The sequence below is a fragment of the Bacillus pfraonensis genome (assembly GCF_050768835.1).
Taxonomy (GTDB): Bacteria; Bacillota; Bacilli; order Bacillales; family Bacillaceae_G; genus Bacillus_A; species Bacillus_A pfraonensis.
Map to the genome: position 1 here is coordinate 1 of NZ_JAHCDO010000031.1, position 45,585 is coordinate 45,585.

At 34.5% G+C, this 45,585-nt stretch carries 42 protein-coding genes, 4 pseudogenes and 3 other annotated features; of the genes and pseudogenes, 34 read left to right on the forward strand and 12 right to left on the reverse strand.

Features of this window, described 5'->3' with window-relative positions:
* Nucleotides 1-68: 68 nt before the first annotated feature.
* From KFD70_RS23180 to KFD70_RS23200, 5 genes and pseudogenes are all read left to right on the forward strand, one after another.
* A pseudogene (locus KFD70_RS23180) lies at nucleotides 69-908 on the forward strand (polysaccharide deacetylase family protein).
* A gap of 878 nt (nucleotides 909-1,786) precedes the next feature.
* Nucleotides 1,787-2,773 carry a UDP-N-acetylglucosamine 4,6-dehydratase family protein gene (locus KFD70_RS23185; RefSeq protein ID WP_336453156.1) on the forward strand — a complete coding sequence of 329 codons (987 nt, stop codon included), beginning with the start codon at nucleotides 1,787-1,789 and terminating at the stop codon, nucleotides 2,771-2,773.
* Nucleotides 2,770-3,678 (forward strand): NAD-dependent epimerase/dehydratase family protein, encoded by a 909-nt coding sequence (locus tag KFD70_RS23190; RefSeq protein WP_336453155.1) that lies wholly within the window; start codon nucleotides 2,770-2,772, stop codon nucleotides 3,676-3,678. The genes KFD70_RS23185 and KFD70_RS23190 overlap by 4 nt, the downstream gene beginning before the upstream one ends.
* 85 nt (nucleotides 3,679-3,763) lie before the next feature.
* Entirely contained in the window at nucleotides 3,764-4,828 is a 1,065-nt protein-coding gene (gene murG, locus KFD70_RS23195; RefSeq protein WP_431613430.1) for an undecaprenyldiphospho-muramoylpentapeptide beta-N-acetylglucosaminyltransferase, read from the forward strand.
* Nucleotides 4,829-5,425: 597 nt separating this feature from the next.
* Nucleotides 5,426-7,534: an LTA synthase family protein gene (locus KFD70_RS23200; RefSeq protein ID WP_336453153.1), complete on the forward strand. Its 2,109-nt coding sequence runs from the start codon at nucleotides 5,426-5,428 to the stop codon at nucleotides 7,532-7,534.
* Between the two features lie 38 nt (nucleotides 7,535-7,572).
* On the opposite strand, the gene brnQ is transcribed toward KFD70_RS23200, so the two are convergent.
* Nucleotides 7,573-8,937, reverse strand: a complete 1,365-nt coding sequence (gene brnQ, locus KFD70_RS23205) for a branched-chain amino acid transport system II carrier protein (RefSeq protein ID WP_431613431.1) — start codon at nucleotides 8,935-8,937, stop codon at nucleotides 7,573-7,575.
* Between the two features lie 105 nt (nucleotides 8,938-9,042).
* Nucleotides 9,043-9,302, reverse strand: a binding site (T-box leader).
* A gap of 58 nt (nucleotides 9,303-9,360) precedes the next feature.
* Nucleotides 9,361-9,614 (reverse strand) — a binding site (T-box leader).
* A 48-nt stretch (nucleotides 9,615-9,662) separates the two neighbouring features.
* Nucleotides 9,663-9,923, reverse strand: a binding site (T-box leader).
* Between the two features lie 626 nt (nucleotides 9,924-10,549).
* On the opposite strand from brnQ, the gene KFD70_RS23210 reads away from it, so the two are divergent.
* From KFD70_RS23210 to KFD70_RS23225, 4 genes are all read left to right on the forward strand, one after another.
* Complete coding sequence (locus KFD70_RS23210) at nucleotides 10,550-11,941, forward strand: amino acid permease (RefSeq protein WP_336453151.1); 1,392 nt, start codon at nucleotides 10,550-10,552, stop codon at nucleotides 11,939-11,941.
* 378 nt (nucleotides 11,942-12,319) lie between these two features.
* A complete protein-coding gene (locus tag KFD70_RS23215) occupies nucleotides 12,320-12,514 on the forward strand; it encodes a hypothetical protein (RefSeq protein ID WP_336453150.1) in 195 nt (64 codons plus the stop codon).
* A gap of 464 nt (nucleotides 12,515-12,978) precedes the next feature.
* Nucleotides 12,979-14,412 carry a MocR-like pyridoxine biosynthesis transcription factor PdxR gene (gene pdxR, locus KFD70_RS23220; RefSeq protein ID WP_336453149.1) on the forward strand — a complete coding sequence of 478 codons (1,434 nt, stop codon included), beginning with the start codon at nucleotides 12,979-12,981 and terminating at the stop codon, nucleotides 14,410-14,412.
* Nucleotides 14,413-14,445: 33 nt separating this feature from the next.
* A complete protein-coding gene (locus KFD70_RS23225; RefSeq protein ID WP_336453148.1) occupies nucleotides 14,446-14,868 on the forward strand; it encodes a YfmQ family protein in 423 nt (140 codons plus the stop codon).
* A 114-nt stretch (nucleotides 14,869-14,982) separates the two neighbouring features.
* Here the strand turns inward: KFD70_RS23225 and KFD70_RS23230 are convergent, their stop codons facing one another.
* Complete coding sequence (locus tag KFD70_RS23230; RefSeq protein WP_336453147.1) at nucleotides 14,983-15,672, reverse strand: Crp/Fnr family transcriptional regulator; 690 nt, start codon at nucleotides 15,670-15,672, stop codon at nucleotides 14,983-14,985.
* 73 nt (nucleotides 15,673-15,745) lie between these two features.
* Between KFD70_RS23230 and KFD70_RS23235 the strand changes: the two genes are divergently transcribed.
* Complete coding sequence (locus KFD70_RS23235) at nucleotides 15,746-16,534, forward strand: HAD-IIB family hydrolase (RefSeq protein ID WP_336453146.1); 789 nt, start codon at nucleotides 15,746-15,748, stop codon at nucleotides 16,532-16,534.
* Nucleotides 16,535-16,605: 71 nt separating this feature from the next.
* Here KFD70_RS23235 and KFD70_RS23240 read toward each other — a convergent pair whose 3' ends face one another.
* Together KFD70_RS23240 and KFD70_RS23245 are read right to left on the reverse strand one after the other, a co-directional pair.
* On the reverse strand, nucleotides 16,606-17,085 hold the full coding sequence (locus KFD70_RS23240; protein WP_336453145.1) for a CBO0543 family protein: 480 nt from the start codon (nucleotides 17,083-17,085) through the stop codon (nucleotides 16,606-16,608).
* Nucleotides 16,982-18,172 carry a DUF2515 domain-containing protein gene (locus KFD70_RS23245; protein ID WP_336453144.1) on the reverse strand — a complete coding sequence of 397 codons (1,191 nt, stop codon included), beginning with the start codon at nucleotides 18,170-18,172 and terminating at the stop codon, nucleotides 16,982-16,984. Before KFD70_RS23245 ends, KFD70_RS23240 begins: the two co-directional genes overlap by 104 nt.
* A gap of 250 nt (nucleotides 18,173-18,422) precedes the next feature.
* Here KFD70_RS23245 and KFD70_RS23250 point away from each other — a divergent pair, with 250 nt between their 5' ends.
* The 3 genes from KFD70_RS23250 (at nucleotide 18,423) to pepT (ending at nucleotide 21,525) form a co-directional block, all read left to right on the forward strand.
* Nucleotides 18,423-18,812 (forward strand): VOC family protein, encoded by a 390-nt coding sequence (locus KFD70_RS23250; protein WP_336453143.1) that lies wholly within the window; start codon nucleotides 18,423-18,425, stop codon nucleotides 18,810-18,812.
* A gap of 327 nt (nucleotides 18,813-19,139) precedes the next feature.
* Nucleotides 19,140-19,787 carry a 2OG-Fe(II) oxygenase gene (locus KFD70_RS23255; RefSeq protein ID WP_336453142.1) on the forward strand — a complete coding sequence of 216 codons (648 nt, stop codon included), beginning with the start codon at nucleotides 19,140-19,142 and terminating at the stop codon, nucleotides 19,785-19,787.
* A 505-nt stretch (nucleotides 19,788-20,292) separates the two neighbouring features.
* Nucleotides 20,293-21,525, forward strand: a complete 1,233-nt coding sequence (gene pepT, locus KFD70_RS23260; RefSeq protein ID WP_336453141.1) for a peptidase T — start codon at nucleotides 20,293-20,295, stop codon at nucleotides 21,523-21,525.
* Between the two features lie 38 nt (nucleotides 21,526-21,563).
* Here pepT and KFD70_RS23265 read toward each other — a convergent pair whose 3' ends face one another.
* Genes KFD70_RS23265 through KFD70_RS23275 form a run of 3 tightly spaced genes read right to left on the reverse strand, consistent with a single transcriptional unit; the run spans nucleotide 21,564 to nucleotide 23,797 of the window.
* A complete protein-coding gene (locus KFD70_RS23265) occupies nucleotides 21,564-22,667 on the reverse strand; it encodes a DNA-3-methyladenine glycosylase 2 (RefSeq protein ID WP_336453140.1) in 1,104 nt (367 codons plus the stop codon).
* Nucleotides 22,668-22,701: 34 nt separating this feature from the next.
* Complete coding sequence (locus tag KFD70_RS23270) at nucleotides 22,702-23,199, reverse strand: methylated-DNA--[protein]-cysteine S-methyltransferase (RefSeq protein ID WP_336453139.1); 498 nt, start codon at nucleotides 23,197-23,199, stop codon at nucleotides 22,702-22,704.
* Nucleotides 23,189-23,797 (reverse strand): bifunctional transcriptional activator/DNA repair enzyme AdaA, encoded by a 609-nt coding sequence (locus KFD70_RS23275; protein WP_336453138.1) that lies wholly within the window; start codon nucleotides 23,795-23,797, stop codon nucleotides 23,189-23,191. Before KFD70_RS23275 ends, KFD70_RS23270 begins: the two co-directional genes overlap by 11 nt.
* Nucleotides 23,798-23,979: 182 nt before the next feature.
* Here KFD70_RS23275 and KFD70_RS23280 point away from each other — a divergent pair, with 182 nt between their 5' ends.
* The 10 genes and pseudogenes from KFD70_RS23280 to KFD70_RS23325 form a co-directional block, all read left to right on the forward strand.
* Entirely contained in the window at nucleotides 23,980-24,738 is a 759-nt protein-coding gene (locus KFD70_RS23280; protein ID WP_336453137.1) for an exodeoxyribonuclease III, read from the forward strand.
* A gap of 289 nt (nucleotides 24,739-25,027) precedes the next feature.
* Nucleotides 25,028-25,996 carry an iron-hydroxamate ABC transporter substrate-binding protein gene (locus KFD70_RS23285; RefSeq protein WP_336453136.1) on the forward strand — a complete coding sequence of 323 codons (969 nt, stop codon included), beginning with the start codon at nucleotides 25,028-25,030 and terminating at the stop codon, nucleotides 25,994-25,996.
* A gap of 27 nt (nucleotides 25,997-26,023) precedes the next feature.
* The gene (locus KFD70_RS23290) at nucleotides 26,024-27,031 is read left to right on the forward strand and encodes a FecCD family ABC transporter permease (RefSeq protein WP_336453135.1); all 1,008 of its coding nucleotides are present in this window, start codon (nucleotides 26,024-26,026) and stop codon (nucleotides 27,029-27,031) included.
* Complete coding sequence (locus KFD70_RS23295) at nucleotides 27,024-28,046, forward strand: FecCD family ABC transporter permease (protein ID WP_431613432.1); 1,023 nt, start codon at nucleotides 27,024-27,026, stop codon at nucleotides 28,044-28,046. The genes KFD70_RS23290 and KFD70_RS23295 overlap by 8 nt, the downstream gene beginning before the upstream one ends.
* A 15-nt stretch (nucleotides 28,047-28,061) precedes the next feature.
* On the forward strand, nucleotides 28,062-28,880 hold the full coding sequence (locus KFD70_RS23300) for an ABC transporter ATP-binding protein (RefSeq protein ID WP_336453133.1): 819 nt from the start codon (nucleotides 28,062-28,064) through the stop codon (nucleotides 28,878-28,880).
* 25 nt (nucleotides 28,881-28,905) lie between these two features.
* Nucleotides 28,906-29,727: an alpha/beta hydrolase gene (locus KFD70_RS23305; protein ID WP_336453132.1), complete on the forward strand. Its 822-nt coding sequence runs from the start codon at nucleotides 28,906-28,908 to the stop codon at nucleotides 29,725-29,727.
* A gap of 101 nt (nucleotides 29,728-29,828) precedes the next feature.
* Nucleotides 29,829-30,170, forward strand: a pseudogene (locus KFD70_RS23310) (cation diffusion facilitator family transporter); the annotation flags it as partial.
* A 167-nt stretch (nucleotides 30,171-30,337) separates the two neighbouring features.
* Complete coding sequence (locus KFD70_RS23315; protein WP_336453131.1) at nucleotides 30,338-30,643, forward strand: metal-sensing transcriptional repressor; 306 nt, start codon at nucleotides 30,338-30,340, stop codon at nucleotides 30,641-30,643.
* A gap of 249 nt (nucleotides 30,644-30,892) precedes the next feature.
* On the forward strand, nucleotides 30,893-31,099 hold the full coding sequence (gene copZ, locus KFD70_RS23320) for a copper chaperone CopZ (protein ID WP_336453130.1): 207 nt from the start codon (nucleotides 30,893-30,895) through the stop codon (nucleotides 31,097-31,099).
* A gap of 118 nt (nucleotides 31,100-31,217) precedes the next feature.
* A pseudogene (locus tag KFD70_RS23325) lies at nucleotides 31,218-31,353 on the forward strand (hypothetical protein); the annotation flags it as partial.
* Between the two features lie 78 nt (nucleotides 31,354-31,431).
* Here the strand turns inward: KFD70_RS23325 and KFD70_RS23330 are convergent.
* Together KFD70_RS23330 and KFD70_RS23335 are read right to left on the reverse strand one after the other, a co-directional pair.
* Entirely contained in the window at nucleotides 31,432-31,704 is a 273-nt protein-coding gene (locus KFD70_RS23330) for an HU family DNA-binding protein (RefSeq protein ID WP_336453128.1), read from the reverse strand.
* A gap of 101 nt (nucleotides 31,705-31,805) precedes the next feature.
* A complete protein-coding gene (locus KFD70_RS23335; protein WP_431613433.1) occupies nucleotides 31,806-32,621 on the reverse strand; it encodes a formate/nitrite transporter family protein in 816 nt (271 codons plus the stop codon).
* Nucleotides 32,622-33,146: 525 nt separating this feature from the next.
* On the opposite strand from KFD70_RS23335, the pseudogene KFD70_RS23340 reads away from it, so the two are divergent.
* The 9 genes and pseudogenes from KFD70_RS23340 to KFD70_RS23380 all read left to right on the forward strand — a co-directional run bounded on the left by KFD70_RS23340 (nucleotide 33,147) and on the right by KFD70_RS23380 (nucleotide 42,921).
* Nucleotides 33,147-33,839, forward strand: a pseudogene (locus tag KFD70_RS23340) (CsxC family protein).
* Between the two features lie 299 nt (nucleotides 33,840-34,138).
* Nucleotides 34,139-35,410 carry a BC_2427 family protein gene (locus KFD70_RS23345; RefSeq protein WP_431613434.1) on the forward strand — a complete coding sequence of 424 codons (1,272 nt, stop codon included), beginning with the start codon at nucleotides 34,139-34,141 and terminating at the stop codon, nucleotides 35,408-35,410.
* An 88-nt stretch (nucleotides 35,411-35,498) separates the two neighbouring features.
* A complete protein-coding gene (locus KFD70_RS23350) occupies nucleotides 35,499-35,810 on the forward strand; it encodes a hypothetical protein (protein WP_336453126.1) in 312 nt (103 codons plus the stop codon).
* A gap of 311 nt (nucleotides 35,811-36,121) precedes the next feature.
* Nucleotides 36,122-36,673 (forward strand): DUF420 domain-containing protein, encoded by a 552-nt coding sequence (locus KFD70_RS23355; protein ID WP_420792365.1) that lies wholly within the window; start codon nucleotides 36,122-36,124, stop codon nucleotides 36,671-36,673.
* A 117-nt stretch (nucleotides 36,674-36,790) separates the two neighbouring features.
* Nucleotides 36,791-37,954: an iron-containing alcohol dehydrogenase gene (locus tag KFD70_RS23360; protein WP_336453125.1), complete on the forward strand. Its 1,164-nt coding sequence runs from the start codon at nucleotides 36,791-36,793 to the stop codon at nucleotides 37,952-37,954.
* Between the two features lie 158 nt (nucleotides 37,955-38,112).
* Nucleotides 38,113-38,862, forward strand: a complete 750-nt coding sequence (locus KFD70_RS23365; protein ID WP_336453124.1) for a DeoR/GlpR family DNA-binding transcription regulator — start codon at nucleotides 38,113-38,115, stop codon at nucleotides 38,860-38,862.
* The gene (gene pfkB / locus KFD70_RS23370; protein WP_336453194.1) at nucleotides 38,862-39,773 is read left to right on the forward strand and encodes a 1-phosphofructokinase; all 912 of its coding nucleotides are present in this window, start codon (nucleotides 38,862-38,864) and stop codon (nucleotides 39,771-39,773) included. Before KFD70_RS23365 ends, pfkB begins: the two co-directional genes overlap by 1 nt.
* 12 nt (nucleotides 39,774-39,785) lie before the next feature.
* A complete protein-coding gene (locus tag KFD70_RS23375; RefSeq protein ID WP_336453123.1) occupies nucleotides 39,786-41,651 on the forward strand; it encodes a PTS fructose transporter subunit IIABC in 1,866 nt (621 codons plus the stop codon).
* Nucleotides 41,652-42,033: 382 nt separating this feature from the next.
* On the forward strand, nucleotides 42,034-42,921 hold the full coding sequence (locus KFD70_RS23380) for a cell wall-binding protein EntA (protein ID WP_336453122.1): 888 nt from the start codon (nucleotides 42,034-42,036) through the stop codon (nucleotides 42,919-42,921).
* Between the two features lie 90 nt (nucleotides 42,922-43,011).
* Here KFD70_RS23380 and KFD70_RS23385 read toward each other — a convergent pair whose 3' ends face one another.
* Entirely contained in the window at nucleotides 43,012-43,248 is a 237-nt protein-coding gene (locus KFD70_RS23385) for a hypothetical protein (RefSeq protein ID WP_336453193.1), read from the reverse strand.
* A 329-nt stretch (nucleotides 43,249-43,577) separates the two neighbouring features.
* On the opposite strand from KFD70_RS23385, the gene miaA reads away from it, so the two are divergent.
* Together miaA and hfq are read left to right on the forward strand one after the other, a co-directional pair.
* Complete coding sequence (gene miaA, locus KFD70_RS23390; RefSeq protein ID WP_336453121.1) at nucleotides 43,578-44,528, forward strand: tRNA (adenosine(37)-N6)-dimethylallyltransferase MiaA; 951 nt, start codon at nucleotides 43,578-43,580, stop codon at nucleotides 44,526-44,528.
* Nucleotides 44,529-44,553: 25 nt separating this feature from the next.
* Nucleotides 44,554-44,778: an RNA chaperone Hfq gene (gene hfq, locus KFD70_RS23395; protein WP_000813896.1), complete on the forward strand. Its 225-nt coding sequence runs from the start codon at nucleotides 44,554-44,556 to the stop codon at nucleotides 44,776-44,778.
* A 71-nt stretch (nucleotides 44,779-44,849) separates the two neighbouring features.
* Here the strand turns inward: hfq and KFD70_RS23400 are convergent, their stop codons facing one another.
* A complete protein-coding gene (locus KFD70_RS23400) occupies nucleotides 44,850-45,197 on the reverse strand; it encodes a Gly-Xaa-Xaa repeat protein (protein ID WP_336453192.1) in 348 nt (115 codons plus the stop codon).
* A gap of 35 nt (nucleotides 45,198-45,232) precedes the next feature.
* Nucleotides 45,233-45,585 (reverse strand): hypothetical protein (locus KFD70_RS23405; RefSeq protein WP_431613435.1); only part of this gene is annotated, 353 nt, incomplete at its 5' end.

Below are 45,585 nucleotides of genomic sequence, written 5' to 3' on the forward strand. Positions count from 1 at the left end.
TCACCTAATAAAAGTTCAGCTTTATAAATAATTCATATAAAAATCAATAGAGAAAGGATAGATAAGTAATGAAAAAATCACGGAGTAAGGATAAAACAAGTAGAATAATTAAAATAGTAATACCACTAGGAGTTGTTCTAGCAACGGCATTTTACATGTTCTTTTTAATTGGAACATTGAGCTCTACTCCTGCGAAAGGGATAGCTAAAGAAAATGTCAAACAAGTTAACACGCAACAAGAAAAGAAAAATGAAACATCACCGACAAGACAAAAAAGACCTGATGGAAAACCAGTAGGAAAAGTTGTTTATTTGACATTTGATGACGGTCCTAGCACATTAACAGGTCAATTTTTAAATGTATTAAAAGAACATAATGTTAAATCAACATTTTTTGTGCAAGGAAGTAATTTGCAAAATACAAGTTTTCAGGAAAACGTAAAACGTACAGTAAAAGAGGGACATTATATTGGAGCACATAGTATGACACATAATAGTAACAAGCTATATAAGAACGGACAATTTGTACCAGAGATGAAAGAAGCATTAGCTCTTATCCATGATATTACAGGCACAAATCCTAAATTAGTACGTCCGCCATATGGTTCTGCACCAGGATTAAAGAGTGAAGAAATTCGGAATCAAATTGTAGAAGCTGGAATTAAAGTTTGAGATTGGACAATTGACTCTAATGATTGGAAATTAAAAGATAATCCAAACCAAATTATAGAAAATGTAAAGATGGCAACGACAGAAGAGGTAGAAGTTGTTCTGATGCACGAAAAACCACAGACATTACAAGCACTGCCGGAAATTATTAAATTTTATAAGGAACAAGGATATGAATTTGGTGTATATAATGATACGGATCATTTTCATCTGAATTTCCAGAAAGATCACCGTTTGTAACATAAAATGTTCTAAAAGCTTTTAAAACATATATTTATATAAAACATAATTTAGAGATTAATAGTTGAAATTTAATGTACAATAAAATCAATAGAGTAGATTGCCAATAGAAAAATTAGAAGCGAATGATAAAATACCTCCTTTGGAATAATCCAGAGGAGGTATTTTATTATTAAAATTTAAACGATACTATTCATCCGTGAATGATGGTATAGGTACTACGGAGGTGTCTTTGTGATTTATGAGCGTATGTCTTTGGCATAACATTGTGGTGTTCTTTTCAGGATATAGATTAATAGTTGGAGATAAATATAAGGTGCAGATTAGGTTGGATTGAATTAAAGAATAAAAAAGTATCGAAGAGGAGTTCTAAACTTTTTAAGTAGTTTATGAAAGAACCAGTATTTACTTTAGGAGCTCTCTTGACAAATTTCTATCTTAATGATTATGTATTGATACTATAATTTGGATATAAATTCACTAACTATATAATACTGATGATGTAGATGTGATGAAGGCACGTTTTGTTATTAATATAAATGCATCTAATATGATATAAACAAGGGTTAACTCTATTGTTCGTTTACAATTATTAAATTTCTTTATTTAGAATAATGCAAACGGAATAAAGGTGTTAGATATAAAGTTTTTATAGGAGACATATAATATCTTCTGAAATACAAAATAGAAAGGGAGAAACTATTTAATTTGTTTCTCCCTTTCTATTTTGTCAAACAAATGTAACAAATGATTAGTATGATTTAAATCAATGAAAGATATATGGATAAGCCTATGGAAACATAAAGAATTCGTTTAAGTATCTGTTAAGTAGATATTTAACACATTCTATAGTGGTTATTTGTTAGGAGGAAAAGTAATTGTATAATAAAACAATTTTAGTTACTGGTGGTACAGGCTCTTGGGGCCATGAACTTATAAAACGATTATTAAAAGAATCTCCAAAAGAAATACGAATTTTTTCAAGAAATGAAACAGTTCAATTTGAAATGGGACAACAATTTGCTAATCATGATAATTTGAAATTTATTATTGGAGATATTCGTGATAAAGAGCAATTACATTCTGTTTGTAAAGGTGTTCATTATGTGTTCCATCTTGCTGCTTTAAAACATGTTCCGGTATGTGAATATCATCCTTATGAGGCAATTAAAACAAATATACATGGAACACAAAACGTAATTGAAGCATCCATTCAAAATGAAGTAGAAAAAGTAATATATGTTTCGACAGATAAAGCTGCTGACCCATCGAATACATATGGGATGACAAAAGCAATTGGAGAAAAGCTTATTATTCATGCAAATTTGCAGACAAAGAAAACAAAATTTATTTGTGTACGTGGTGGAAATGTTTTGGGGTCAAATGGAAGTGTAGTCCCTCTTTTTATAAATCAAATCAAGGAACATTCAAGAGTTGATATTACAGATTTAGATATGACGAGATTTTTCTTAACAATTGAGGAGGCAATTGAATTGTTATTTAAAGCGACATACGAAGGAAGAGGTGGAGAAATCTTTGTGATGAAAATGCCAGCTTGTAGAATTATAGATTTAGCAGAGGTTTTAATTGAGAATTCCCAAAACACAAATGTACAAATAAAAGAATCGGGGATTCGTCCAGGCGAAAAGTTAAGTGAAATGCTACTTTCTGAAGTTGAGAGTAGAACAAGTATATGTTTTGATGAAGACTATTTTGTCGTATTGCCTACTATTCATATAGGAGGTCTTCAAGAGTACTATTCAAATTATCCGCGTGTTACGTTACAAAACTATAATTCTCAACAGGAACTACTTAAAAAAAATGAAATAAAGCATATGTTACAACGAGGAGGTTTTGTATCATGAACAGAAATGCATGTCTTTTGATAACTGGCGCAAATGGTTTTACAGGGCAGCATGCCTATCGATATTTTTCTGAACTTGGTATAAATGTCATTCCCATGTTTCACAATCACTCTCAGATAACTCATTCAAACAATGGTGTTGTTTGTGATTTAACAAATAAAACTGAGGTGATGAATCTAATTAAAAAGATAAAACCTGATTACGTACTACACCTAGCAGGACGTAATTCTGTTTTAGAGTCGTGGAAGCAACCTCTTGAATATGTGGAAGTTAATATAATGGGAACTTCTTATTTATTAGAAGCACTGAGACAAGAAGTACCAAATTGTAAGACAGTTATTCTTGGTTCAGCCTTACAATCTGATTTTACAAAAAATACAATTCCTCCTCATCCGTATAGTTTAAGTAAAACTATACAAGCAATGATTGCGGATGCTTGGGGGGAATTAATAGGTTCGAATATTGTGATAGCAAAACCTTCAAATTTAATCGGACCAGGGGAATCAAAAGGTATATGTTCTCTTATTGGGAAGAAGTTAATAGATATTAAAATGGAAAAATGTGAGCCTGTTATTGAGATTCATAATCTACAAGATACAAGAGATTTTTTGGATGTCCGTGATGCAGTTGCTGCTTATCACATATTACTATGTGAAGGTGAAGCAGGAAAGAAATATGATATTGGTTCAGGAACAAAAAGGTCTTTATCAGAAGTGCTAAAAGAATATAGGGAAATAACGAAGCTAGATTTTCAGGTGGAGGAAACAAATAATAGGAAGAATAAAGATCAATCGGATTTAGTTCTAAATGATATTAGACAACTAGGTTGGACTCCTAGAATTCAGTTTACTGACTCATTAAAAGATATATTGAAATACATGAGGGGAAATATACGAGTACGGTGAAACTTTCCTTATTTTGAAGATGTATAAAATATAAAAAAGTTAGAGTGTTAACTTTTTAAATACACAATAAAGGAGGGAATCATATATGAACAAAAGAATTCTTTTCACTGGAGGCGGTACAGCAGGACACGTTATGGTTAATGTGGCACTAATCCCCAAATTTATTGAAAAGGAATGGGATGTTCAATATATTGGATCTCAAGATGGAATTGAAAAATCGTTAATTACAAATACACAATATCAAAGTATTTCAACAGGAAAACTTAGACGGTATTGGGATTGGAATAATGTGAAAGATCCTTTTAAAATTATAAAGGGATGTCTACAGAGTTATAGATTAATGAAGAAAATGAGACCGGATGTTGTATTTTCAGCAGGTGGATTTGTATCTGTTCCTGTAGTTATAGGAGCGTGGTTGAACAAGATACCTATTATTATACGTGAACCAGATAGTACTTTAGGGCTTGCCAATAAAATAGCGCTGCCTTTTGCTAAGAAAATTTGTATAACTTTCCCTGGTACAGAAAAGAAACTAAATCCCCAAAAAACGATTTATATAGGTCCAATTGTGAGAGAAGAAATTCAAAAAGGTAATGTATCACGTGGAAGAGCTTATTGTGGATTTCAAATAAATAAACCTGTGCTATTAGTAATGGGTGGAAGTCAAGGTGCGCAGTGGATAAATGGTATGGTCAGAGATAATTTAAATAAATTATTAGAGAAGTTTAATATTGTGCATATGTGTGGAAAGGGAAAAATGGATCCATCCATTCAGGCAGAAGGCTATAAACAGTTCGAATATGTAGGAGAGGAATTACCGGATATACTTAATCTTGCGAGTGTTGTTGTTTCAAGGGCAGGTTCTACTGCTATTTCTGAATTATTGGTTTTGAAAAAGCCGATGCTTTTAATCCCGCTCACTAGTGGTTCTAGTAGAGGAGATCAAATTATAAATGCGGAATATTTTCGGCATTCAGGTTACGCTGAAGTATTACTTCAAGAAGATACAACAGACTACAAATTTATTAATTCGATAAATCAATTATATAATGACAGAGAAACATATATTCAAAATATGAACAATTATAGAAGAAAAGATAATGAGGGAACTACTCAATTAGTTGATTTAATCTGTGAAATGGTTAAGTAATGAGAAGGGTTATACACGTAAGGATTAACAAATTGCATGACTGAATTAAGCTTTTGTGTTCGGAGAAAAGTTATCTTTATGGAGAAGATCAGCCATTTAATACTGATGATGCAAAAGCTGTACAAGCAGAGACTAAATAGGTGAAACTTATTAAAGATATGGGAAATCAGGTGGATTTAATTGATTCACTTTCAATCATAAAGAGGGTGTTGCAAAACTCATAAATATCCAAAGATGAATGCATAAAGAAATCCGTCTTCCTGGAAAAACGATAGTATTCCAAACTATCTCCAGAGAGGACGGATTTACTAGTATGATAACCACTTTTGAGGAAAGTCAATCGATTTTACATAGTTTTTTTGATTTATAACATTGCATGTTTATTTTAGTTTGGCAATACTCTCGATATAGTTTGTAGATACAGTATTTTTGCATTTTTTCGATTCTATCAGGTTGTAAAAAATACGAAGAAGTGTTATTTTTTAAGGAGTATTTAAGGTTATATCTGTATAATAAAAATAGATATGAGGATTGAGAGTATAATGTTTTTACTGATGCGGGGTGAAACAAAGAAACAAAAAGAAAAGAGGAAATAAATTGCATTTGGATGTTGTAGCTCAGAAACAAAGAAGAAATGAATTGCGTTTTAATTTTTCTGTTCAGCAGACAAGAAAGAACCCATTACTTTCTTTCATTATTAGCGGAATGTGGACCATTTTTTTAGAAACGTTGTTTTTTATCACGCTAGGCTATTTTGAATTAGAGAAGACTAAGCTATTTTTTAATGAGGGAATCACATTAAGTATAGTTACTATAATTTTATGGAGCATACTATTTTTTATTGCTTATTTGAATAAAGGGATGATCAATAGACTTAGACCAGCTATAGGAATTCATATTTTATTGTTTGTAATAGCTCATTTAATAGCTTGGCTTTATATATTCATACAAGAAAATATGAATTTTTTACTTGTGAATAATTGGATTTATTTGCAGTATGCACAGTACCTATTCAGCTTGGTATTTATTTATATGGTATATGTTTTAGTTTATAATTTAATTGGTAAAATTTTACTAAGTGTAATATTAACTAGTTGTTCTTTAATTATTCTAGCGATTGTTAATTATTTCAAAAGTATGTTCAGAGGAGAGCCGCTTTATCCGTCTGACTTTACACAAATCGGGCATATGCAGTCTGTTATACCGATGGTTATGGATTATTTTAGTTTGAAAAATATATTGATAGTAATCATTAGTATAGCTTTATTTATATTTGTAGTTTTTTATATTCGAAAACACATTAAATCTATAAAAATCCATATTAGTATGAGGATTGTTTTAATATGTGCATCCGTGTTTATGGTATATTCGTTTAGTAATTACCCTAATACATTTGTGAATAAGTTATTTGCAAAAGGGGGGATATACTTCCCTTTGTGGAATCAAAATATGAACTATGGTCAAAATGGTTTGGTTTTGGGGTTTTTAAGTAACTTAGATACAACGGTCATACAGGAACCAGAAGAATATTCAAAAGAAAATATGCTTCAAATTGCAGAGGATATAAAGAAACAATATGGCGATAATGTGGGAGAACAAAAAAAAGCAGAGAAACCGAATATTATATTTCTTATGAGCGAGGCTTTTTGGGATCCTACAAAATTAACGAACCTTTCATTTAGTGAAGATCCGGTGGCGAATTTACATCATTATATTGAGAATTTTCCAGGGGGACAAACAATAGCTCCTACATTTGGGGGAAATACAGCGAATACAGAATTTGAAGTGTTAACGAGTTATTCAATGAGTTTGTTAATGCCTGGTTCTATACCATATCAACAAGCTGTTACAAGTCAGAAAGAAATTCCATCCATCGCAAGTGAATTGAAAAAGCAGGGGTACTATGCGAGTGCAATTCATGCTTTTAATCGAGCGTTTTATAAACGGGACGATGTATATAATACATTTGGATTTGATCACTTTAATGCAGAAGATACGATGAAAAATAAAGAATTAGCTGGAGACAATATTAGTGATTTATCTATGAGTAAAGAAATAATAGATGAATTGAATAAGAGAAAAAAGCCTACATTTATTCATGCGGTGACGATGCAAAATCATTTTCCATATAATCCAGGGCGGTTTGAAGAAAATAAAATAGAAGTTAGTGGATTAACAAATGAAGAATCAAAAGCAGAATTAGAAATCTATACGGAAGGTGTAAGGCGTTCGGATGAAGCTCTACAATATTTAATAGAACAGCTTAATGGGTTAGAAAGACCTACTTTATTAGTCTTCTTTGGGGATCACTTGCCAGTGTTAGGAACGAATAAGGCTATTTATAAAGAGGCTGGATATATAGAAAATGAAGAAACTTTAAGTGAAAAATTAATTATGTCAGAAACGCCATTACTAATGTATGCAAACTTTGATTTGCCAAATGATAACTTAGGATTAGTAAGTCCGATTTATTTTTCAAATCTTGTTCTTGATTATGCTGGATTAAATAAATCACCATTCTATCAGTTTTTATCGGAACTACACAAAGAAATACCAGTGCTTAAAGATGATTTAAAGGTCGATAAAAATGGAGAAGAAATAAAAGATTTAACTCATAAACAAAAAGAAATGTTAGAGCAATATAAACTTATTCAATATGACTTACTTGCTGGAAAGCAATATAGTAAGGACATATTATTCAAATAAGCGAAAAGAAAGGGTGCCCTATAAAGGCAGCCTTTCTTTTACTTAGTAGATAACATTTTATCATTTTGTACCTCTGATTCATTAGGGGAAAAATAATCATTTCTTAATATTCCCCATAAATAACCTGCACAAGCTCCAAATATTGCAGGGAAAATCCAGCCCATTCCCACCGTATATAATGGAATAAAATGATAAAGGCTTTCGATAACATGTATTTCAATGCTACTTTGCTTCAAACCATCAACGATACTAATGAAAGCTGTTCCTGCTAAACTACCTACGTAAACAGATGAGTATCCCTTAAAATATTTGTGGAAGAAAGATAAAATAATTAAAACGATGGTTAAAGGATAAATCATAGTTAATATTGGAACAGAAAATAATATAATTTGAGTTAAACCTAGGTTAGCAAGAGACATACTAATGAAACAAAGAATTCCAATCCATGTTTTATAACTAAAATACGGTATAATTCTAGAAAAATATTGACCACAAGAAGTGATAAGGCCAATGGATGTCGTTAAGCAAGCAAGAGTAAATACTAATCCTAATAGGATACTACCCGAATTCCCGAATAAATGAGTAGTCACAGCCGTTAAAATAAGTCCGCCATTTTCAGTTGAAGGAAGCAAAGACTGGCTAGTAGCTCCTAAATGTCCTAACATCAGATAAATAATTGCTAAAAAAACACCTGCGATTATCCCTGTTCTAATAGTAATATGCGTTATCTTTTTTGCATCATGGATACCTCTTTTTTTAATGGCTGTAATAACAACACTTCCAAAAAGAAGGGCAGATAAAGCGTCCATTGTTAAGTAACCATCTATAACGCCTTTAAATATAGCAGTATGTTCATACTTTTGAGATGGTATTCCGTATTCTCCAATTGGATGGAATATACTTTGAATAAATATAATCGCAATAATTCCTAGTATAATGGGAGTTAAAACTTTACCAATTCGATCAAATAATTTAGAAGGGTTTAGACATAACCAAAAATTTAAAGAAAAATAAAGAATGGTATAAATAAAAAGCGATAAACTTTGGGTCTTTAACTCATTTGGAAGAAACGGAACAGCTCCCATTTCAAAAGCTACACTTCCTGCACGTGGAATAACTAAGAATGGACCTAGACATAAGTATGTTATGAGTGTGAAGGTAATTGAAAATTTTGGATGTACATGATTGGTTAATGCCTGTAAACTTCCGAACTTAGCGATAGCAGTTACACCTAATATTGGTAGACCAACTGAAGTAATAAGAAACCCCATCATTCCTTCCCAAATATTTGATCCAGCGGCATGTCCTAAGGAAGGGGGGAAAATCAGGTTGCCTGCTCCAAAAAATAGAGCGAATAACATAAGACCGATGTATAAGTTATCTTTCATTGAAAAACTTTTCATTTTTTATTCCTCCTGTTTTCATCTTTTTAATGTCTTTTGAATTAATTCTTACGTAGAAATAGAAAAATCTCACCTCCACAATCAAATACGCATAATATGCTTGATTGCTGAGGCGAGATTATCGCGGTACCACTCAGTTTCTCTATTTCCTCACGGTAAATAGACTCAGTAAGTCACTATGACTTTAGTTCAGTAACGAGAACTATATCGTTGCTTTCTACTGGCTACTGGATATGATTTTCTATCTTTCAAAAGCAAAGCTCCAAGACTACCTTCAAAGAGGTCTCATAGTCGTTCTCTCAGCCAGTGGAACGATTCTCTGTGTATGAGAATTCTCTTTTACTCCTTCTTTTCAACGCCATTATGTATTCAATTCATAAAAAAAGCCCCAACATTTGATTCATTTCTGGAAAATCAATCAAATGTTGGGGCGAGGTTATCACGGTACCACCCAACTTTTCTATTTCCTCACGGTAAATAGACTCAGTAAGTCACTATGACTTTAGTTCAGTAACGAGAACTATATCGTTGCTTTTTATTGGATATAATTTTTCCATTTTTCAAAAGCAAAGCTCCAAGACTACCTTCAAAGAGGTCTCATGGTCGTTCTCTCAGCCAGTGGAACGACTCTCTGTGTATGAGAATTCTCTTTTACTCCTTCTTTTCAACGCCATTATGTATTCAATTCATAAAAAAAGCCCCAATATTTGATTCTGAAAATCAAATATTGGGGCGAAAGTATCACGTTACCACCCAATTTTCCTATTTCTCTCACGAAAAACAGGCTTTATAAGTTTAACGAATAAAATTAAACTTAGGTCTGCTAACGGGACCAACCGTTACTTACTAATCTAGACACGAAATAGCTATTTCACAAGTAAAGCTCCAAGGCTACCTTCAATGATTTGACCGTTACCACCCTTTCAGCCTTGGGGCAGCTCTCTGATACGCTCCTAACCATCTACTCTCCTCTTCATCGCAGATAAAATCAGCACAAATTGCATTTGTTTAAGTTGTTATAACGGATTATAAAAAAATATAAGCTATTTTGTCAATACATTTTTTGAGCAACTCATCATTTCGTATTGTTAGGATTTGATTGAAAGGCGAGATTCCTATGTATAAAAATACTAGTGTTAATTAAATTTAGTAGACTATTCCTATGATTTTTACGGTTAAGGAGAATTGCTTCATTCTAAGATTGCATTTGGTATTTCCATATTTTCTTGGAGTACACGATGAGATAGAAAAGAGATGTTGATATTTAGTCTTAGAATCAATGGCGAGTAACTATTTCTATATTTAAAAAATATTTATTGGTAATTTAAATAGTGAAAATGTTGCTGTTTGTTACTAATACATTTAGTATTCCCTAATCGATTAATCTATATTAATTTCCAAGAAAAGTAATTGTATTTTTCAGATAAATCAATTATTATAAAATAAGTAATTTTATGAAGAAAGGAAGATAGGGGGATTTGTTCTAATTGTTAGGAATGATTTTAGAGCAGCTTTAAAAGAGAAAAAATGACGCCTGCTTTATCATTTTGTTACCTAATAGGAATTGTAGTATCATATTTTGCTGATGAATTGTGGATGAGGAGGAAATCTAGTGGCAAATAAAGAACTGAAAAGGGGATTGGAAGCGCGTCATATTCAAATGATTGCTTTAGGCGGTACAATTGGTGTTGGTTTATTTATGGGGTCAGCCAGCACGATTAGGTGGACAGGTCCATCAGTAATGCTTGCTTATGCAATTGCAGGGATTTTTATATTTTTCATTATGCGTGCGATGGGGGAAATGTTGTATGTAGAGCCAGGTACAGGCTCATTTGCGACATTTGGCCATAAGTATATACACCCATTAGCGGGATACATGACGGCATGGAGTAACTGGTTCCAGTGGGTGATCGTTGGGATGTCAGAAATTATAGCGGTTGGGGCATATATGCAGTATTGGTTCCCAGATCTGCCAGCTTGGGTGCCAGGTGTCATCACAATGGTGATTCTTGGTGCGGCAAATTTAATTTCTGTTAAATCATTTGGTGAATTTGAATTTTGGTTTGCAATGATTAAAATCGTTACGATTGTGTTAATGCTCATTGCGGGATTTGGACTTATTTTCTTCGGATTTGGTAACGGAGGGAGTGCGATAGGATTATCTAACCTTTGGGAAAACGGCGGTTTCTTTACGGGCGGCTGGTCAGGGTTCTTCTTTGCTCTATCGCTAGTTGTTGGAGCTTATCAAGGCGTTGAATTAATTGGAATTACAGCTGGTGAAGCAAAAGATCCGAAAAAAACGTTAACGAAAGCAATTCAAAGTACAATTTGGCGTATTTTAATCTTCTATATTGGTGCAATTTTTGTTATTGTAACTGTTTACCCTTGGGATCAGCTGAATTCAATTGGTAGCCCGTTTGTAGCGACTTTTGCGAAAATTGGGATTACGGCAGCTGCTGGATTGATTAACTTTGTCGTAATTACAGCTGCAATGTCTGGCTGTAACAGTGGTATTTATAGTGCAGGACGTATGCTTTATACATTAGGAATGAATGGGCAAGCGCCAAAATACTTCACAAAAATTTCCCGTAACGGTGTACCTTTATTTGGTACGGTTGGTGTGTTAATTGGTTTAGCAATTGGCGTTGTTTTAAGTTATATTGCACCAAAAAACTTGTTCGTGTATGTATACAGTGCGAGTGTACTTCCTGGTATGGTTCCGTGGTTTGTCATCCTGATTAGTCAAATTCGATTCAGAAAAGCAAAAGGAGCTGAAATGGAAAATCACCCGTTCAAAATGCCTTTTGCACCTGTTACAAACTATGTAACGATTGCCTTTTTAATTATGGTATTAATCGGTATGTGGTTCAATGAAGATACACGAATTTCACTTATTGTAGGTATTGTTTTCCTAGCAATCGTTGTCATTAGTTTTTATGCTTTTGGAATAGGAAAACGTGTTCCAGTAGATGTTCAAACAGAGAATGAAGTGGTTAACCGTTAATTCGCTTCGGCTGGTTAACATTTCTCTCATTAATAACATTAAAAATTTTGATGTAGGTATAAAGAATATATCAGAGAGCTCATATCAAGCAAACAACCAATGAGAAATACTCATTAGGCTGTTTGCTTTTTTCTATTGTTCTTTTTATTTTTTAGTAGTAGCAATTACTTAGAAGCACTATTTTTTACCTGTAAAGTGGATGAGTAAAAAGTTGTGAAAGTGGATGGTCCTTTTGAAATAGATATCCCTTATTATAAAAGAGGAGGGTAGTATGTTTTAAGTATCTTGATTATGTTCTCATCCAAAAAATATAAAGTTTTTAAGTTAAACGATTCGGTTTTCTGTTCAAATAGACTGGTTTTAGAAAGGAGAAAGGCAATGAAATTTGCAATTTTATTAGTTATTATTATTGTAATTGCATCACTTTTAGGAACGGTGTTTGTTACAAGAAACGCGGAGGAAAATTACGGTCAGTCTACGAAGCAGAATGTGAAGAATTTGTCTGCTATTTATATCGTCCTTCTTTTAAGTCTGCTTATAGGAGTTACGTGGTATGCGGTTGCTGTCTTGTAGTCTTTCTACTTTTGATAAATAGGTAGCCTAAATGAAATGTTTATTTTTTAACACTATTCTTTTTATCTTGCATTGACAGGCGGTAAGACTCCTACCTCAAAGTTTAGTAAAAGCAAAGAGGTTAGGTGAGAGTTGAGCTGTCCGTAAAAAACCGATTGGTGAGGGTTAATAATCAGTGCGGGATGAAGAAAACCTCCTGCTGATTAAAGTTTTACTGTTTAACGTAAAGAAGCTTCATTCCTCAATATGTGAATGTACAATAGGGGTGAAAATTCAATTTGTATATATGTTTAGTTACTACTCCTCACATTGTAGAATGAGTGAATATTTTCATAGCTGGGGATGAATGGGGCAAACTATGCTAAATGAAAACAGGAAAATACTTAGTATATAACAAACAGAGGTTAACATCTTAATTTTATTTTAATTAATAAAAAGACTGCTGATAAGGGGGAGGGAATTAGATGGAATGGAGACCCAATCGTGCAGATAAAACGCCAGTCTATAAACAAATTGCTGACTATATAGAACGGGGAATTTCTTCAGGAGAATTTTCTTCAGATAGTATGTTACCTTCGGAACGTACTTTAGCAAAAGAGTTGCAAGTGAACCGCAGTACGGTAGTAGCAGCATATGAGGAACTGAAATCACTTGGGGTAGTAGAGAGAAAAAAAGGAAGTGGGACACGTGTAAACACAGATATATGGGGGGTATCACGTAAACGTACGCCAAACTGGGGGAGATATGTAGAAGATGGTTCATTCCTTCCGAATCTGCCGCTAGTTCAACAAATTCGAACGGAAACACAAAAGGATGATTTGATTAATTTAGCAAGTGGTGAGTTGTCACGGGATTTGTTTCCTGCTGACCAGTTTCGCTGGATTCTCTCAGAACAAATATTTATGGAGAATCTAGGATATGATCATCCGCAAGGAAATGAAAAGTTAAGGGAAACGATCTCTTCACATGTGGATAAATATAAAAATATCGCTGTTGATCCATGTTCCATTCTAATTACATCAGGAGCTCAACAAGCGCTTAACCTTATCGTTCAATGCTTGCTTAAACCAGGAGATGCAATTGCGATTGAAGATCCATCTTATTGTTTTTCACTTCCAATGTTTAAGTCTGCCGGGTTAAACATATACCATTTACCTGTGGATCAACATGGCATGAATCCAGATGATTTGATAGATTTACACAGAAAGCACCGAATTCGAATGGTATTTCTAAATCCGGATTATCAGAATCCAACAGGAACGGTCCTTTCAATGTCTCGTCGCAAAAAGGTTTTGGAATTGTCATCTGAATTTGGTATACCGATTGTGGAAGATGATCCTTATAGCTTAACTTCGTTTAATGGTGAAGTAAATCTAACCTTAAAATCTATGGATACGAATGGAAATGTTTTATATATTAGTTCATTATCGAAAATTGTAGCATCTGGATTGCGAATTGGGTGGGTGATTGGTCCGCCTCGTGTCATTGAACGTTTAGCAGATGCAAAGCAACAAGTAGATTTTGGACATAGTGTCTTTCCTCAATGGATAGCGAATCAATTTTTAGAATCAGAAAATTTTCATACGCATATTTCTATGCTTCGGGAACAATTGAAACAGAGAAGGGATCAAATGGTCACCAGTCTTAGTGAACTGTTAGATGAGCGGGTTGAATTTTTTGTCCCAGAGGGTGGAATCCATTTGTGGTGTAAAGTGAAGGATTCATTTCAGGAATATCACTTATTAGGAAGTACGATACAAAACGGGATAGCGTTTGTTCCTGGAAGTGTTTTGGGTTCGAGAAAAGAATATGTACGTTTTACTTTTGGAAGAGCGAACACAGACCTCATAAATTTAGGTATTACAAGATTTGCGGAGGTTTTAAATAGAAGTCAATAATATGAATTTACAATGTAACGGAGATGATAAAATATGACGACCTGGTTTGTAATTATGTTAGCTCTTTTCGGTGGACTTAAAATATTAGTTTCAAGCATTCCAAACTCTGTTGTGGAGTCTTTTGTCAGTAGATTTGAACTACATCCACAACTTAATGAGGAAGCTGCCACTGTAACGGTTGATGGAAAACGCTTAGATGGGGAAGATGAGATTCAAATAATTAATCAGTTTAACGAAGCAATATTTTTAGAGAAATACTATTTTCCGCCACAGCATGAAGGGATTCCATTGGTGATTGAAACAAAGAGAGGCAAACATGATGTTAAGTTTTCGATTTACAGTTTCGATGATCGTGTCGATGTGATTAAACAACATAAAAAGAAAGTAGTTGCGTATAGTTTACGTTCAAAAACACTTCAAAGCCGTCCTTTGTTAGTAGCGGGAGATGTAGTTTAACGGATTGTCAAAGAGACAGTCTAAAACTCATATACAAAGACAAATCATAATGAGAAGGAGCAATTCGAATGAGTTGCTCCTTTTTGCAATGTAACAATATTTAGTGTAACGATATTATTCGTATCTTAAACTATTAGAAAGCTGTTCAATAGTTTCCCAATCATTAACGATAATTTGTTTTTTTTCTTTACGGATTGTATTCGATACACTTAATTTTTCAATGACACGATTTAAGTGACGAGTTGTAGTACCGATAAGTGAAGCGATTTCGTGATGATCTGTTGTACGAATTTCTCTCCCAAATAGTTTAGAAGTATTTCGTATTGTACATAAGTAACTTGCAAATCGTGTTTCCACTGAAGCTAGTAAATTTATACGTGAAGCAGTCGTACATGTTTGTAGTTTATAAGTCACGTGGCATAGGAGCTCTTGTAAAAAGGAAACTTCATGCAAAAGTTTCTTTTTGACGTATTGTCTATCGATAAAGATAAAATCTGTTTGTTCCTCGGTAGTTACATGTGATTGTATGTTTACATTTTGAATGAGTTCAATATCACCCATCATAGAAACGGCTGAACAAAATCGAAGTAATAGTGCTTTTCCTGTAATGACGTTTGTTGTTATTTTTGTACGTCCAGATATTTGAATGTACAAGCCGTCTATAGCTTCCCCCTCGTGTAAAACAATTTCTTTCGCATCGTATCGCCGAATTTGAAATGGATGATCAAGATGTGTAAAAAGTTTCTGTATATGTTCATTGGCTAAGTATGTTGATAGGAGCAATTCGTCTTCAATTTTTTTCATCATTATTCTCCTTTTTCGGACATCTGTCCTGTTCATTATAAAGGAATTCTTTTACATTAAAAAGAAAGGAGCGATGTATATGAAATTTGTTTTTGATATTGATGGTACAATTTGTTTTAAAGGAAAACCAATAACGGAAGGTATAATTCAAGCATTAGATACTTGTCATGCAAGAGGGCATGAAATCATATTTGCATCTGCTAGACCAATAAGAGATTTACTACCTGTGATACCAAGACATATGCATCACTATTCAATGATTGGTGGAAATGGGGCGTTTGTTGCAAAAGAAGGAAAAGTCACTCAGGTTACACCATTTGATAAATCAACAATGAAGTCTATTCGATCATTAATAGAGGAGCATAACCTTACTTATTTGATTGATAGTCAATGGGATTATGCTTATACGGGAAGTGAAAATCATCCAATTTATCGCAACATAGATCCCGATAAATTAGCTGCTAATGTATCGATTGATTGCATCGAGGAAATGGTGAAAGTTGTGTTGTTTCCTGATGGGAATGAAGAAGAATTAGTGCAAGTGTTAAATGAACTACCTGTGCAAATATACGTACATCATCAAGAGGACATTATTGATATAAGTCCATTAGGAATTGATAAATGGCAAGGGTTACAAAATTTAGGAATAGAAGAAGGGTCATTCATCGCTTTCGGTAACGATGCAAATGATGTATCAATGTTTTTGTATGCGAAAGAGGGAGTTTGTATTGGTGAGCATAAAATGCTGCGCTCCGTTGCATCTATGAGCCTACAGAGTAATGAGCAATGTATTATTGAAAAGATTATTAAGTTATCAGACATAGAATCTAGAAATGTATGGGATTTAATGAAGAACCTTTAAAGCAAATTAGAACTTCTAATTTGCTTTTTCTTTATATAGTAACTTTGATTTTGTTACTCTACAACGACTCCCTAGTATTGTAGCCACCCATAAATCTTCCACATAAAAAACATGAAAATCATATATCCGAAGAAAGAATAAGAATGGTGCCAATCTTCACTATGAGTAAATAACCCTAAGCTTTCAGCAAATTGTTCCGATATACTTGCACAAATGCCAATCAGTATAATAAATAGAATTCTTGAGAATGTAGATAAAGCTTTGGCAATATGTAAAAAGAAAGTAGTAAAGGTTGGCAATATCAATAACGTAAAAGCAATATTGACCGAAAACGTATTTGGAAATGGTCTGACTGGAAAATCATACATTTGTATACTCACAAATAGATAATCTAAATATGTTCCAATAAAACAGGAGAAAATGATAGTGAATATAAATGCTAGGTAATTATTCTTCTGTTTCTTCTTCTCTGAGAAGGATATTTTTTTTTGTAAGGATTGCAAGTTCAATTTTTTCAAGTGTTTTGCAATAGTCATCCGCAATCTTTCCATTTATATTTTCTCCTTTATCAATGAAATAGTCTACGATACGCCAGTCCTCAAACCAATCTCCTGTTTCCGCATCTTCATGTTCTAAATCTTTCCACGCATATATTAGTTGAGGACTATATAAGCGAGTTGCATCTTTTCTAAGTTGACATTTCTTTGTTCTACGTTTATAAAACTCTCGGGAAAATGTCTCATTTACATCAGAAAATAAATGAGGCCAGTAGTCTTTTCGTGAAGCAGTATGTGAATGATCGTGAGCCCAATTTATTACTTTGGATAACATATGTTCGTTGCGAAACAATAAAGAGTATAATCGTTTGCCTAGTAGAATTCGTTCATGTAAGGAGGTGAAGTGTTTCATTGTATCACCAAATAACAGTGTTTTTTGTTTGGTGTCATCTTCATAATAGGGAAAGAGGATATGATTAAAACGAAAGAAGTCAAAGAGTTTAAATCCAATACTATTTAGTACGGCCTTTTTAAAATAATCATTTTGAATGACTTTTTTTTCTAAATAGCTTTGTTCATTAATAATCGTTGCTATAGCTAATGTATAGGGATTACCCGTTTTCCAAAAATGGTTCCACATCGTTTCCATAAACGTTGAGACATTGAGATGGGGTAGGAGGTAGAAGAGAGTTTTGGATCTTTTGAGGCTTTGTTCATATAGTAAAAATTGTGGATACACATCTTGGAAGATTAACCAGTTTCCCCGTTCTAAAAAAGAATAGTAGATAAGTTGATCTTTTTCTGATAACAGTCTTGTGTATAAATCTCCTTTTAAATCTGTCATATTCCAACCGCCATTACGTGATACCATATGTCCAAGTAAAGCCCAGTGTATTTCAGGATGCTGAAGGTAAAACTGATAATAAGCACGTGTTCTCGTCACGTTATTTTTGTTTAGTTGTTTTGTTTGTTTTTTAATGTTATAAATAAGCATTTTCTCTTCTATGGTTAATGCAGCCTTTTTAAAGGAAGCAGTACTGCTTTTACTTTTTTTCTTTAGTTCATTTTTTACATCTAAAAGAAAAAGCGGGATCGCTTTGGAAGACCCGTTCCATTTTCTTTTTTGATTGTTTTCATCCATTTTATTTCCCCCTGTTAACATGAATTTCAACAAATAGTTTAATAGAACGGTTACCATCATTTTATTACACATATTCCGAATAAATGTGAATTGTTTTTTTGGGGGATATAAACAGTGTAATATTTTTTACTATAAGCACGATAAGTCTTTTGTACTACTTCACCCTCATACAAATGAGGGATTCAATAAACGTGGAACTCGATTATATTCATAGGTAGGAAGCATAAAAAATGAAGAGAGGAAGAAAAGTATGAAAAATTGGGTTCAATTTAGAATCGCACGTCCAACAGATAAGTTTGAAGAAGTGATTACATTTTATGAGGAAGGTCTAGGATTAAAACGGATAGGTGAGTTTTATAATCATGAAGGGTATGATGGAGTTATGTTTGGATTGCCTGATGCAGAATACCATCTAGAGTTTACAAGGCATACGAATGGCAGTCCATGTCCAGCTCCAACAAAAGATAATCTACTTGTATTTTATATGATTCATAAAGCTGAGATTGAAAAAGTAACGAACAGGTTACATGCAATGGGTTATGGTGAAGTTGAACCAGAAAATCCATACTGGAAAGAAAAAGGCATTACAATAGAAGATCCTGATGGATGGAGAATTGTACTTATGCATATAGATAAATAAAGATAGAATAGTTATAAAAAAGGGTTCGTTTGTTCAAATTTCTACTTGGTAATAATCTAAATATTAGAGTCTATTTTGATGATACTGTCTTCAAAATAGACTCAATATTTTTTTGTGAGTGAAGATTTATATGTTTATAAATTTGCACTAATGTGGTCTGTCTTTTTCCTCACTAAAGCGCTTAAAATATTTGAAATTACATGTCTTCTTTTTCAACCATTATAGTATACTAGACTGTTAATTATTGTAATATTTATTAAAGGGTGAATGATAAGAAAATATGATATATTAATGCTATCTAATTATTTTTTAAGGGAGATAGGGGAAATGACAAAGAAAAATCAAACTGAAAATAAAGAACAAACGATTTTTAGCCATACAGGAGACACTATTGTGACAGAAGATAGAGAAATACAAATTATCTCAAGAGTAGAAGAGCCTCTTATTGTCGTTTTAGAAAATGTACTAAGTGATGAAGAATGTGAATCGTTAATTGAATTATCTAAACATTCAATGAAACGTTCGAAAATCGGCGCTTCTCGTGAAGTAAACAACATCCGAACAAGTAGCGGTACATTTTTAGAAGAAAATGAAATCGTTGCCAAAATCGAAAAACGAGTGTCTTCGATTATGAATATTCCTGTCGAATATGGTGAAGGTCTTCATATTTTAAAGTACACCCCTGGACAAGAATATAAAGCACACTATGATTACTTTGCAGAACATAGCAGGGCAGCAGAAAACAATCGTATTAGTACGCTTGTGATGTATTTAAACGAGGTAGAAGAGGGCGGAGAAACATATTTCCCAAAACTTGATCTTTCCATAGCTCCGAAAAAAGGTTCAGCCGTATACTTTGAATACTTTTATAATGATAAATCATTAAATGAACTGACACTTCATGGCGGTGCACCTGTTATCAAAGGTGAAAAATGGGTTGCGACGCAATGGATGAGAAGAAGAGCTTTGTTGTAAGATACAACGCGATTACGAGTTTTTGTGTATGTTTTTTGGGGCAACGTTTTTATCCCGCTATTTTAGGACAGTAACACTTCCACCTCAAAATTCAGCGAAAGCAATGTCCAGCTCTAGTGGCTAGAATCTCCGGTCGTTTCGTCCCCTCAAACGAGGCAAAAAGCGCCTCTCTGTCGGGGGCTCTAACGTCCTACGATTCTGAGCGAGCCGCTTCCGCTTTTCTAAAGAAGTTAGGTGAGAGATGAACTGTCCGTAAAAGCCCGATTGGTGAGGGCTAATAATCAGTAGGGGATGGGGAAAATCCCCACTGATTAAAGTTTCACTTTATGTGAGAGGAATCAGATTCCGTGTACATAAAATATACCTATAGATTTGTTAATAAGAATTGTTGTGACAAGTAAATTTACCGACTTTATTTTCAATCTACATTACAGTTAAAAACTTTAAAAAATTTCGCCTTGAGGATTATAATAAAGAGAGATTCATAAAAAAGGAGTGAAATAATTTGAAACAAGAGCTTATAGAAAGGTTTACAAGATATGTGAAGGTAGATACACAATCAAATGAAGAAAGTCATACAGTACCATCAACACCGGGGCAAATTGAGTTTGGAAAATTACTAGTTGAAGAATTAAAACAAATTGGTTTGACAGAAGTAACGATGGATGAAAATGGGTATGTAATGGCAACACTTCCTGCAAATACGGATAAAGATGTTCCTGTAATTGGTTTTTTAGCTCATTTAGATACAGCAACTGATTTTACAGGGAAGAATGTGAAACCACAAATTCATGAAGATTTTGATGGAAAGGCAATTACATTGAATAAGGAATTGAATGTAATTTTAACACCAGAACAATTTCCAGAATTACCATCATATAAAGGCCACACTTTAATCACAACTGATGGAACAACACTTCTTGGTGCAGATGATAAAGCGGGCCTTACAGAAATTATGACTGCTATGAATTATTTATTACATAACCCACAAATTAAACATGGAAAGATAAGAGTAGCATTTACGCCGGATGAAGAAATCGGCCGTGGACCATCTCACTTTGATGTGAAGGCTTTTGGAGCATCTTTCGCTTATACAATGGACGGAGGCCCACTTGGAGGATTGGAGTATGAGAGCTTCAATGCTGCAAGTGCAAAACTTACTTTTAAAGGAAATAATACGCATCCCGGAACAGCAAAAAATAAAATGCTCAATGCAAGTAAGCTAGCGATGGAGTTTCATGCGCAGTTACCAGTAGAAGAGGCACCAGAATATACGGAGGGATATGAAGGTTTCTACCATCTCATTTCTGTAAATGGTGATGTTGAACAAAGTAAATCACATTACATTATTCGAGATTTCGAACGTGATAACTTTGAGGCTCGTAAAGAAAAAATTACGAATATTACGAAGCAGATGCGAGAGAAGTATGGTGAGGAAAATATTATTCTTGAGATGAATGATCAATATTATAATATGCTTGAGAAAATTGAACCGGTCAAGGAAATTGTTGATATTGCGTATGAGGCGATGAAAAATCTAGATATTGAACCAAATATTCAACCAATCCGCGGAGGAACGGATGGGTCTCAATTATCATATATGGGCTTGCCGACGCCAAACATTTTTACTGGTGGGGAAAACTACCACGGTAAATTTGAATACGTTTCTGTAGATAATATGGAGAAGGCTGTTCAGGTTATTGTAGAAATAGTACGGTTATTTGAAGAGCAAGCATAAAGAAGAAGTCCGGATAGTTATTGATTACTATCCGGATTTTAATACAGAACTCGCCATAAATAAAAGGTCGCATAGGATTCCCAATCCTTCCATGCTGAAGCGTACTCTCTTATTTCTTTTTTTGTTGGTTTATTTTCTGATCCGGTTAAACGTTTAATGACATTATGTAGACCAACATCATCAATTGGAAAAGCAGAAGGAAATCTTAGACAACGCATTAAAACATAATTTGCTGTCCATGGTCCAATACCACGTATGTCGGTTAATGTTTTCTCAGCATTTGTTAGGTCGCTGTTTATGAACAAGTCTTTACTTAAGACACCTTGTGTCATGAGTTTTGCGACACCAATAAGATATTCACATTTTCTTATGGTCATTTTTAGTTCTGTTAGATCTTCTACAGATAGGTTGGCGATAACCTCTGGTGTTGGAAATATCCAATATTTCCGTCCATTCCATTCGATATGTTCACCGAAGGATTCAACAAAGCGTCTTTTTAATGTATAGGCAAATGTGAGATTAATTTGTTGACCAAGAATACCCCAGCAAAGTGCCTCAAATAAATCAGGAATTCCCATATTGCGTAGTCCGTAATACTCGTTGATTGGTTTAGATAGAAGTACATCGTTTTTTGCTACATCATAAAATGAGCTTAAATCCGTATCTAAATCAAACCATTCTCTTACATACCTCGCTACTGTAGCACGAACCCATTTCTCAGGCGGCGTTTTAGCACCTAAAAAGCGAACATGTATGTTTCCTTCATCATCTACACTTGTCTCGATTAACGGGTTTTCTCCCTCGATGGGAACGACTCTATAAATTTTGTTATTTTCAATGTGAAACATACATTCATTTGTGGAACGTGAAAGATAATGTAAATTTTGTTTAAAGCTAAATTCTTTCGGCACAAGTAATGTTATGCTTTCATTTTCATCTTTCCACGCTCTATATGGAAGCTCAGGACAACAATGTCTACAAGGCTGATAACCAGTTTGTACCGCTTCTTTTCTAGATTTAAAATTCCGATTGTTTTTTGGGAACTGCTTTTGTTCACACCAAGGGAAGCAATAGTATTTTATTGTTTTGTTACCAATAAAATAGGGAGCATCCCATTCAAAAGGAGTTGTAACATTCTTCATTTGCAACCACCTACAGTAATATTTTTTTCTAATGTTAACAATTTTTTTTCATTGTTAATCCACCTCTAAAACCAGATAACTCCCCGTTCTTTCCAATCACACGATGGCAAGGAATTGTAATTAGTAAAGGATTAGCTCCAATCGCTGTGCCTACAGCGCGTACTGATTTTGGTTTTTGAATAAGCCGTGCAATATCTGAGTAGGAATAGGTTTTTCCATAAGGAATTTCACGTAATGCATTCCAAACAGCTAATTGAAAAGGAGTTCCGTGAACATCAATCGGACATGTAAAGATTTCCCGTTGTTTTTTTAGATACTCTTCTAGTTCTTGAACATATGGTTGTAACTTTAAGAGATTCTGAACTAAAGTATGCTTTGAAAAACGTTTTTTCGTCCAAGTGGTTAATTCTTCAAAAGTTTGATCTTGAGATCCTACAAAGCATAATCCTGTTGATGTTGCGGCAATATACATATGCCAGTTTTCGTGAACAAATAGAGTCCAATATATAATTTGATTTGTTTTAGATTCCATTGTACTTTCCCTCGCTTGTATGATTCATTTTTCGATATTCAGTAGGGGTATACCCTGTTTTCTTTTTAAATAATGTTGCAAAATGTGCAGTGTTAGCTATACCCACAGCAAAACCTATTTCTATAATTGTTTGATTTGTATTTGTAAGATACTGCATAGCTTTGGAAATCCTTAATTGTTGCATATACTCTAGCGGAGTGATGCCTTTCATTTGCTTAAAAGTACGCTGTAAATGATAGGGGCTGCCATGACACCTATCTGCAAGTATTTCAAGAGTTAATGGTTCGTGATAATTTTTATCCATGTACTCTATAATTTGAGTTACCCAATCTTCATTAGGTAACTTTAATCCATTTGGCTTACAACGTTTGCAAGGACGGAATTTTTCGGATAGTGCTTGTTTTGCATTGAGAAAAATTCGTACATTGTCTTTGTTAGGTGTTCTAGATTTACATGATGGGCGGCAAAAAATACCTGTTGTCTTTACGGCGTAAAAAAATTTGTCATCATAGGAAGTATCGTTGTGTATAATCGCTTGCCAGCGTTCATCCGTCAAATGATTTACACTTGTTTCGAATTGTAATCTCTCATTTTGCATGGAACCACCTCCGAAATTAGTATATCCTGAAACAAGTACCCATGTACGTATTTATGAATGTAAGAGCAAGATTACAAAGGTGAAAATGATAGACGTTATATTTTGTGTTAGCATGTAAGCAGAAAATATAAATATAGAGCGAGTATGATATTATGCTACAGCAGCAAGAGGAGGAACAAAAAGTGAAATTTATTTCGTGGAATGTAAATGGTTTACGAGCAGTTATTGCAAAAGGTGGTTTTATAGAATACTTACAGGAAGTCGATGCGGATATTTTTTGTTTGCAAGAAATTAAATTGCAAAGTGGACAAATGGATCTAAATCTTGAAGGGTACCATGTGTACTGGAATTATGCTGTGAAAAAAGGTTATTCAGGAACTGCTATTTTATCAAAAAAAGAACCGCTTTCTGTTACATATGGCTTAGGGATTGAAGAGCATGATCAAGAAGGAAGACTCATTACATTAGAATTTGAAGATTTTTATATGCTAACGCTCTATACACCAAATGCGAAAAGAGGCTTAGAACGTTTAGATTATCGCATGAAGTGGGAAGAAGATTTTTTATCGTATATTAAACAATTAGATAAAAAGAAATCAGTTATTTTTTGTGGGGATCTAAATGTAGCACATAAAGAAATTGATTTGAAAAATCCAAAAACAAATCGAAAAAATCCAGGGTTTTCAGATCAAGAAAGAGAAAAGTTCACCCGGGTTTTAGATGAAGGATTTATTGATACATACCGCTATTTATATCCTAATAGAGAAGGGGCTTATTCATGGTGGTCATATCGTATGAACGCAAGAGCGAAAAACATTGGGTGGCGTTTGGATTATTTTGTTGTCTCTGAGAGGTTAAAAAATAAAATTGTTGATGCGAAAATCAATAGTGAAATAATGGGATCAGATCATTGTCCTGTTGAATTGAATATGGAATTTTAGAAAAAAAGTCGTATCTATCATCAAGATGAATACGACTTTTTTTGTTAAAATTTTTCAAATCATTCTTGAAATAATTTGTATATAGCTATATACTTAGTAACGATAATCATTATCAATGATAATGTTTATCAGTGAGTGAGGGAAGAAGATAATTGATTATCAGAGGAAGTGAAGTAAATGAGTTGTAATTTTAAATAGATGTATTGTAAGTGAATACATAAATAGAAATAGGATTTCATTAAAATAATATATTTAAAGGTTGTTAATTTAGAGAGGAGTATTTATAAGCATGAATAAGAAATTATTTACACTAGGGATGGTCACAGTATTAAGTATTGGTCTTGCAGCATGTAACAGCGTAGATAAAAGTTCAGGAGAACAAAAACAAGAATCAAAAGCAACTGAAACGAAGAAAGATGAGAAACAAAAGATTACATACTTAGGTAAAGAATATACAGTGCCTGCAAAAGTATCAAAAATTGCAACAGCTAGCTTAGAATCAATGGAAGATGCAGCTGTACTTGGCATTAAGCCAGTAGGAGCAATAACAGTAGGCGGACAATTACCGAAGTACTTAGCAGAAGATTTAAAAGGTGCAAAGTCTATCGGTGAGAAAATGGAACCAAATTTTGAAACATTACTTCAATTAAAACCAGATGTAATTACATCTAGCTCAAAATTCCCACCAGAAGCAGCTGAGAAATTTGCAAAGGTAGCCCCAACATTCCCAGTATCACATATTTCTACAAATTGGGAAGAAAACTTGAAGTTAATGGGAGAGCTATCTGGTAAAAAAGATAAAGCGGAAAAAATTATTAAAGATTATAAAGCTGATGCTGAAAAAGCGAAAGAAAAAATTGGTGATAAATTAAAAGATAAAAAGGTTCTTGTAATAAGACTAAGAGCTAGTAACTTGTATCTTTATCCAGAAGGCGTTTACTTCAACCCAGTTATTTATAAAGATTTAGGATTAACTGTTCCAGAAGAAATTAAAGCTGTAAAAGCACAAGAAGCAATCTCCTTAGAAAAATTAGCTGAGAGTAATCCAGATTATATCTTCTTACAATTTGAAGAGAGCGAGAATAAGGATAAACCACAAGTATTAGAAGACTTACAAAGCAATCCAATCTGGCAAAGTATTACTGCTGTAAAAGATAAAAAAGTATTTGTCAATACAGTTGATCCAATGGCACAAGGTGGTACAGCTTGGAGTAAAACAACATTTTTAAAAGAGGCGGAAAAAAACTTAGCTAAATAATTAAATAAGTAAGGTGCGTTGAATGATATGCGAAGAATGAATTCAATACCAATGGTAATTTTATGCTTAGCACCCATATTTATTTTCCTTACAATCATACTTTCTATTTTATATGGTGCAAAAAATATTGATTTTGAAACAACTTGGAATGCAATATTTCATTTCGATTCAAGCAATGTAAATCATAATATTATTATTACTTCTCGTTTACCAAGGGTAGTTGCAGCTCTTTTAGTAGGAGCGTTTCTAGCCATATCAGGAGCACTTATGCAGGGGATGACAAGAAACTATCTTGCATCCCCTTCTATTATGGGTGTAACAGATGGCTCTGCTTTTGTGATAACAATTTGCATGGTATTTCTTCCTGGAATGTCTTCGGTTAATATGATTTTATGTTCTATGCTTGGTTCAGCGCTAGGCGCAGGAATTGTTTTTGGTTTTGGTTCACTGCTCCGAAACGGCTTATCACCAGTTAGGTTAGCGATTATAGGAACTGTTATTGGTACTTTTTTAAGTAGTATTTCTGCTGCAATCGCATCCTACTTCCAAGTTTCTCAAAATATTAGTTTTTGGTATAATGCAAAATTACATCAAGTGGATCCAAATGTAATAAAATTAGCAATTCCTTTCGGTATCGTTGGGATTATTTTAGCGTTGTTAATATCGAAATCTATTACGATTCTTTCATTAGGAGAAGAGGTTTCTGTTAATTTAGGACAACGTACAAAGCTGGTAAAAGCGACCGCTATTATATCAGTTATATTCTTGACAGGGACGGCTGTTGCGCTAGTCGGAAAAATAGGTTTTGTCGGACTTATTATTCCGCATATTACTCGTTTCTTAATTGGAGTAGACTATAAATGGATTATCCCTTGTGCAGGAGTAATTGGTGGTTTGTTTTTAGCTTTATGCGATATAGTAAGTAGGTTTGTAAATTATCCGTTTGAAACACCAATAGGAGTCGTTACGTCTTTAATTGGAATTCCTTTCTTCCTTTATTTAATTCGTACAAGAGGAGGAGAGAAACATGCTTAAGGATTCAAGTCGGTATTATGTAATGACAATGGGGATTATTATACTTTTAATTTTGTTTGCTATTTATATAAGTTTAACAAATGGTACATTTGATATTACAATTGCGGATGTATTTCGGACGATTTTTCGGATTAACCCCGTACCTGAACATGATCTAGTAATATTTGACTTTCGACTTCCGAGAATCGTAATAGCTGGTTTAGTAGGGTTAGGTCTTGGAATTGCTGGAGCTGTTATTCAAGGAATTACAAGAAACGGTTTAGCTGATCCGGGTATTTTAGGTGTGAATGCTGGAGCCGGAACTGCAATTGTTATTTTTATGTTTTTCTTTCAAGGACAGTTGAAAAGTACGGACTGGGTTTCGATTATGATGATGCCAATGTTTGGGTTAGTTGGTGGTTTAGGTGCAGCTATATTAATTTATATGTTTTCTTGGCGAAATGGAAAACTAGATTCCCAACGTCTTTTATTAACAGGAATTGCGATAGGATCAGGATTTGGTGCATTTTCTATGTATTTATCATTGAAAATGAAAGCAACTGACTTTGAAATGGCTGCCGTTTGGGTTTCCGGGAGTATATATAATGCAAATTGGAAATATATTATTGCTATGCTGCCATGGCTCATTATCCTAATTCCTATAATTAAAAGAAAAGCCTATTTACTTGATTTATTTCAATTGGAGGAAACGAGTATTACGAGTTTAGGAGTTTCGGTTGAGAGAGAAAAGTCTATTTTATTATTAAGTAGTATTGGATTAGTAAGTGCTTGTGTTGCTGTCTCGGGCAGTATCGGATTTGTAGGACTGATGGCACCGCATATTGCAAAACGTCTCGTTGGTATTCAGCATAAGTATGTGATTCCTGTATGTGGAGCAATCGGTATGTTACTTGTCATTGTTTCAGACTTTATTGCAAAAACAATATTTACACCTGTGGAATTACCAGTTGGAATTGTCATTTCGATTATTGGTGTACCATATTTCCTATATTTGTTATATAAAGCGAAGGCGTAAGAGGAGTGAGAGAAAGTGAATGATCTAAGGGCTGAAAATTTAGAAACAAGTTATGAAAAGTTTACAGTGTTTCGTGATTTGAATGTAGAGATACAAAAAGGGAAAGTTACCACAATTATTGGCCCAAATGGATGCGGGAAATCAACACTCTTAAAAACAATGGGGCGCATTTTAAAACAAAAAAGCGGAAAAGTGTATTTGCAAGGGCAGGATTTAAATACAATTCCTACAAAACAAATTGCAAAGCAGCTCGCACTACTTCCACAAAACCCAATTGCACCAGGCGAACTGAAAGTGGAAGAATTGATTTCTTACGGACGTTACCCACATCGAAATAATGTGAATAAACTATCACCAAAAGATAAAGAAATGATTGATTGGGCATTAGATATTACAAAAACATCTGCTTTTCGTACGCGTCAAATCGGAAATCTATCTGGTGGACAAAGACAAAAAGTATGGCTAGCAATGGCTTTAGCACAAGAAACAGAAGTTTTATTATTAGATGAACCGACTACATACCTTGATATGTCTCATCAATTAGAAGTACTGCAAATTGTTGAACGATTAAACAAAGATCACAAATGTACGGTTGTTATGGTTTTACATGATATTAATCATGCAGCGCGATTTTCAGATGAGATTATTGCAATGAAAGATGGAAAAATTATTACAGCAGGAAGCCCAGTAGAAATCATTACAAATGAAGTATTAAAACGTGTATTTCATATTGATGCACGGGTCATGATAGATCCATATAATGGAGCTCCTGTATGTTTCGGTTATGATAGTGTGTTCCAAGAAGAAAGTACTGAAATATACGTAACTAGTTAAAATGGGAAGAGGAGGGGAGAATAACATGAATACGAGTATTGAAAAAAAAGATGTTACTATTTCTGGTGCAGAGCAATGGAAGATGTATTCGAAAATAGGAAATCGTGAATATCAAATTTATATTTCGAAGCCAAAGCAACCTGCTCCAGAACATGGATATCCTGTAATTTATGTATTAGATGGAAACGCATTTTTTCAAACGTTCCAAGAAGCTATTAAGATCCAATCAGTAAGAGCAGAAAAAACAGGAGTTGTACCATCTATAATTGTTGGTGTAGGCTATCCGATAGAAGGAACTTTTGCAGCTTCTGAAAGGTGTTATGATTTTACTCCTTCCGTGCCTTCTAAGGATGCGCTGCAAAAACCTGATGGAAAACCATGGCCTAAGTCAGGAGGAGCAAATGAATTTTTAGCATTTCTTCAAGAGGAATTGAAGCCGCAAATCGAAAAGGATTTTGAGATTGATAGAGCAAAGCAAACAATATTTGGACATTCACTCGGTGGATTATTTGCTTTACATGTATTGTTTACAAATACAAACGCCTTTCAAAATTATTTCATCAGTAGCCCATCTATTTGGTGGAATAACCAGTCTGTTCTTGAAAACAAAGCAGCGTTTATAAATGAATTGGACAGAGCGAGTTCTGAAGTTGGAGTCTTTCTGACAGTGGGAGCATTAGAAAGAGAGCATATGGTTCGAGATGCCACTGCATTATCAGAGCGTTTACTGAATTTGCAACATAATAAATTACGATTTGCATTTTATGAAGCTGAGGGGGAGAACCATGCATCAGTAGTACCAACAGCTTTAAGTAAGGCACTGAGATTTGTAAGTAATGTACTCTAATCATTGTTTTTAATAAATCACTTGAAAACTTCATTTGATTAGTCTATATATGTTGTCCAAAAGGTAAGCAGAAGCTTACCTTTTTTATATAGGAAATGACTATTTCTGTTATTGTAGCCGTATTAATATTGAAAAGTGCTTGGGGAGTTACGAAGCATTCCATCCATATTTTAATGGAAGGGACACCTGTATCAATTGAATTATCTAAAGTAAAACGGGCAATTAGACAAATAGAAGGTGTACGTGATGTACATGATCTTCATATTTGGACAATTACATCGGGATTAGATGCTTTAAGTTGTCATGTAATGATTGATAAAAAACAAGATTATCAAGAAATTTTACAAATGATAATTAACATGCTAAAACAAGAATTCCATATTGAACACACAACAATTCAAATTGAAACTCTCAAAATTAAACATAATGAATTGGTCGTATAATGACTTGTTTTTCCTAAATAATATTGATTGAAAAGACCTATACTTTGTAGTATAGGTCTTTTCGTTTATATAGGGTATCACCATATGTATGTTTAATGCTATAATTGGTATACTCATGGGGGGCATTGTACCATGTGGATGAGGATAAACTTTAAGAAGGTGATAAAATGGATCATAATAAAAATGAAACGGTTACTAGCCATAGATCGGATAAAGAAAAAGAACAAATTATGAATAGGTTAAAGAGAATTGAAGGGCAAGTTCGTGGTATTCAGAATATGATTGAAAATGATCGTTATTGTGTTGATATTTTAGTGCAGATTTCAGCTATTAATGCAGCGATGAAGAAAGTTGGTATGGGGATACTGAAAAATCATACAAATCATTGTGTTTCTAATGCGATTAAAGAGGGTAATGGAGATGAAGCGATTGAAGAATTAATGACAGTGTTTGAAAGATTCTCAAAAGCATAATCAAACAAGCTAGTGAGTTAACTGGCTTGTTTTTTTGTATACCTATTGATGGTATGGTGGTTTTAAGTTATAAGGAAACGGAGATACATTTAGTGGGATGCATAGGGGGCTGTAAGAATGAAACAAGAACTACTGAAGTTAAAAAAGATTTTAAAAAATAATGACCTACGCCTATTCAATACCTTAGGGAGGTATGGTATTATTTATTTATAACCAATAAATAATGAAATAACAAGAGGAGGATATTAGATGGAAAAGTTAACATTAAAAGTTGAAGGTATGTCTTGTGGGCACTGTGTAAACTCTATTGAAGGAAGCGTAAAAGGGTTAAATGGTGTTGAACAAGTAAAAGTTCACTTAGCTGCAGGTACTGTTGAAGTAGAAATGGATTCTTCAATAGTTACTCTCAAAGATATTATTGTTGTAATTGAAGATCAAGGTTATGAAGTTCAATAAAGAGTTTTGAAACATAAAAGAAATCGTACTTAAATAGGTACGATTTCTTTTAACAAAAAAATATACTCTATAGCTGTATAAGGATAAGGAGTGAATAGCATGAATAGACAAAAAGAGACCACGTGCTTTAGGACTTGCAACACCGACATCTATTATGGCGGGCTCAGGACGTTCAGCTGAGTATGGAGAAGTATTTAGAAGCAACACATCGCTTAAATACAATTATTTTAGATAAAACAGGGACAGTAACAAATGAATAATAAGTAGATATTTTAAAAGAACACAGGTAATGAAAAAACAGCCTTCTCATAAGCGAGAAGGCTGTTTTTTTATTATTTTACTGCTTCTTTTAATTCTTTACCAGCTTTAAATGCAGGTACCTTTGAAGCTGCGATTTGCATTTCTTCACCTGTTTGTGGGTTACGGCCTGTACGAGCAGCTCTTTCACGAACTTCGAATGTACCGAATCCGATAAGTTGTACTTTTTCACCAGCAGCTAAAGTATTTGTGATTGCTTCTACTACAGATTGTACAACTACAGTAGCTTCTTTTTGAGAAATTTCAGCTGTTTGTGCTACATTTTTAATTAATTCTGTTTTATTCATATCTTCACCTCATATGTAAATAATGCTATTTAAGTTGTTATTATAACGTATAAAAGAGAAGAGAACAAGTGTACTATACGTTTTCTATTAAATTCTTTTTGTTAAGCAGTTACGGATTTTTTCTTTAATTCTGTTGTTTTACTTTTGGATTGCTCGCGTTTGTGATAAGCCAAGAAGTAAGGGAGCGCTACGAATAGTATACCACCGACTAAGTTTCCAAAGAAGACGATAATGAAATTCGGTAAGTATTCCATCCAAGTTAGGTGCCCTGCAAAAATGGCGGCTGGAATAACGAACATATTGGCAACAACGTGTTGAAAGCCAATTGCAACAAAAGTCATAACGGGAAACCAAATACCAATTATTTTTCCAGCAAATTCTTTGCTACCCATACTAAGCCAAACTGCTAAACAAACGAGCCAGTTACAACCAATAGCAGAGACAAATGCTTGTACTGGTGTATCATGTAGCTTGGCCTCCGCAATCGATACCGTTTTGGCTAAAAATTCTCCCTCTGTTAATCCGACGATGTGATCGAAAAAATACGCGACAAATACAGCACCAATAAAGTTGCTAATTGTAACAATTAGTAAATTTTTTAATACTTTAGAGAAAGAGATTTTTTTGGAAAACCACGCAATCGATACGGTCATCATATTACCGGTCACTAGTTCACCACCTGCAAGAATAACTAGAATTAGACCGATAGGAAAAACGGCTGCTCCTAGAAAACTAGTAAAAGATCCCCAGGATTTTGGCATTGTTCCAATCACGTGAATATCAAGTAGATAACCTAGCGCTATGAAAGCGCCGCCAAAAAAACCTAAAATCATCATGGGAAGTAACGGTAAAAGTGCTTTTTTTTGGCCTGAACTTGCGGCTAACGTAGTAATTTCTTGTGGTGTATAGACAGACATAAACAACCCCTCCATATTTTTGATACATGACTCCATCCCATCAATGAGTTTTTCGTCTTATTGATGGTTAGATTGATAATTTTTGGGAACGAGTATAGACCCTCAATTAAAAGTTTTTCTCAGAACGTTAAGATGAGATTTTTCTCGGAACATACATAAAAACACCAAAAATGATATTCATCTTGGTAAGTAAAAATTACTTAGAGTTGTTCTGTAGAATTTTTCATCAACAATCAAATATAAATAAAAAGTACATGCATTGCAGATCATGTCGATAAAATTATGTTACATAATTCGAATGGTTTTGTCAATTAATGGTAAAAATGTAGGCGGTGTATTCTATGAAAATGATAGGTATATAGTTTTAACGTTTATATGTAAATGACTATAAGAGCTTCATTATTTCTATAAAATAATAAAACTGACTATTATACAAATCTATACCATTAATAGAAAACGTACATAAGTTATAGCATAACGAGTTTTTAAAACTCTAAAAATGTTATCAAAAGGAGAAGGTAAAATATGAGTGGAAAATGTTCGAAACATGTACCTTGTTCAGTTAAAGGACAAACTCAAATTCCACTTAATGATGCAGATGCACCAGCTATCGTAAGAGAAACTGCAAGGGTGAAAATCCCAGTTGTTTTAGCAGAAAGAATCGTCCAAATTGTTGTAGAAGCAAATATTGAGCTTGAAGATGGAGCAGTAGAAATTAACTGAGTGTTAAAAGATGTATTTTTAACACAATGTAAACTTGTACCAGTTGCGTTCGAGGATTTTAATGACACAGGATACCGTGAAGTAACGCGAGCAAAATTATTTGTAGAAGGCTATATTCGTAAGAATATCGAATATGCTACTAGTGATTGTAATGGAAACCTTCGCTATCGAACTGCAAATGTCCCATTCTACGGTTTCGTTGACTTAACTGAAGATGATTTCCTAACTCCCCCACTTTTTGCTGCTGGCTCAGCAAGTAGATCACAATTCATTAATCCGAAAGACGGTGATTTACCTCGTTTGGACAAGTATTTCTTTGAAAATACTACTTTTTATAATGAACAACCGTACTGTGAATTAATACGTGCAGACTTTTACGAATTAGACTTTTCACCATGCCCTACACGTATAAATGATGATTTTAAGGAAATTCGTGAAAAAATAGTATTAGATCTTACTTTGAAAGTTTTACAAGTTCAGCAAGTAAACGTATAACAAAAAAAGACATTCTCTTTTAATTCTAAAAGAGGATGTCTTTTTTATTGTTATAAGACATATATAATGTTGAAACGGTTATGTATATTTTAAAAATACATACACTTTTCAATTCATCAGTTAGGAAGTGATTGGTGATGAGCAATCCGTGGATCAGTAATAAAGTGGTGGATGAACTTTTTTCTAAACATAAAAAAACTCTAAAGAGCAAGAAAAAACATAAATTGATTGAAGAAAATGTGAAAGAGGATATAACGATAGAAGAGCACAAGAAAGCAGACACATTGATTGCAGAGGGTGTGAAAGAGGAAAAATTATCTGAAGAGCATAAGGAAGTAAATAAATCTCCAAATGAATTAAAAATAGGAAGAGCAGGACGTTCCATAACCGTGGAAAAAGCGTTTTCTACTGGTGCTGAAGTATCAAATTTTTTAAACCTACCTATTATTACTACCAATCCGTGGATTAGTAATAAAATGGTGGATAAACTTTTTACTAAACACAAAAAGATTCTAAAGAAAAAGGAAGCAGATAAATCGATTGAAGAGAGCGTAGAAGAGGATGGATCAGCGAAAGGGGACAAGGGAGCAGATAAACTGATTGAAGAGAGTATAGAGGATAGATCAATGGAAGGGAGCAAGAAAGCAGATAAACCGATTGAAGAGAGCATAAAAGAGGATAGATCGACGGAAGAGGGCAAGAAAGCAGATAAACTGATTGAAGAGAGCATAGAAGAGGATAGATCAACCGAAGGGAGCAAGAAAGCAGATAAACCGATTGAAGAGAGCGTAGAAGAGGATAACTCAACGGAAGGACACAAGGAAGTAAATAAATCTCCAAATGAATTAAAAATAGGAAGTGCAGCACGTTCTATAATCGTGAAAACCCCATTTTCTACTGTTGCTGAAGTATCTGATTTTTTAAACCTACCTATTTTAAGTAGCAAAGATGAAGAAGTATTTATATTTCAAAACGAAACGGAGAAAATGCTTTATGAATTAGAGGCGAAGATGTTAGCTACAGTACATCACTATCATGAAGAACCGTATTGTCATTTCGTTTCTTCAAAGCTTTTTGAAAATAGGGTGCTTTTAGAACTTGCGAATGTGGGAGATATAAGTAATTTTGAGGATAGTGATATAAAACAATCTTTCTGGACTCCTATGCATAACGTGTTGTCAAAAGAGAAAAAAGATAACATATCTAATAATTATATAACGACAAGACTTCCGATAGAAATAGGAAAGTTTAAAACTGAGATTGGTTTGAAAGAAAAAGTGATATTTCAAGAAAAAGTCGCAGGAATTAAAGGGATTTCGCAGGAGGTTATTTTGACGGATAGTAAATTTTTTTCACCAGAAGCTAAAAATGTAAAGCGAAATTCAGTAACAGTTGAAAAAGGCATTTTACTTGTGGATGGTTATATTTTGCAGCGTATTGAGTATATCGTAGCTTGTTCAAATGAGAAAAGTACGTCTCAGAAAAAAGTGTATCAGTTACTGCAAAAAATAGTGCTTGAGTTAATCGTTCAAATATTGCAAGAACAAGAAGTGAAAGTTGAAATTATGTAACTACCATTGACATAGTGTATATAAAACATTTTTCTTGACTTTTTATATACAGGCGAGGAAAATGGTAAAAAAGGAAGGAGGGGTGATAATGGAAGAGTACGTATTCGATCTTTATAATGTATTGTATACAACAGAGTGGCAAGATATTGTTTCATTTCTTGGGATTTTATTTTGTTTAAAAATTGTAATTGTATACATGGAAGAGCAAGGTATGTTCTATTCCTTTTCATCTCCGTCCGATTTAGAGCGGGAACCGTTGCTCTGCTATGCTAATATAAAATGGATGGAAATTCCTTTTAGTGCATTCTTTATGATTCGGTTTATAACGGCTATCGTGAAGAAAAAAGAAGCCAAAGAGGGAGATTGTAATCCGACTTGTAATGCAGCGTATTGTTTATAAGCTAAATACAAGGAGGAGAATAATATGTGGTTTCGATTTCTTATGATTGGTTTCTTTTCGTTAACAGCAATTTCTTTAATGGGATATCAAGTATCAGAGATTTTTCAAGCATACAGTGACATGTTTTCTAACAAAAACTAAGTGAATTGCTATTTTAATAATAAAGCGATAAAATCCTTCTTAAGAAGTTATGATTAAGAAGGTTTTTTCTTTGTTTAATTTTAGTGTGTCAAAGTATTGTCACATTTATACTGTTGATAATATGTTAAAATAGTGTGGTTAACTGTACATATGTAGAAGAGGAAGAGGGAGTGAACAATTTGACGGATCGATTAAATAATCAGAAGAGCTATGCTCCTATTGTGATAACGCTTTCTGTGATCGTCAATGCGATTATTTTATTTTTGTTTTTTGGACCTGTTGGCTACAAAGGAGAGGTGCATTTTGATGTAACAATTTTGCCGATGTTAAATGCAATTTTTAATAGCTTTACATTTGTATTTTTATTGGCAGCATTGTTCTCTATTATTAAAAAGAATGTAAAGATGCATCGAGGTTTTATTCTTGCAGCATTTACAACAACATTGTTATTTTGTGTCTCCTATTTAACGTATCATTACTTGGCACCAGCGACGCATTTCGGTGGAGAAGGAGTAATTAAATATGTGTACTTCTTTATTTTACTTACGCATATTTTCCTTGCAGCAATTATCGTACCGCTTGCATTGTTCTCACTTGTATATGGTTTTACAAATCAATTGACTCGTCATCGTAAGATTGTACGTTGGACGATGCCAATTTGGTTATATGTAAGTCTTTCTGGTGTTATTGTTTATTTAATGATTTCACCGTATTATCAGTAAAAAATCTCAGCCGAAAAGGCTGAGATTTTTTGTTAAAGCAAATATTTTTGTGAAATGAGCGAAATATGTTATACAAAAGTATAGTAATTTTTATAGTGAAAGGATGGATAGGGAATTATGCAAAATTTTGTGTTTCGTAATCCGACAAAGCTTATTTTTGGTCAAGGACAATTAGAGCAATTAAAGACAGAGATTCCCCAGTATGGTAAAAAGGTTCTTCTCGTATATGGTGGGGGAAGTATTAAACGAAATGGTATATATGATAATGTAATTGCTATCTTAAAAGAAATTGATGCAGAAATTTTTGAGTTAACAGGTGTTGAACCAAACCCACGTTTATCTACTGTAAACAAGGGAATTCGAATGTGCAAAGAAAACGATATTCAATTTATTTTAGCTGTCGGTGGTGGAAGTGTTATCGATTGTACGAAAGCAATTGCTGCCGGTAGTAAATACGATGGTGATGTATGGGACATTGTGACAAAGAAAGCATTTGCAAATGAAGCTTTACCATTTGGTACAGTATTAACTCTTGCAGCGACAGGTTCTGAGATGAATGCTGGTTCTGTTATTACAAATTGGGAAACGAATGAAAAGTATGGATGGGGCAGTCCAGTTACTTTCCCGCAATTTTCTATTCTAGATCCAGCTCATACAGCTTCTGTTCCGCGAAACCAAACGATCTACGGTATGGTTGATATTATGTCGCATGTGTTAGAACAATACTTTCATCAAGATACGAATACAGAATTGCAAGACCGTTACTGTGAATCTATTTTAAAAACGGTAATTGAAACAGCTCCAAAACTTTTAAACGATTTAGAAAGCTATGAGCACAGGGAAACGATTTTATATTGCGGGACAATGGCGCTAAATGGTATTTTAGCAATGGGCGTCCGCGGTGATTGGGCAACGCATAATATTGAGCACGCCGTTTCAGCTGTGTATGATATTCCACATGGTGGCGGCTTAGCGATTTTATTCCCGAATTGGATGAAACATGTTTTAGATGAAAATGTAGACCGCTTTAAACAATTTGCGGTACGTGTATTTCATGTAGAAGCAGATGGAAAAGCGGATAAGGAAATTGCCTTAGAAGGTATCGAAGCGTTGAGAAGTTTTTGGACATCTATTGAAGCGCCATCCCGTTTAGCTGACTATGAAATTGGAGAAGCGAAAATTGATGTAATGGCTGAAAAAGCGATGGTATATGGTGAATTCGGTCATTTTAAGAAATTAAATAAAGAAGACGTAGTTGCAATTTATAGAGCGTCATTATAAAGAATAAAAATAATTTAAAAAACCTTCTTGATATGTATCAAGAAGGTTTTTTGAGTGTTATTGAATGTTTGGTGATTTTATTTGATCGATTTTGAATGTTTTTGATTGATTTTTGAATTCGGTTTCATTATACTGTAATCAAAGGAGAGGTGAGTGATATGTTAACTCCTGAACGTCATCAGCGAATTTTACAGCTTGTGAAAGAAAATAAAGTAGTGAAATTACAACAGTTGGTGGAAGAAACTAAAAGTTCAGAATCGACAATCCGTCGTGATTTAGCACAATTAGAGAAAGAGCGATTATTAAAACGAGTGCATGGCGGAGCTGCTGTATTAACTGGAAAAGGTGAAGAGCCTACGATGGTTGAAAAATCAGCCAAAAACATTCAAGTGAAAAAACAAATCGCTAAATATGCTGCGTCTTTTGTAGAAAAGGGTGATTGCGTTTATTTAGATGCAGGAAGTACAACATTTGAAATGATTCCGTATTTAATAGAGAAAGAAGTTACCGTTGTGACAAATGGGCTTATGCATATTGAAGCATTAGTTGAAAATAATATTCGAGCTTATTTACTTGGCGGGATGATGAAGAGTCGAACAAAAGCATTAATTGGTGCAATGGCACAGGAAAGTATGCAGCAATACCGATTTGATAAGTGTTTCTTAGGGGCGAATGGTGTGCATGAACAGCTTGGATATACAACACCAGATCCTGAAGAAGCATTGCTGAAAAAAATGGCATTAACATTAGCGAATGAAGGTTATTTTTTAATAGATGAAAGTAAATTTTCTGAAGTTGCATTTGCGAAAATTGCAAGTATTGAAGAAGCGACAATTATTACAAATGTATTAGAAGAAGAGCAAGAAGAATATAAGCGAAAAACAAATGTAATTGAGGTTGATAAATGATGATTTATACAGTTACTTTAAATCCATCGATAGATTATGTTGTGCAAACGGAGTGTTTCAAGCTGGGAACTGTCAATCGAGCGGAAAACGATATGAAATTTCCTGGCGGGAAAGGAATTAATGTATCCCGTGTGCTTTATCGACTTGGAATAGAGAATACAGCGCTCGGTTTTATAGGGGGATTCACAGGTCGATTCATTGAAGATGTTTTGAAAAGTGAAGGTGTTAAGACGAATTTTGTTCATGTAGATGGGGATTCGCGTATTAATGTGAAAATAAAGGGGGAGGAAGAAACAGAGCTGAATGGTCAAGGGCCTGTTATTACGGATGGACAGCTTCAACATTTAATGGGCGAAATGGAAAATATGCAGGCTGGTGATTATCTTGTATTAGCCGGTAGTATTCCTGCATCGATTCCAAAAACATTTTATGAAACAATGGCTAATTTTGGGGCAGAACGTCAGATTAACGTCATTGTTGATACGAGTGGAAGTGCGCTTCAGCATGTAATTCAAAATAAGCCATTTTTAATAAAACCAAATCATCATGAGCTTGGAGAATTATTTAAAGAAAAGCTTTCGACAGTAGAAGAAATGATTCCATATGGCAGAAAGTTAATCGAACAAGGTGTGCAGAATGTAATTGTCTCTATGGCAGGAGATGGAGCTTTGTTATTTACCAATAAAGGAGTATACGAGGCAACCGTGCCAAAAGGAACGGTTATCAATTCTGTTGGAGCGGGAGATTCTCTTGTTGCAGGGTTTGTGGGAATATATGAAAAAACAAAAAATGTCGAAGAAGCATTTCGTTATGGTGTAGCAACGGGAAGCGCAACAGCGTTTTCAGCGGATTTATGTACGAAAGATAAAGTAGAGGAATTATTATCGCAAGTAATGATTACAAAGCGGTAGGGGGAACAGAATATGAAAATTACAGAGCTTTTAAAAAGGGATACAGTTATTATGGATTTGACAGCTTCAGCAAAAGAAGCTGTCATCGATGAATTAGTAGAGAAATTAGAAAAGGCAGGAAGGTTAAATAATCAAGCGGAATTTAAAGAGGCTATTTTAAAGCGTGAAATGCAAAGTACAACTGGAATTGGCGAAGGGATTGCTATTCCACATGCAAAAACAAAAGCGGTCAAACAGCCAGCTATTTGTTTTGGACGCAGTGTAAGCGGTGTCAATTATGAGTCGCTTGATGGACAACCAGCTCATTTATTCTTTATGATTGCGGCTAGTGAAGGTGCGAATAATACGCATTTAGAAACGTTATCCCGCTTATCGACATTATTAATGGATGAAGGGTTTCGTAAACAACTGTTAGAGGCAAAAAGTGAAGAGGAGCTTCTGCGTTTGTTTGATGAAAAAGAAAAGGAAAACGAGCAAGAAGATGAACTTAGTGAAGCAGCAAAGCCAGAAGGGAATGAACCGTATGTGTTAGCGGTAACAGCTTGTCCAACTGGTATCGCTCACACATATATGGCTGCGGATAGTCTCAAGGCGAAAGCGGTGGAATTAGGAGTTGCGATTAAGGTCGAAACAAACGGTTCTACTGGTGTGAAAAATGGATTAACGAAAGAAGATATTGAACGTGCAACAGCTATTATTGTTGCGGCAGATAAGCAAGTAGAAATGAATCGTTTCGCGGGAAAACACGTGATTCAAGTACCAGTTGCAGATGGTATTCGGAAATCAGAGCAGTTAATTAATCGAGCGATAAATCAAGACGCTCCGATTTTTAAAGGTGGAAAAGAAAGTGAAGAAGCAAAAGGGGTAGAACAAGAAAAAGGATTGGGCATATATAAGCATTTGATGAGCGGTGTAAGTAATATGTTACCGTTTGTAGTTGGAGGTGGAATTTTAATTGCACTTGCTTTTGCTTTCGGCGGAATTAAAGCAGAAGGTCCAATTGCAGAGACTCTCATGACAATCGGTGGAGGAAAGATGGGAGCATTTGCATTTCTTGTTCCGGTGTTAGCTGGATTTATCGCAAGTTCTATTGCTGATCGCCCGGGGTTTATGCCTGGTATTGTTGGTGGTTTTTTAGCAGCACAAGCAAATGCAGGGTTTTTGGGTGGGTTAATTGCCGGCTTCTTAGCTGGTTATATTGTAGTTGGTTTAAAAAAAGTGTTGGCAGGTTTACCAGTACAATTAGAAGGGATTAAACCTGTTTTATTATATCCGGTACTTGGTTTGTTACTTACAGGGGTATTAATGTTAAAAGTTGTAAACCCTCCTGTTGTTGCTTTAAATGAGGCCTTAACGGGTTGGTTAAATGGTTTAGGTGGTGCGAATGCTATATTATTAGGACTTATTTTAGGTGGAATGATGGCTGTTGATATGGGTGGTCCGATTAATAAAGCGGCATTTACATTTGGGATTGCTGCAATTGAGGCTGGAAACTTTGGTGTACATTCAGCTGTTATGGCTGGTGGAATGGTCCCTCCACTTGCAATTGCTTTTGCAACTACACTTTTTAAAGCGAAATTTACAGAAGCAGAGCGGAAATCAGGTTTTACAAATTATATTATGGGAGCGTCATTTATTACAGAAGGAGCAATTCCATTTGCAGCAGCTGATCCAATCCGTGTGATTGTAAGTTGTGTTGTTGGATCAAGTATTGCTGGTGCATTATCGATGTTATTTGGAATTACATTGCCAGCGCCACACGGTGGAATATTTGTCATACTATTAGTAAATAAGCCAGTGTTATATATTCTTTCTATATTAATAGGTTCTGCAGTATCAGCTCTTATGCTAGGGGGATGGAAAAAGAAAATTTCATAAAACTCAAAAAGGATAGCTACTTAACTACGTAGTTGTCCTTTTTGAGTTTTTGTGTCAGTAATATGTGAATCATAGTAAAATACAAAAGATTTATTGCATAAAAAGACATAATGTAACTAACATTTGTAATGTTTCGGTGTTTTTTTTGTAACAAGATGGTAATACTATTACTTTTATTGCAAAAAAAACATATGTATTTGAAAGAAAAAAATGATTAAATCTCTTAAAAATACGTATAGAACACTCTTTTCTTTTATTCTACTTTATATTACAAAGCATTAATGATTGATTACGAATCGTTTGTAATTCTGTGATATCCTAAATCTCCTAAAAAACTGTTGCTATAATGAGGACACGAAAACAAAGCGAATGGAGGCTATTCATGAAAAAATTAATTGGTATAGCAGCAGCAGCGGTTTTTGGTCTTGGGATTTTCACTATTTCTGCACAAGCAGAAACTGTTGTAACAACAGAGGTATTAAATGTACGCGAGAACCCAACTACTGAATCAAAAGTTGTAGGAAAATTATTAAATGGTCATAAATTAGATGTTACAAATACAGAAAACGGATGGTCACAAATCAAATTAAATGGTAAAGACGTATTCGTAAGCGCAGAATTTACAAAAAGCATCTATTACGTAACAGCAAACGTATTAAACGTACGTGCTGAAGCGAACACAAACTCAGAAATTCTTGGTACGCTTAAGAAAGACGATATGATTGAAACAACAAGCCAAGTACAAAATGAATGGTTACAATTCGAATATAACGGGAAAACGGCTTACGTTCATGTTCCTTATTTAACAGGTACAGCACCTGTTATTGAAAAACAAGAAACGCCTGCTCCTGCCAAAGTTGAAGCACCTGCAAAAGCAGAGGCACAAGCTCCAGCGGCACAAGAAAAACCAGCTGCTAAGCCAGCTACTCAAGTAAAAGCGGCAGAAACAAATGCTCCTTCTGGTGGTCGTGAATTAACAGTTGTAGCGACAGCATATACAGCTCATCCGAGCGAAAATGGCACATATGGTGGTCGTGTATTAACTGCAATGGGTCACGACCTAACAGCGAATCCGAACATGAAGATGATTGCTGTTGATCCGAAAGTGATTCCATTAGGATCAAAAGTATGGGTAGAAGGATATGGAGAAGCAATTGCTGGTGACACTGGTGGTGCAATTAAAGGTAACCGTATCGACGTTCTAGTTGGCTCTGACACAGTTGCTAACAAATGGGGACGTAAAACTGTTAAAGTGAAAGTTTTAAAATAACGTTATTGTTGCTAAAAAATACATCCAGTTTTTAAGCATTGAGTGCTGTTTTTTCAGGCTGTTAGGAATTTCCTAACAGCCTTTTGTGAATTAAAATGGATATACAGTTCGTCCTGTAATAATATTATAGGCACTGCAAAATTGAGTTTGTGCATATTGTTTAGTTGGTTCATCTAAAGCTTGGTCTTCCAATAAAGTGTGAAAGGAACGTAGCAAGCAGTTTAAAGCGAAATATAATTCTTCTTGTGAGCAGTTCTTTTCTTTTAATGCTGTTGCTAAAATAAGTTCTTCTGTTAATGTTGAAAAATTTATAGTGGCCTGTCCGATTTTCATTATATCCTCTCCGATCTTACTTTTTTATCATGTATATGTATCGTTGGACAAACTATGTCAATTTTATTTCACTGTTTGTAGGTGGTAAGGCATGTACCTCAAGATTCAGAGAGAGGTGTGAAATATAAAATTCTATAAAATGTTGATTAGTTTGGAATGATAATCGGTGAGGGAAGAAGATATTCCTATTGATTATGGGATTGTCATTTTTATTTTTGAATTTCATTTACCGTATTGAAAGAACTTGCATTATGACTATCAAAATTGGTAAGATTGGATATAATGATTAGATGGATAACATTACATAAAGAGAGTTGAAGTATATGGGAGAACTGCAACGTGAAAAAGTTGCTGTCATCATCGGACCGACTGCGGTAGGAAAGACGAAATTAAGTATTGATCTTGCGAAAGCTTTAAATGGTGAAATCATTAGCGGGGACTCGATGCAAATTTATTGTACGATGGATATCGGGACAGCTAAGGTAACAACGGAAGAAATGGATGGGATTCCGCATTACATGATCGATATAAAAAATCCGGAAGATTCATTTTCTGTGGCGGAATTTCAAGAGCTTGTTAGAGGTCATATTCGAGAGATTACAGAACGCGGAAAACTACCGATTATTGTTGGTGGTACGGGCCTTTATATACAATCGGTTTTATATGACTATCAGTTTACAGATGAAGCTGGAGACCCTGTGTATCGAGAAAAACTGGAGAAATTAGCGACAGAACATGGTGTAGAATATGTACATAAGAAACTGCAATCGGTGGATCCAGAAAGTGCGAATCGAATACATGAAAACAATGTAAGGCGTGTTATCCGTGCATTGGAAATTTTTCATACGACAGGGCAAAAAATGAGTGATCAACTTGAAAAACAGGAAAATAAGTTGCTATATGATGTTTCGTTAATCGGCTTGACGATGGATCGTGAAATGTTATATGATCGCATCAACTTGCGTGTCAATCTTATGGTCGAACAAGGTTTGTTGCAAGAGGTAAAAGCCTTGTATGAAAGTGGTGTTCGGGACTGCCAATCAATCCAAGCGATTGGTTATAAAGAATTATATAGTTATTTTGAAGGTCAAGTTTCGCTGGAAGAAGCGATAGCTCAATTGAAAACAAATTCACGACGCTATGCAAAACGTCAACTAACATGGTTCCGTAATAAAATGGATGTCTCGTGGTTTGATGTGACCGAAGGCGAAAAAACAGCAGAAATTTTGCGGTACATAGAAGGAAAACTACAACTAAAGTCGAATAATAAGTAAGTAGAGAAAAAGAGGAGGATTCGACATGAAGCAATCAATCAATATTCAAGATCAGTTTTTAAATCAACTCCGTAAAGAAAATACGTTTGTGACGCTGTACTTATTAAATGGTTTCCAGCTTCGTGGATTGATTAAAGGTTTTGATAACTTTACAGTATTATTGGAAACAGAAGGTAAGCAACAGCTTATTTATAAACACGCTATTTCTACATTTGTTCCACAAAAAAATGTTTCAATTGAACTAGAGTAGCAAGGAAATGTACATAACAAAAAAGAGCGAGAGATTCGCTCTTTTTTTATTTATGTGTTTTTAGACATCCTCTAATGAATACGGAAGATAGTGAGTCTAACAGTGGTATCACCTGTAGCGGGAATAGTGATTGTATTAGTAGTAGATTGAATGGCAATTGTAGTTCGTGCTTTTAAAGTCTCGATGGTTGAAAATGTAATTGAGCTCCCAATTGCGTTTGCTGAAAAGTTATCTGAAGGTATATTGCCATTAATGGAAATACCAAAGCCGAAGGGAGCTGATCCTGAAAATATTGTTGAAGCTGAAAAGTCAATGATATAAACACCATCTTCAAGGATTGTAATTGTATCTGTTGCATTGAAATGTATGTTATTTATGTTTGATGTAAGGTTAAACTGTATGTTTTGATTAGGTTCTATAACTTGTGGAAGTGTACTTTTTAGTACAGCTGTAGTTACCGGAAAGCTAAACCCCTGAAGTCCACGCTCGCCCTGAGGTCCACGCTCGCCCTGAGGTCCTTGCTCGCCCTGAGGTCCTTGCTCGCCTTGAGGTCCACGCTCGCCTTGAGGTCCTTGCTCGCCTTGAGGCCCTTGCTCGCCCTGAGGTCCACGCTCGCCCTGAGGCCCTTGCTCGCCTTGAGGTCCTTGCTCGCCTTGAGGCCCTTGTTCGCCCTGAATTCCACGCTCGCCCTGAGGTCCTTGCTTGCCTTGAGGTCCACGCTCCCCTTGCTCGCCTTGAATTCCTTGTTCGCCTTGAGGTCCACGTTTGCCTTGAGGTCCTTGCTCGCCTTGAATCCCTTGTTTGCCC

Bases quoted from the DNA above. Each gene is read 5' to 3' on its own strand.
- KFD70_RS23190 (WP_336453155.1), top strand. From the start codon at position 2,770: ATGAACAGAAATGCATGTCTTTTGATAACTGGCGCAAATGGTTTTACA.
- murG (WP_431613430.1), top strand. From the start codon at position 3,764: ATGAACAAAAGAATTCTTTTCACTGGAGGCGGTACAGCAGGACACGTT.
- brnQ (WP_431613431.1), bottom strand. From the start codon at position 8,937: ATGAAAAGTTTTTCAATGAAAGATAACTTATACATCGGTCTTATGTTA.
- KFD70_RS23215 (WP_336453150.1), top strand. From the start codon at position 12,320: ATGAAATTTGCAATTTTATTAGTTATTATTATTGTAATTGCATCACTT.
- pdxR (WP_336453149.1), top strand. From the start codon at position 12,979: ATGGAATGGAGACCCAATCGTGCAGATAAAACGCCAGTCTATAAACAA.
- KFD70_RS23225 (WP_336453148.1), top strand. From the start codon at position 14,446: ATGACGACCTGGTTTGTAATTATGTTAGCTCTTTTCGGTGGACTTAAA.
- KFD70_RS23230 (WP_336453147.1), bottom strand. From the start codon at position 15,672: ATGAAAAAAATTGAAGACGAATTGCTCCTATCAACATACTTAGCCAAT.
- KFD70_RS23235 (WP_336453146.1), top strand. From the start codon at position 15,746: ATGTATATGAAATTTGTTTTTGATATTGATGGTACAATTTGTTTTAAA.
- KFD70_RS23240 (WP_336453145.1), bottom strand. From the start codon at position 17,085: ATGGAAAGATTGCGGATGACTATTGCAAAACACTTGAAAAAATTGAAC.
- KFD70_RS23245 (WP_336453144.1), bottom strand. From the start codon at position 18,172: ATGGATGAAAACAATCAAAAAAGAAAATGGAACGGGTCTTCCAAAGCG.
- KFD70_RS23250 (WP_336453143.1), top strand. From the start codon at position 18,423: ATGAAAAATTGGGTTCAATTTAGAATCGCACGTCCAACAGATAAGTTT.
- KFD70_RS23255 (WP_336453142.1), top strand. From the start codon at position 19,140: ATGACAAAGAAAAATCAAACTGAAAATAAAGAACAAACGATTTTTAGC.
- KFD70_RS23265 (WP_336453140.1), bottom strand. From the start codon at position 22,667: ATGAAGAATGTTACAACTCCTTTTGAATGGGATGCTCCCTATTTTATT.
- KFD70_RS23270 (WP_336453139.1), bottom strand. From the start codon at position 23,199: ATGGAATCTAAAACAAATCAAATTATATATTGGACTCTATTTGTTCAC.
- KFD70_RS23275 (WP_336453138.1), bottom strand. From the start codon at position 23,797: ATGCAAAATGAGAGATTACAATTCGAAACAAGTGTAAATCATTTGACG.
- KFD70_RS23285 (WP_336453136.1), top strand. From the start codon at position 25,028: ATGAATAAGAAATTATTTACACTAGGGATGGTCACAGTATTAAGTATT.
- KFD70_RS23290 (WP_336453135.1), top strand. From the start codon at position 26,024: ATGCGAAGAATGAATTCAATACCAATGGTAATTTTATGCTTAGCACCC.
- KFD70_RS23295 (WP_431613432.1), top strand. From the start codon at position 27,024: ATGCTTAAGGATTCAAGTCGGTATTATGTAATGACAATGGGGATTATT.
- KFD70_RS23305 (WP_336453132.1), top strand. From the start codon at position 28,906: ATGAATACGAGTATTGAAAAAAAAGATGTTACTATTTCTGGTGCAGAG.
- KFD70_RS23315 (WP_336453131.1), top strand. From the start codon at position 30,338: ATGGATCATAATAAAAATGAAACGGTTACTAGCCATAGATCGGATAAA.
- copZ (WP_336453130.1), top strand. From the start codon at position 30,893: ATGGAAAAGTTAACATTAAAAGTTGAAGGTATGTCTTGTGGGCACTGT.
- KFD70_RS23330 (WP_336453128.1), bottom strand. From the start codon at position 31,704: ATGAATAAAACAGAATTAATTAAAAATGTAGCACAAACAGCTGAAATT.
- KFD70_RS23335 (WP_431613433.1), bottom strand. From the start codon at position 32,621: ATGTCTGTCTATACACCACAAGAAATTACTACGTTAGCCGCAAGTTCA.
- KFD70_RS23350 (WP_336453126.1), top strand. From the start codon at position 35,499: ATGGAAGAGTACGTATTCGATCTTTATAATGTATTGTATACAACAGAG.
- KFD70_RS23360 (WP_336453125.1), top strand. From the start codon at position 36,791: ATGCAAAATTTTGTGTTTCGTAATCCGACAAAGCTTATTTTTGGTCAA.
- KFD70_RS23365 (WP_336453124.1), top strand. From the start codon at position 38,113: ATGTTAACTCCTGAACGTCATCAGCGAATTTTACAGCTTGTGAAAGAA.
- pfkB (WP_336453194.1), top strand. From the start codon at position 38,862: ATGATTTATACAGTTACTTTAAATCCATCGATAGATTATGTTGTGCAA.
- KFD70_RS23375 (WP_336453123.1), top strand. From the start codon at position 39,786: ATGAAAATTACAGAGCTTTTAAAAAGGGATACAGTTATTATGGATTTG.
- KFD70_RS23380 (WP_336453122.1), top strand. From the start codon at position 42,034: ATGAAAAAATTAATTGGTATAGCAGCAGCAGCGGTTTTTGGTCTTGGG.
- miaA (WP_336453121.1), top strand. From the start codon at position 43,578: ATGGGAGAACTGCAACGTGAAAAAGTTGCTGTCATCATCGGACCGACT.
- hfq (WP_000813896.1), top strand. From the start codon at position 44,554: ATGAAGCAATCAATCAATATTCAAGATCAGTTTTTAAATCAACTCCGT.